The sequence below is a fragment of the Brevibacillus reuszeri genome (genome assembly GCF_002897295.1).
GTDB lineage: Bacteria > Bacillota > Bacilli > Brevibacillales > Brevibacillaceae > Brevibacillus > Brevibacillus reuszeri_A.
In genome coordinates, this window is the sequence record NZ_BEXF01000022.1 from 57,672 (window position 1) to 106,287 (window position 48,616).

Annotated in this window: 50 protein-coding genes and 1 rRNA gene (1 of these 51 running past the window's edge); 32 read left to right on the forward strand and 19 right to left on the reverse strand. The window is 47.6% G+C overall.

The window, feature by feature from the left end:
• Positions 1-869: the start of a YcdB/YcdC domain-containing protein gene (locus tag C3B52_RS26575; RefSeq protein WP_103109392.1), read on the reverse strand. 1,429 nt of this gene lie to the left of the window's left edge; the window shows 869 of its 2,298 coding nt (coding positions 1-869); it begins with the start codon at positions 867-869; the stop codon falls past the left edge of the window.
• A gap of 229 nt (positions 870-1,098) precedes the next feature.
• Here C3B52_RS26575 and C3B52_RS26580 point away from each other — a divergent pair, with 229 nt between their 5' ends.
• The 4 genes from C3B52_RS26580 to C3B52_RS26595 all read left to right on the forward strand — a co-directional run bounded on the left by C3B52_RS26580 (position 1,099) and on the right by C3B52_RS26595 (position 6,124).
• A complete protein-coding gene (locus tag C3B52_RS26580; protein ID WP_103109393.1) occupies positions 1,099-1,677 on the forward strand; it encodes a histidine phosphatase family protein in 579 nt (192 codons plus the stop codon).
• A gap of 103 nt (positions 1,678-1,780) precedes the next feature.
• A complete protein-coding gene (locus tag C3B52_RS26585) occupies positions 1,781-4,024 on the forward strand; it encodes a sensor domain-containing diguanylate cyclase (RefSeq protein WP_103109440.1) in 2,244 nt (747 codons plus the stop codon).
• A 73-nt stretch (positions 4,025-4,097) separates the two neighbouring features.
• Positions 4,098-5,093 (forward strand): MBL fold metallo-hydrolase, encoded by a 996-nt coding sequence (locus C3B52_RS26590; protein WP_103109394.1) that lies wholly within the window; start codon positions 4,098-4,100, stop codon positions 5,091-5,093.
• Positions 5,094-5,218: 125 nt separating this feature from the next.
• The gene (locus tag C3B52_RS26595) at positions 5,219-6,124 is read left to right on the forward strand and encodes a hypothetical protein (RefSeq protein WP_103109395.1); all 906 of its coding nucleotides are present in this window, start codon (positions 5,219-5,221) and stop codon (positions 6,122-6,124) included.
• Positions 6,125-6,198: 74 nt separating this feature from the next.
• Here C3B52_RS26595 and C3B52_RS26600 read toward each other — a convergent pair whose 3' ends face one another.
• Entirely contained in the window at positions 6,199-7,050 is an 852-nt protein-coding gene (locus tag C3B52_RS26600; protein WP_164684943.1) for an endonuclease/exonuclease/phosphatase family protein, read from the reverse strand.
• Positions 7,051-7,259: 209 nt separating this feature from the next.
• On the opposite strand from C3B52_RS26600, the gene refZ reads away from it, so the two are divergent.
• Together refZ and C3B52_RS26610 are read left to right on the forward strand one after the other, a co-directional pair.
• Positions 7,260-7,889, forward strand: coding sequence for a forespore capture DNA-binding protein RefZ (refZ, locus tag C3B52_RS26605; RefSeq protein ID WP_103109397.1), 630 nt, complete (start codon positions 7,260-7,262; stop codon positions 7,887-7,889).
• Positions 7,890-7,912: 23 nt separating this feature from the next.
• Complete coding sequence (locus C3B52_RS26610) at positions 7,913-10,378, forward strand: septation ring formation regulator EzrA (protein ID WP_103109398.1); 2,466 nt, start codon at positions 7,913-7,915, stop codon at positions 10,376-10,378.
• 55 nt (positions 10,379-10,433) lie between these two features.
• Here the strand turns inward: C3B52_RS26610 and C3B52_RS38110 are convergent, their stop codons facing one another.
• From C3B52_RS38110 to C3B52_RS26625, 3 genes are all read right to left on the reverse strand, one after another.
• Positions 10,434-10,757 (reverse strand): hypothetical protein, encoded by a 324-nt coding sequence (locus C3B52_RS38110; RefSeq protein WP_201264946.1) that lies wholly within the window; start codon positions 10,755-10,757, stop codon positions 10,434-10,436.
• A 101-nt stretch (positions 10,758-10,858) separates the two neighbouring features.
• Positions 10,859-12,139: an NAD(P)/FAD-dependent oxidoreductase gene (locus C3B52_RS26620; protein ID WP_103109400.1), complete on the reverse strand. Its 1,281-nt coding sequence runs from the start codon at positions 12,137-12,139 to the stop codon at positions 10,859-10,861.
• Positions 12,140-12,200: 61 nt separating this feature from the next.
• The gene (locus tag C3B52_RS26625; RefSeq protein ID WP_103109401.1) at positions 12,201-13,022 is read right to left on the reverse strand and encodes a GNAT family N-acetyltransferase; all 822 of its coding nucleotides are present in this window, start codon (positions 13,020-13,022) and stop codon (positions 12,201-12,203) included.
• A 161-nt stretch (positions 13,023-13,183) separates the two neighbouring features.
• Here C3B52_RS26625 and C3B52_RS26630 point away from each other — a divergent pair, with 161 nt between their 5' ends.
• Both C3B52_RS26630 and C3B52_RS26635 read left to right on the forward strand, forming a co-directional pair.
• Positions 13,184-14,263, forward strand: a complete 1,080-nt coding sequence (locus C3B52_RS26630; RefSeq protein WP_103109402.1) for a M42 family metallopeptidase — start codon at positions 13,184-13,186, stop codon at positions 14,261-14,263.
• A gap of 19 nt (positions 14,264-14,282) precedes the next feature.
• The gene (locus tag C3B52_RS26635; RefSeq protein ID WP_103109403.1) at positions 14,283-14,792 is read left to right on the forward strand and encodes a hypothetical protein; all 510 of its coding nucleotides are present in this window, start codon (positions 14,283-14,285) and stop codon (positions 14,790-14,792) included.
• Positions 14,793-14,858: 66 nt separating this feature from the next.
• On the opposite strand, the gene C3B52_RS36805 is transcribed toward C3B52_RS26635, so the two are convergent.
• The 4 genes from C3B52_RS36805 to hutG all read right to left on the reverse strand — a co-directional run bounded on the left by C3B52_RS36805 (position 14,859) and on the right by hutG (position 18,591).
• The gene (locus tag C3B52_RS36805; protein WP_164684944.1) at positions 14,859-14,996 is read right to left on the reverse strand and encodes a hypothetical protein; all 138 of its coding nucleotides are present in this window, start codon (positions 14,994-14,996) and stop codon (positions 14,859-14,861) included.
• Between the two features lie 34 nt (positions 14,997-15,030).
• A complete protein-coding gene (locus C3B52_RS26640) occupies positions 15,031-16,287 on the reverse strand; it encodes an MFS transporter (protein WP_103109404.1) in 1,257 nt (418 codons plus the stop codon).
• Between the two features lie 155 nt (positions 16,288-16,442).
• Positions 16,443-17,630, reverse strand: a complete 1,188-nt coding sequence (gltS, locus tag C3B52_RS26645) for a sodium/glutamate symporter (RefSeq protein ID WP_103109405.1) — start codon at positions 17,628-17,630, stop codon at positions 16,443-16,445.
• A complete protein-coding gene (gene hutG, locus C3B52_RS26650) occupies positions 17,614-18,591 on the reverse strand; it encodes a formimidoylglutamase (protein ID WP_103109406.1) in 978 nt (325 codons plus the stop codon). The genes gltS and hutG overlap by 17 nt, the downstream gene beginning before the upstream one ends.
• Before the next feature lie 132 nt (positions 18,592-18,723).
• Here hutG and C3B52_RS26655 point away from each other — a divergent pair, with 132 nt between their 5' ends.
• The 5 genes from C3B52_RS26655 to C3B52_RS26680 all read left to right on the forward strand — a co-directional run bounded on the left by C3B52_RS26655 (position 18,724) and on the right by C3B52_RS26680 (position 21,927).
• On the forward strand, positions 18,724-19,614 hold the full coding sequence (locus tag C3B52_RS26655; protein WP_103109407.1) for a LysR family transcriptional regulator: 891 nt from the start codon (positions 18,724-18,726) through the stop codon (positions 19,612-19,614).
• Positions 19,615-19,883: 269 nt separating this feature from the next.
• Positions 19,884-20,108 (forward strand): hypothetical protein, encoded by a 225-nt coding sequence (locus tag C3B52_RS26665; RefSeq protein ID WP_103109408.1) that lies wholly within the window; start codon positions 19,884-19,886, stop codon positions 20,106-20,108.
• A 146-nt stretch (positions 20,109-20,254) separates the two neighbouring features.
• Positions 20,255-20,566 carry a YtrH family sporulation protein gene (locus C3B52_RS26670; protein ID WP_103109409.1) on the forward strand — a complete coding sequence of 104 codons (312 nt, stop codon included), beginning with the start codon at positions 20,255-20,257 and terminating at the stop codon, positions 20,564-20,566.
• Positions 20,542-21,102, forward strand: coding sequence for a hypothetical protein (locus tag C3B52_RS26675; protein ID WP_235615870.1), 561 nt, complete (start codon positions 20,542-20,544; stop codon positions 21,100-21,102). The genes C3B52_RS26670 and C3B52_RS26675 overlap by 25 nt, the downstream gene beginning before the upstream one ends.
• A 48-nt stretch (positions 21,103-21,150) precedes the next feature.
• The gene (locus C3B52_RS26680; RefSeq protein WP_103109410.1) at positions 21,151-21,927 is read left to right on the forward strand and encodes a sporulation protein; all 777 of its coding nucleotides are present in this window, start codon (positions 21,151-21,153) and stop codon (positions 21,925-21,927) included.
• A gap of 67 nt (positions 21,928-21,994) precedes the next feature.
• On the opposite strand, the gene C3B52_RS36810 is transcribed toward C3B52_RS26680, so the two are convergent.
• The gene (locus C3B52_RS36810) at positions 21,995-22,084 is read right to left on the reverse strand and encodes a sporulation protein YjcZ (RefSeq protein WP_164684939.1); all 90 of its coding nucleotides are present in this window, start codon (positions 22,082-22,084) and stop codon (positions 21,995-21,997) included.
• A gap of 217 nt (positions 22,085-22,301) precedes the next feature.
• On the opposite strand from C3B52_RS36810, the gene codY reads away from it, so the two are divergent.
• The 10 genes from codY (at position 22,302) to C3B52_RS26730 (ending at position 33,828) form a co-directional block, all read left to right on the forward strand.
• Complete coding sequence (gene codY, locus C3B52_RS26685) at positions 22,302-23,078, forward strand: GTP-sensing pleiotropic transcriptional regulator CodY (protein WP_103109411.1); 777 nt, start codon at positions 22,302-22,304, stop codon at positions 23,076-23,078.
• Between the two features lie 312 nt (positions 23,079-23,390).
• Positions 23,391-24,884 (forward strand): M81 family metallopeptidase, encoded by a 1,494-nt coding sequence (locus tag C3B52_RS26690; protein ID WP_103109412.1) that lies wholly within the window; start codon positions 23,391-23,393, stop codon positions 24,882-24,884.
• Positions 24,885-24,892: 8 nt separating this feature from the next.
• A complete protein-coding gene (locus C3B52_RS26695; protein ID WP_103109413.1) occupies positions 24,893-25,765 on the forward strand; it encodes a MurR/RpiR family transcriptional regulator in 873 nt (290 codons plus the stop codon).
• Between the two features lie 30 nt (positions 25,766-25,795).
• Positions 25,796-27,403: an ABC transporter substrate-binding protein gene (locus C3B52_RS26700; protein WP_103109414.1), complete on the forward strand. Its 1,608-nt coding sequence runs from the start codon at positions 25,796-25,798 to the stop codon at positions 27,401-27,403.
• Between the two features lie 20 nt (positions 27,404-27,423).
• Entirely contained in the window at positions 27,424-28,344 is a 921-nt protein-coding gene (locus C3B52_RS26705; RefSeq protein WP_103109415.1) for an ABC transporter permease, read from the forward strand.
• A 16-nt stretch (positions 28,345-28,360) separates the two neighbouring features.
• Positions 28,361-29,218, forward strand: coding sequence for an ABC transporter permease (locus C3B52_RS26710; RefSeq protein ID WP_103109416.1), 858 nt, complete (start codon positions 28,361-28,363; stop codon positions 29,216-29,218).
• A 24-nt stretch (positions 29,219-29,242) separates the two neighbouring features.
• Entirely contained in the window at positions 29,243-30,229 is a 987-nt protein-coding gene (locus C3B52_RS26715; protein WP_103109417.1) for an ABC transporter ATP-binding protein, read from the forward strand.
• The gene (locus C3B52_RS26720) at positions 30,226-31,230 is read left to right on the forward strand and encodes an ABC transporter ATP-binding protein (protein ID WP_103109418.1); all 1,005 of its coding nucleotides are present in this window, start codon (positions 30,226-30,228) and stop codon (positions 31,228-31,230) included. Before C3B52_RS26715 ends, C3B52_RS26720 begins: the two co-directional genes overlap by 4 nt.
• Positions 31,211-32,323 (forward strand): o-succinylbenzoate synthase, encoded by a 1,113-nt coding sequence (gene menC, locus C3B52_RS26725; RefSeq protein WP_103109419.1) that lies wholly within the window; start codon positions 31,211-31,213, stop codon positions 32,321-32,323. The genes C3B52_RS26720 and menC overlap by 20 nt, the downstream gene beginning before the upstream one ends.
• Positions 32,324-32,385: 62 nt before the next feature.
• Positions 32,386-33,828, forward strand: coding sequence for a serine hydrolase domain-containing protein (locus C3B52_RS26730; RefSeq protein ID WP_103109420.1), 1,443 nt, complete (start codon positions 32,386-32,388; stop codon positions 33,826-33,828).
• A 58-nt stretch (positions 33,829-33,886) separates the two neighbouring features.
• Here the strand turns inward: C3B52_RS26730 and C3B52_RS26735 are convergent, their stop codons facing one another.
• Both C3B52_RS26735 and C3B52_RS26740 read right to left on the reverse strand, forming a co-directional pair.
• On the reverse strand, positions 33,887-35,197 hold the full coding sequence (locus C3B52_RS26735; RefSeq protein ID WP_103109421.1) for an MFS transporter: 1,311 nt from the start codon (positions 35,195-35,197) through the stop codon (positions 33,887-33,889).
• The gene (locus tag C3B52_RS26740) at positions 35,175-35,906 is read right to left on the reverse strand and encodes a winged helix-turn-helix domain-containing protein (RefSeq protein WP_103109422.1); all 732 of its coding nucleotides are present in this window, start codon (positions 35,904-35,906) and stop codon (positions 35,175-35,177) included. The genes C3B52_RS26735 and C3B52_RS26740 overlap by 23 nt, the downstream gene beginning before the upstream one ends.
• Positions 35,907-36,070: 164 nt before the next feature.
• On the opposite strand from C3B52_RS26740, the gene C3B52_RS26745 reads away from it, so the two are divergent.
• Both C3B52_RS26745 and C3B52_RS26750 read left to right on the forward strand, forming a co-directional pair.
• A complete protein-coding gene (locus C3B52_RS26745) occupies positions 36,071-37,282 on the forward strand; it encodes an MFS transporter (RefSeq protein ID WP_103109423.1) in 1,212 nt (403 codons plus the stop codon).
• A 146-nt stretch (positions 37,283-37,428) separates the two neighbouring features.
• Positions 37,429-38,691, forward strand: coding sequence for an MFS transporter (locus C3B52_RS26750; protein ID WP_103109424.1), 1,263 nt, complete (start codon positions 37,429-37,431; stop codon positions 38,689-38,691).
• On the opposite strand, the gene C3B52_RS26755 is transcribed toward C3B52_RS26750, so the two are convergent.
• Positions 38,662-39,441 (reverse strand): SDR family NAD(P)-dependent oxidoreductase, encoded by a 780-nt coding sequence (locus C3B52_RS26755; RefSeq protein WP_103109425.1) that lies wholly within the window; start codon positions 39,439-39,441, stop codon positions 38,662-38,664. The genes C3B52_RS26750 and C3B52_RS26755 overlap by 30 nt on opposite strands.
• Positions 39,442-39,496: 55 nt before the next feature.
• Positions 39,497-39,631, reverse strand: coding sequence for a hypothetical protein (locus tag C3B52_RS38270; RefSeq protein ID WP_373419747.1), 135 nt, complete (start codon positions 39,629-39,631; stop codon positions 39,497-39,499).
• Here C3B52_RS38270 and C3B52_RS26760 point away from each other — a divergent pair.
• Entirely contained in the window at positions 39,570-39,788 is a 219-nt protein-coding gene (locus C3B52_RS26760; protein WP_103109426.1) for a DUF1540 domain-containing protein, read from the forward strand. The genes C3B52_RS38270 and C3B52_RS26760 overlap by 62 nt on opposite strands.
• 66 nt (positions 39,789-39,854) lie before the next feature.
• Here C3B52_RS26760 and C3B52_RS26765 read toward each other — a convergent pair whose 3' ends face one another.
• The gene (locus C3B52_RS26765) at positions 39,855-40,445 is read right to left on the reverse strand and encodes a hypothetical protein (RefSeq protein ID WP_103109427.1); all 591 of its coding nucleotides are present in this window, start codon (positions 40,443-40,445) and stop codon (positions 39,855-39,857) included.
• 113 nt (positions 40,446-40,558) lie between these two features.
• On the opposite strand from C3B52_RS26765, the gene C3B52_RS26770 reads away from it, so the two are divergent.
• Complete coding sequence (locus C3B52_RS26770; RefSeq protein WP_235615871.1) at positions 40,559-41,122, forward strand: DUF456 domain-containing protein; 564 nt, start codon at positions 40,559-40,561, stop codon at positions 41,120-41,122.
• Between the two features lie 58 nt (positions 41,123-41,180).
• On the opposite strand, the gene C3B52_RS26775 is transcribed toward C3B52_RS26770, so the two are convergent.
• Positions 41,181-41,708: a DUF84 family protein gene (locus C3B52_RS26775; protein ID WP_103109429.1), complete on the reverse strand. Its 528-nt coding sequence runs from the start codon at positions 41,706-41,708 to the stop codon at positions 41,181-41,183.
• A 122-nt stretch (positions 41,709-41,830) separates the two neighbouring features.
• Between C3B52_RS26775 and dapF the strand changes: the two genes are divergently transcribed.
• Positions 41,831-42,691 (forward strand): diaminopimelate epimerase, encoded by an 861-nt coding sequence (gene dapF / locus C3B52_RS26780; protein WP_103109430.1) that lies wholly within the window; start codon positions 41,831-41,833, stop codon positions 42,689-42,691.
• A gap of 119 nt (positions 42,692-42,810) precedes the next feature.
• Here the strand turns inward: dapF and C3B52_RS26785 are convergent, their stop codons facing one another.
• Together C3B52_RS26785 and C3B52_RS36815 are read right to left on the reverse strand one after the other, a co-directional pair.
• Positions 42,811-43,827, reverse strand: a complete 1,017-nt coding sequence (locus C3B52_RS26785; protein ID WP_103109431.1) for a muramidase family protein — start codon at positions 43,825-43,827, stop codon at positions 42,811-42,813.
• A gap of 248 nt (positions 43,828-44,075) precedes the next feature.
• The gene (locus C3B52_RS36815) at positions 44,076-44,213 is read right to left on the reverse strand and encodes a hypothetical protein (protein ID WP_164684945.1); all 138 of its coding nucleotides are present in this window, start codon (positions 44,211-44,213) and stop codon (positions 44,076-44,078) included.
• Between the two features lie 275 nt (positions 44,214-44,488).
• Between C3B52_RS36815 and C3B52_RS26790 the strand changes: the two genes are divergently transcribed.
• From C3B52_RS26790 to C3B52_RS26800, 3 genes are read left to right on the forward strand one after another with little or no spacing between them, the layout of a single operon-like run.
• Positions 44,489-45,631: a cysteine desulfurase family protein gene (locus C3B52_RS26790; protein ID WP_103109432.1), complete on the forward strand. Its 1,143-nt coding sequence runs from the start codon at positions 44,489-44,491 to the stop codon at positions 45,629-45,631.
• Between the two features lie 50 nt (positions 45,632-45,681).
• Positions 45,682-46,881, forward strand: coding sequence for a tRNA uracil 4-sulfurtransferase ThiI (gene thiI / locus C3B52_RS26795; RefSeq protein ID WP_103109433.1), 1,200 nt, complete (start codon positions 45,682-45,684; stop codon positions 46,879-46,881).
• 44 nt (positions 46,882-46,925) lie between these two features.
• Entirely contained in the window at positions 46,926-47,702 is a 777-nt protein-coding gene (locus C3B52_RS26800; protein ID WP_103109434.1) for a fumarylacetoacetate hydrolase family protein, read from the forward strand.
• A 58-nt stretch (positions 47,703-47,760) separates the two neighbouring features.
• On the opposite strand, the gene C3B52_RS26805 is transcribed toward C3B52_RS26800, so the two are convergent.
• Positions 47,761-48,042, reverse strand: coding sequence for a hypothetical protein (locus tag C3B52_RS26805; RefSeq protein ID WP_103109442.1), 282 nt, complete (start codon positions 48,040-48,042; stop codon positions 47,761-47,763).
• Between the two features lie 478 nt (positions 48,043-48,520).
• Here C3B52_RS26805 and C3B52_RS26815 point away from each other — a divergent pair.
• Positions 48,521-48,616 (forward strand): 16S ribosomal RNA (locus tag C3B52_RS26815); the annotation flags it as partial.

Below are 48,616 nucleotides of genomic sequence, written 5' to 3' on the forward strand. Positions count from 1 at the left end.
GAAAGAGATGGACCCAGAGCTTTTCCATCCACGGCATCCACATAAAACGTAAAGGGGTTCATGTAGCCTAAAATCGGCTTATTGCGGTCCGCACCTGTGCGCTCCCATGCTAACTGATAAGAGAGGCTGGCCTTTGCCAGACCGAACAGCTTCTTTTCCGCTTCTTCTTCAGAAATGGTATCGGTCGCCTTTTCAAAATTTACGTCATTCCAGGAAAGCGAGTAATTCGTAACGGTTCCAGCACCGTTAACCGAGATGTCAATGCCGTTATCCGGGAACAGGACGCCATTGACGACTCGAACGAAGCGGAACGTGTAGGAGAAATCATTGTTCAATGGTGTTTTAGGCTCTGGCATATCACGCAAATACAGGCGTGTCTCATCAGCTTTGCCTGCGTTGTACTTCGCGAGAAAATTCTCTGCAAAGCCTTTTGCTTGTTGATAAGAGATTCGTTTTGCATAAGGTAGACTGGAATCTGTGCGATCATAGCGCGAATAGCTAGTTAGCTCACCAGTGTCGGCGTGAATGCTGACGCTATAGGAGAGATTGATATCCTGGCTGTTCGCTTCTTTTTTGACCCAGCTAAACGACCATTCTGGGAATGTACGCCAGGAATCGGCTGAGCGCAAAGAGACATTGCTCAGTTCAAGCCCGCTAGTTGGAACAAGCTTGCTTGCGATAGAGAGCGCGGCCTCCTTTGTCAGCTTAACTTTGCTGGCAGCAGCGAAAACGGTGTTGTTGCCTTGTGTGCTGCCAGATGCCATTTTGCTGACTGAAGTAGAAGGCGTTTGTGCCTGTGCGTGTGCAATCGGTAACAAGAGACTTGCAGTTAATAAAACGGAGCTTGATCGAATAAACCATGGTTTCATGTGGACCCCTCCAACGATGTCAGTATCTTTCACTTATCACCTCTGACGAGTAAAAGTTTCCGTTCGTTTCATCCCTTTCAGGAAAAATGTGTCCGGGCATTGGTAAAAGCGATGGATGATATAGGAATTTTGTACCAAATGTTTTGTTGATCAATCTAGAATTGTGAACATGCTTCTTATATAATAAAGAGTACTATCCACAGTTTGCTATAAAAGGAGATTTGTCGTCTTGGAAACCATCATGTATCTCATTCGCCATGGAGAAACAGAGTGGAATCAGATCCGGCGCATACAAGGGCACAGCGATATTGACTTAAATGAGCTGGGATTGCGTCAGGCAGAACAGGTGGCTCGTCGTTTTCAGGGCGAATCGGTCCACGCTGTCTACTCGAGTGATTTAAGCCGCGCACGTGAAACTGCATCGAGGATTGCCCAAAACTTCGATTATACTGTGTCCACACTCCCAACCTTGCGTGAGCGCTGCTATGGTCAGTGGGAGGGGCTTACCTACGAGGAGATTCGTGCTCGTTTTGAAAACCAAGATGAGGCAGCTTGCGGAATTGAAACGTTTGAGTGTATGCAAAAACGTGCTGTAACTGCATTAACGGAGCTGGCGAAAGCTCATCCGAACGAGACAATTGTCGTTGTATCTCACGGCGGGCTTATCAACAGCTTTTTACATTTTGTAACATCAGGGGAGCAAGGAACTGGCATTACTCGGATAGACAATACCGGGATAACCAAATTCCGCTTTACAGATTTTTGGAATGTTTTGCAAGTGAATGATACAGACCATTTAGAATCTTAGTTCCAGAAGGATTAAGCAAAATGCTTTCACACGGGTGAAGGTGCTAACTGTTTTTTACACGTTGAGAAAATGCTGAGAGAGGGAGTTTCTCGTGTCAAGTAAAATGTTGGGGAAGTTAGAGACAGTCTTTTCCTACACGGCCCATTTTATTTTGCAATCTTGGCCGGAAAAGCGCCCAGGCATCCTTTTCTTGACAGATTCCGGGGGCCGTGTCATTAACATCATAGAGATGCAGGTTGGTCAATCATGGAACCCTCAAGAGCTTGAACTGCGAAAAGATTCTCCGCCAATCGGGGAGTTGAATGACTACGTAAAGGAATCAATCAGCACGAGTCAGATCGTAGTGAGGGTCAGCAGTGAGGATTCTCTTGTCTACGGAGCATTTCCTCTGCACGAGCAGGACGGTGAGATACGTGCAGTGGTCGGGATGGTAACTCCCCGGGCGGAAATTGATTTCGACCTTACCTCGTACATGCGTGGGCTCGAGCCGTTGATCCGAATGGGATATGACGCATACATCCAGCATGTTACAAGTCAAATCGTCATGGATTTGACCTTGCATGACACCACGCGAGAATTACTAGAAAGCCTGACGGGCCAGATCAGTGAAATTATTCAAAAGGGCTATTGCTCAGCAGTCAAGCTATCGGAAAATGGCTTATTGATTCCCCAAGAGTTTGTCACTACACAAGAAGTAGATTATGGACTGATCCAAATTACCCATTTGGTATCCCGCTTTGGTACTGATCCGGTCACGCCTGCAGTACTGGAGAATAATCGGATCGTTGTCGTTCCGATCAGCTTCAATGATAGTCCGCTATACGCACTGTTTTTACATCTTTCTCCGGACGAGCTCGATTATAAGTATGATGAACGCGATGTTGCGTTTTTGCAAGAGGTAGGGGGCAAAGCGAGTTGTGCCCTATGGCGAGCGATGATGTCTGACGAACTGCGCCGGGAAGCGAGCAAAAAGGACCTCTTGTACCAACTGATGTCCAAGATTCAGGCATCGATTGATGTGAACGATGTTCTACATGAGATCGTGACCAGCATCCCGATTTTGTATCCTTACTTATCAGTGGAGCTGTTCCTGACGGTGGAACCGAATGCTACTACTCCAGTGAAACAGCTTTCCTTTCATGAGGAGGAGCCATCGACTAGCACCAAGGCATATTTGGAAGGCAGACTGGTTGTTGATGAAATCGAGCAAGGCGATCAGCAGATGACTGTGATCGCCGCTCCACTTCTCGGTAAGCAAGGAATATACGGAGTGCTGCAGGTGACATCGGATCAGCTGGTTTCCTTGAGTCAGCACGAAACAAACTACATCGCGATTTTGGCTGATACCGCTGGGACTGCATTTGAAAATGCACAACTATATCAGCAATCACGTAATTTGATCCGTGAGCTACGATTGATCAACGAAATGGCGAGGCAGTTGAACCGAAGTCTCAATTTAAAGGAGATTTTGGACTTTGTGACCACCATGATGCGGGCTACGTTTGATGCAGAATTTTGTGCAATTTTAAACAAGACGCCCGGGGAAGACAATTTTCAGGTCCTTTCGTCTTCGATTCCTGCGTATAATGGCATGAGTATTCAGGCCTCAGAAAAGCCATTTCAGGAAATACTCTTGAACAAACAGGCATTGCTTTTGGCGCAGCCAGGTTCTGGACCGCTACCGTTTTCACTGATGCCTTGCTCTTCGCTGATGGGCGTACCGCTAGTTGTCGAGGGAGAAGTCAGTGGAGTCCTTTTAGTCGCTGATTCACGCTATCATTTTTTTAGTTTTGACGACTACAAGCTCCTCGAAATATTCGGACAACATGCGAGTCTGGCGATGACCAATGCTGTGCTCCATAACGAAATGGAGCGCATGGTGATTACGGACAACCTGACAGGGCTGTTCACGCGCAGGCATCTGAACGAACGAGTCAGGTCCTCGCTGGAAAAAGACCCGTACGGCTCACTGATCCTGATTGATATTGATTTCTTCAAGACGGTGAATGATACGTTTGGCCACCAGGTTGGCGATGAAGTATTGATTCAGGTATCCGATCTTATACGGCACAGTATCCGCGAAACGGATATTGCCGCGCGCTGGGGTGGAGAGGAGCTTGCCGTCTATTTGCCGCGAGTGGACAAGGCTACGGCACATACCGTCGCCGAGAGAATTCGGGAGTGCGTAGAACAGCAAACATCTCCGCGAGTGACGATCTCGTGCGGCCTTGCCAAATGGAATAAGGAGCTTGACGTAAATCTTAGCGTAGAAGCTTTGTTCCATCAGGCGGATGTGGCCTTGTACGAAGCGAAAAATTCAGGGAGAAATCAAGTTGTGTTAGCATAGAGCCAAAACAGTGGCTCTTTTCTCTTTTTAGCAGGCACTGGAAAAAAGTGAAGAGAAGGTTGGGTGAAAATAGATGGCAGCAGGGCAAAGCAACGAGATCGTGACAGAAATGGCCCCGGATGTATTTTGTCTGGAGATACCAACCCCGTTTAATGTGGGGCCAGTCAATGTGTATGTGGTAAAAGGAGAGAAGCTGACGTTAGTGGATGTCGGTCCGCTAACAGAGGCTGCGTGGCAGGCACTTACGACAGGTTTAGCTTCCATCGGTTACAGCGTGGAAGACATTGAGCAGGTAGTTTTGACGCACCATCACGTGGATCATTGCGGCTTGCTGGAAAAAGTCAGACAAGTCTCTGGCGCAACGACACTTGCTCATCCACAGGCTGCTCCTTACGTAGAACAGGATGAAGACTTCATCGGTTTTCACGATCGCTTTTTTACAGACCTCTATAAAAAAGCAGGCGTTCCAGAAGAGAAGCTGATCATCATTGAAAAATTTCATCAACTCATGAAAACCTTCTCGGAGCCTAGTCAAATTGACGGTTTGCTAAAGCATGAACAGGTAGTCCCTCATTTGTCTGATTGGAAGGTACTGTATACGCCTGGTCACAGTCAAAGCCATCTTTCCTTGTATCGACAAAAAGACCGTGTCATGATCGGCGGGGACCACATTATAAAGCACATTTCCTCAAATGCCTTTATCGAGCCACCCCGGGATCGTTCAGGGGCCCGCCCGTTAACGCTGGTGCAATACCGAACTGCTTTGCAGATGTGTGCAGATCAGGAGATTGATCTCGTGCTGTCTGGTCATGGAGAGCCGGTCATCAATCATCGGGAGCTGGTACTCACACGCTTGCAAAAAAACTGGGAGCGGACGGATACGCTGCGCCGCATGCTAGCCGATGGTGAAAAATCAGCCTATGAGCTAACCGCATTGCTCTTTCCCACCCTGTATGAAAAAGAACTGCCGCTAACCCTCTCGGAAACGCTAGGTCACATCGATCTCTTGACCATTCTTCACCAGGTAGAGGTCCGTGAGCAGAATGGCATTCTGTATTACTACTTGTAGGGAAGTGAGATCAGCCGACCAGCCAGCAGAATAAGCCCTTTCTTCCCCGGAAACGATAAGGGGGACGAGACCGCCTTGGAGGTACCCAAACGGGGTTGCCGAAACACGCGGAAGGAGGGGCAACTATGCGCAATCGCTGGACGCTTTGTATGATGACACTGCTTTGTACTGCACTGGTTGGCTGCAATCAGATGGGAGTCAAGCAAAATGCAGGTTCTGCCTACGATCAAATACGCGATCGTTTTTCGCAGCAGCAGTCCTACGCATTTTATGGCCGCACGAAGCTATTGACGGCAAACAGCTCCAATGCCAACATGGTCAATTTTTCGGGTAGAAAAGATGGCGATGCCGTGTATATGAAGGTAAAGCTATCGGTTCCTGACGAGAAACGGATTGACACACTATCCCTCTTGCATCAGGGAGATAAGCTGTACGCCAAAGAAGGCGACAACCAGGATTGGAAAAACGTAGCAAAAAAAGATGTGGCCATGCAGCAGGAAATGAACAACTGGAGTCCGGTTTTTTCGTTCCAGCAAATGGATGATATGAAGAGAAATGTGCGGACTTTGCCAGATGAAAATCCGAATGATGAATTGGAAGCCATCCGGGTTACACTTGATTCAGCAAAGCTGAAGAGCTGGCTGGCTACGCAGATGAGAGAGCAGACAGCTTCCGGGGCTAGTATCCAATCTACACCTGACTTCAAGCATAAGCCCAAACTGAAGCTGGCAATGGCTCTTTCTGATGGAGCTTGGCAAAGAACGCATGCCAAACAGGCTGGACCTACAATCCAATCCAAAGCGAAACCGGATGTAAACGAAATTGTAGATCAAATGGATCTGGAAGCGGAATACACGATCTACTACAATAAAACTAGCATGCTCCCGACGAATTTGACGATGTCAATTCGCTCTGTGTATGATTTGAACAATCAGCGTGTTCACGAGCATTCGCAAGTGGAGACGTACCTGCAAAATTATGGACGTGTACAACCGCTGCCCACTCCTGCTGAAGCAACGACAGAAGGTTAACGAGAAAAGACGCTCACTTTCCTTTCATTCAGCGGAAAGCGGCGTCTTTTTCTCAGATAGGATATTTCTGCGGCTTAGCTAAACGGCATGGGCGTAGCCAGATTTCCTCCCGGGTTCATACGCTTGGCAATCTCCATGAGGACGGGATAATGATCAGATGGTCCCATAGGGGGCGCGGTTGCCTGGAAGAATTGCAGGTCATGCGAAAGGAAGATATGATCCAGCTCCTTGAGTGATTGCTTGCTTCTTAAGGTGCCGAGAACGACATGCTTCTCAAACAAGGGATCCTGGAGCAGGCTGCGCACCGAATCCAGCAAGGAATTGTCCGCATACATATTAAAATCACCGAGCAATACGCCAGTATCTCCAGATTTTTTTTGCAAATAAGTGTAGAGCGATTGGATTTGTTCGGGATGTTCAGACGCTTTTACGCCCAGATGCGTTGTGTATACATGCAGGGGTGTTCCGTACCAATCCAAGGTCACATCAAGCAGACTGCGCGGCTCCCATGTTGCTGGCAGCGGGGTAGAAGCTGCATGCAGGATCGGATATTTACTAAGTACAGCATTGCCGTACGTGCCGAAAAGAAAATTGATGGACGGGGCATAGGCATAATTCATGTGCAAGCTCGCTGCTATGGTGGCGACCTGATTGATAAAGGATGAGCGCGGAAGGGTATTGTCCACCTCCTGCAACGCGATGATATCTGCCGAAAGCGGGCGGAGGGCAGCCACAACCTTATTGGGGTCTGCGTGTCCCTGATCATCTCTGCAGCCGCGAATATTGTACGTAACAACTTGGAGTCGATCTACGTAATAACTTTGGACAGTTGGTGCAGAAGAGGTCAAGTTGTGAATGAGTGCCGTGCCTTGCAAAAAATGGAAGAGGATAAGAAACAATGTGAGCGGCAGCCAGATTTTGCGCAAGGACTCACCTCCGCTTCTATGAAAAGTCCTCGGTTGAGGTATTTTTATCATAGCGCCTCAATAGATAGGAGGAATACTGGAAAACTTTGTCGAACATACAACAGGACTATCTTTTTACGTCGAACAATCTGTACAATGGGAAAGATGCCTGACTGGCCTTGGTGTCTGGTCCGTTTTCTTAAAATCGGAACAGGAGGAAAAGAAAGGCAATGGATCAAACCAAATTACGTATTCTGTCTGCAGCCGCGAAGCTGTTTGACATACATGGCTACAAAGGAACGTCTGTTCGACATATTGCCGAGGAGGCTCAGGTAAACTCCGCATTAATTTCCTACCATTTTCATGGGAAACAGGGTGTGCTGGAAACCTTGATAGCCTCCTATTTCGAGACTTTATTTAGGCGCGTCGAAGAATTGGTAGAGGAGCAAAGGAATGCGTCTTCCTACCAACAGCTAGAACAAATGGTTCATCTCTATGTGAGCTTTCAAACAGAGCATGCGGCGATCACGAGGTTTATACAAAGAGAGCTGAGTGTCGAGTCTATGCTGGCTCGTGAAGTACTGACGCTGTATATTAGTCGTTGGAAGCATGGTCTTTCGCAGGTAATCGAGGGCGGAATTGCTTCTGGCGATTTTTTGTCCGTATCGGTTGATCGGGTTGTTTTGGCTCTTGGAAGCCTGATGAACTATCCATTTTTGCAACCGCAAATGGTTCGCCAAGTATATGATTTGGAACCATCCGATGAGGAGTTTGCTCGGTGGCTGGAAGCTTCGTCAATGCGTTATTTAGCGGCATGCTTGCTTCCGGTTGACACGCAGCTACGCCCTCCCATGAATTAATACGCTAAGGGGTTGTATAACAAGTGAAACGAAAACTATTCATGCTCTGTTTGGCAGGCATGTTGCTATATACGAATCCGGCCTATGCCACACCATTTCCCGATAAAACGGACCAAATCGTTCAGGACTCTGACAAATACCTGAAAAAGGAAGATATTACCAAATTCGAAGCCTCGCTGAAGGATAAGCCTGGAACCTACAAGGTAGTCGTTGTAGAGAGCACTTCTCCAGAAGCAGAGAACCCCGAGGATTACGCCAACAAGCTTTTTAACAACTATAATTTACCTGATGATGCACTCATGGTCGTTCTCAATATGGAGACGGAGACGCTCGGCGTATACGCTGGACCTAGCCTGAAAGAAAAAGGGGCTACCGAGGAGATGATCAAGGAAAAAATCACTTCCTACTTCGAGCCCTTCCGCAACCAAAAGCAATATTTGACCGGAATCGAAACGTTGATTTCGGAAATTCATGCGGAAATCAACCGTTTGGAGAGCAAATCAGGACAAGCAGCGGCTACTGACACGACGAATGCAGCAAAAGAAGAACCAAAGGAGGACGCATCGGCGCTCGGCGGCATTCCTTGGTGGATATACGTGATTGGAGCAGTATTTGCTGGACTATCGATCGGTTTGATTTATGCGATGATTCGCCGACGCTCCATTTTTGCCCAAGTAGATGACGTAGAGGATTGGAAGGAAGAGCTAGTAGAGAAGATCAATGTGATCGAAGTTGATAAGCCAATGCGTCGTTCTAGCGGTACAACGGAAGTGCGCTACCATCATTTGGCGGATCAAAAGGAAAACCTGCTGCGCAACCGTATTCCTGATGTTGAGATGATGATTTTGGACGCGGAGGAAGCGTGCGACCGTTTCCGTTTTTCTCTCGCTTTGGGGATGCTGGATGAAGCAAGAGAGACACTCACTCAGATTGAACAGGAACTAGGTGAGCTAAAGACAGATACCACCCAGGTGGCAGTGACGAAACAGGAAAACAAAGTCGTCATCCCTGAAATCGGCAAGCTGGTTGAGCAGATTGAACGGCGTTTGTCTGATTTGCGACTGGAGTACGGATTGTCTTTTCACGAGCTGAAAGCATCGCTTGATGAGGTAGAGACGATGCGCAGCATGATCAAAACATCCAGAGCTGCAGGCGATGACCTGCAAGCCTACAACACGACTCTGAAAGCACAGCAGCAGCTTGAGCAAATCAGCAGCACGATGGAGCAGATTCCAACCCTCGTCCATCGCGTGAAAAAAGCAATGCCAGAAGAGTTCAAGCAGCTGGAACAAGGAATTGATCAGGCAGTCCGTGACGGCTATCATTTCAATCCGGATACATTGGAAAATGCTCTATTGCAGGCGAAGCAGCTTCTTTCGGCTTCCAAAAGCGCATTGGAAGAAGGCAGTCTGGAAACGTTGGTTACTCATCAAAAGGCGTTTGAAGTATTGATTGACACCACATACCAAACGATAGAAGAAGGCCTCGTTGCAAAGCGTGAAATTGCAGCTACTGAGACGGCGCCTGCCAATGTGGAGGTAGCGAAGCCGATTCTAGAAGAGCCGATTGTGCTTAATGACCCGATCGAGCTTGCTCCGATGTTTGAAGAACCGAAGCAGCAGGAGGTCTCGGCAAAAGACGGAGCAGAAGTACCAGGCGATGTGATTTTGCCAGAGTGGGATACAGAGGCGGAACAGACCGTCGAACGGAAGAACTCTCGTGCAGATGAGAAAAAGTCACAGCCGGTTGAGGATGCAGCACAGGCGCATATGACCACTACGGAGCTGAGCGAGGCAGAAAGACTTGTCTTGCTCCAGGCAGTGCAGCAGTCAAAGAAAACGTCAGCTGCGCCATCAGAAAGCTCAAAACCACACAGTAAAGCAGTTGAACCACAGCCGGTGATAGAAAAACAGCCTGCGGAGGAAGAGGAATACGAGCTCGTTATCCCGAGGCCTGCTGCCAAGCAGGAAGAGTTTGTACCAGCAGTTGAGGAGCCTGAACTGCTTGTGATCGAGACAGAGGATGACGCCTTGGATGAGCTGGAGCGCATCTCCAATACACTTGTGCGCATCCGTCAGCAAATCAAGCGCAGCTATCTCCCGGGTATTCCTGACCAGCTGAAGTACATGTTTGAAGAAATTATTCAGACGCTTGCTCGCGTGCAGAGCATTATGGATGAATATCGCTATGATTTGGAGGAAGTGGCGATACTCATACAGGATGCGAATGATCTCGTGGAAGAGACCGAAAAAATGGCAGAGCGAATCATCGCCACATGTCAGCTGGCTGAGGGAGCCATTCAATACACCAACCGCTATCGCCGTCAAAATCGCCAAGTAAACGAGCTGCTGACAAAGGCAGAACAGTCCTTTAGACTGCTGGCTTTTGCGGAAGCATACCAGCTTGCTGAAGATGCTCGCCTCGTCGTAGAAGGAGCGCCAGTTGAAGAAGAGTCGGGCTGGCTATTGCGCCGCAAGAAAAAGGGGTGAATGAACGCCCATGTACTTTCCCGTCTTTTTAATCGTTATGGGGATTGTGCTTATGCTACAACCGCGTACCCAGCGCTGGAAAACACGCATGGACACCTTTTTCCAAGGGAATGAGAAGCGCGTGAAACAGCGTGCCAATACGTTTTTTATATTGGGCTTCGCGTTTATTTTGGCAGGGTTTGCCTATCTGTACAGATTTGTTGGTTAAAAGAAAAAACACCCGTGCGAGGAAGGACTTCACTACTGAAGCCTGCTTGTTGCAACGGGTGTTTTCTTTATCGCTAATTAAGGAGGAAGAGCAAAAAAAAGAAGCGCCGCTCACCAGGGCGACACTCCATCTAGGGAAGATAAAAGGGAGTAAAGGTGTCATGACCAGCACCTTACAACTAGGGGGGAGCAAGGTGCTGGTACACTCTTGTGGAAAAAGAGTACCTTACTTAGTAGTTTCCCCTATCGAAACATGTTTAAACCTAAAATCTTTTAAAAAATTCCTAATGATTCTTTAGCACTAGTTGTTCCAGCGACATGTCCCGATGAAAAGGCGATCGTAATGTTGTAGCCACCTGTGTGCGCATGGACATCCATTACTTCACCTGCAAAGTACAGACCTGCCTTGAGCTTGGAGCCCATCGTTTTCGGATCAATCTCTTTGACGCTGACACCACCACCAGTAATAAAGGCTTCCTGAAGTGAAAGTGTTCCCGTGATGGTGAGAGGAAAGGCCTTGATCGTTTTGGCAAGCAGCGACCATTCCTGCTTTTTCATATGGCTGAGCGTCGTTTCCTCCGAGATGGAAGACAATCCGAGCAAGAGTGGAATTATTCGCTCTGGAAGATAGCCCTTGAGTACATTTTTCACTGCTTTTTTCGGCTGGTCTTCTAGTAGGCTCCAGCTCTCCTTGGCAATTTCATCTGCAGCTTTGCCAGGCATCAAATCGATAGTAAGCGAGAGCGGGATGGCTCCATGCTTTCGCTGTGTGATAGAGACATAATGGCCCATTCGCAGAGAAGCAGGACCGGAAATCCCAAAATGGGTAAAGATCAGATCGCCTTCCTGTGTGTTAATCTTTTTCCCGTTTGGAGCGTACAGGGTCATTTCTACATCCCTGAGTGAGAGGCCTTGCAGAGATTTGTCCCTGATCCAGGCATCGCTTGCTGTCAGCGGAACTTCAGTGGGATACAGATCGGTAATCGTATGTCCCGCTGCCTTAGCCCAGGCGTAGCCATCGCCAGTAGAGCCCGTCTGTGGCACGGAGCAACCGCCGACAGCGATAATGACACATCGTGAGGTCAGCTTCTCACCAGACTGCAGACAAATGCCTGTCACCCGCTCTTCGTCGTAGAGCACCTCTTTTACAGCGCTATTTAACAGGATAGTAGCGCCTTGGCGTTTTAACAGATCAATCAGAGCCTGTGCCACCGTCACGGCTTTATCTGTGACCGGAAACATCCGTCCGCGGTCCTCTTCTTTCAAGGCAACACCGAGATCTTCGAAAAAGCGCATGATCTCACGGTTTCCGAATTGGGCTAACGCACTATACATGAAGCGGCCATTGCCAGGCATCTGCTTGATAAGCTCGTCTTGTTCCTTGGCATTGGTCACATTGCAGCGGCCGCCGCCAGAAATAATCAGCTTGCGTCCCAGCTTGGAGCCTTTTTCCACCAGACATACCCGGGCTCCATGACTGGAGGCAGCAATCGCGGACATGAGGCCAGAAGGACCGCCGCCAATAATGATGACATCGTAATCCGTTTGATTCATTCGTTCTCGTCCTTTTTTCTAAACGTGTAAGGGTAGGGCAACCCCCATTGTATCATATCACTTAGGATAGAATATCTCCTAGCGGCCGCTTTTCCATTACATAGCGGACAATGACTTCATCCCGCGTGATGCTGGTTACGACATAACCCTGTGCCAGGTAGTGGGTGAACAATTGGCCGGTAGCCTCACGCCAGCGCCGAGCAATCTCAAAGTCAGCACGCTTGACATCCTGGAAGTAAGCAGGGACAGGAAGCAGGAGTACAGTCTCGTCATGGGTGAGTGAAATATCGGTCAACTGCGGGATACCATCTATGAGTTCGTAGCGAACAACCTCAGGAGCGTTTTCCAAGTTCACGTTGACAGCTTGTCTCGTGCGATGGCGAGCTACGCGTCCACTGTCTACAAACCACTCTACGAGGAAGCGATCTGTCGGCAGCCCACGATTAAAATCGTCATTCAACTCACCGTAGCAGTCAGGCAAGAACGTACGAACGATTCCCCCGAGCTTGACGATATTGAGAACACCGTTGACCGTTTCTAACGGATCGTACGTCCAGGTAATTTTGGAAAAGCCCTGCGCTTTTGCCTCGTCCAGCTGCATCCACTTCATTTGTACGCCCAATCCACGCTTGCGATAGTCCGGTAAAAATCCAAGCATGTGCGAGCAAAGATGCGATTCACCATTCGTAAAGCCAGGGAAGCTATATAAAAACCCAATCAGCTGATCATCGTCAAAGGCCCCTAAAAACAGACCACCGAATTTGGACATGGTAAGTGTCATATGGTACGGAATAGCATCGTTTGGGTCCCAAATTTTACCTTCCAGTTCTTCTAACAACTCGATTTCTTTTCGTTCTGTTAATTTTCGGAGCGTAATGGCCATGTTCTCTACCTCCCTGTAGTTCGCTTGCTTATTTAGATTGTAATCAGATTCGGGATAAGAGAACACATTCCTGCTTTCAGGCTGTTGCATCCCTTTCTTTGTAAGTCGATAATAGAAGACGACAATAAACATCCGGATTGGATGGAGGAGGTTTGACCACGATGAACAGTCAGTTTCAGCGAGAAGTATGGAATCGATTGACGCAAGCACCGGGAGCAGCAGGTTTTGAAGGCCCGGTTCGAGATATCATGCGGGAATACATAAGCAATTATACGAGTGAAATCGTCTATGATAACCTGGGAAGCATCTTCGGTGTCATGCGCGGTGACGAGAGCGGTCCGAGAATCATGGTTGCGGGTCATATGGATGAAGTCGGCTTCATGGTATCGCGAATTTCGGACAAAGGCTTTATTTCGTTCCAGACGCTTGGCGGTTGGTGGGGGCAGGTTTTGCTTGCCCAACGTGTACAAATCGTGTCAGATAAAGGAATCATCGAAGGCGTAATCAGCTCGATTCCGCCTCATGTTCTCAGTGACGACCAACGGAATCGCCCGATGGATATTCGCAATATGTATATCGATATCGGCGTCGATACACGAGCAGAAGCAGAGCGACTAGGGGTGCGTCCAGGTCAGCAGATCGTCCCAGTATGTCCGCTTACGGAAATGGCCAATCCAGATCGGATCATGGCAAAAGCGTGGGATAATCGCTATGGATGCAGCCTAGCCGTAGAGCTGGCAAAAGAGCTGCATGAGCGTCCCGGACATCCAAATGTCGTATATGTGGGAGCGACTGTGCAAGAGGAACTAACTGGAGCGCGCGGAGCCAAGACAGCTGCTGCCATGATTGAGCCGGATTTGTTCCTGGCTTTGGATGCGAGTCCAGCCAGCGATATTCCGGGGGTCAGAGAAGAAGGAGGAAAATTGGGTGGCGGTCTGTTGATGCGTATTTACGACCCGGGATATGTAATGCCCGTTGGCCTGCGCGAACTCTTGATTTCCACGTGCGAGGAAGAGAAAATTCCATACCAATTCTACGTGGCAAAAGGAGGGACCGACGCAGGTGTCGTTCAATACCATGGCAAAGGCGTACCATCAGCGGTCATCGGCATCCCATCCCGTTATATTCACAGCCATGCTTCCATTATTGACCGAAAAGATTATGAGGCAGCGAAGCGACTGTTGTTCTCTGTAGTCCGCAAGCTGGACCGCGCTACATGGGAATCGATCCTGCCACGCTAATGAAACGGAGGTGGCGTATGTGAACGCAATCATTTTGTACACCAGGCAACAGGGGGATGCTACATCATTCGAGTTTAACGTCTTCGACAACCAATTCGCCACCGAAAATCTGGCTGTACGCAAGGTGCTGATGGCGATGCTACAGTCAGTTCGCCACACGCTGACTGAGCTTGTGATCGAATACAACGATAGTATGCTGGTGGAAAAAATCGGAGCCAAACGTGCGGGGGAGCTACTTCGTTTTCTTGGAGCAACCAAAGAGAACAGTCAGGAGAACCGCAGCAACGATGTCGTAGTCAGCCGCTCGTTTCGTGCAAAGCTTACTGACGAGCGCTACGATTATTTTTACAATCTTACAGATATCGCCCAGCTTTCTCATTATCGGCTAAAAGCGGGAGATGAGGACCGCATCGTATTTTATTTCACCCGCTATTTGCAATTAATTGCACCTGATCAAAAGTCACATGACGCATTTTTAAACGGACTTCAATCGTTTTCGCTTCCGTATAAATTGGTGCCGATCACGTAAGAAACCAACTCAAATGAATAAAAGCCATTTTGCTCTCGATTGAAAGCAGAATGGCTTTTTCTTTGCTTAGGTAGCTGGACGATTCGGTCCCTCTAATTTTTTGTCCCCGAAACCGGGAGCATCGTTCTGAACATTTTTAGGCTGATGGTTTCGTTTAGCCGCCTGCGGGTGATTACGTTGGTTGTTATCTTCCTGTTTTGTCATGGAGATCATCCTTTCTTTCGGTAGCTGTACGCAATTAGGTTGCCCCTTCTTTTTTGCCAGCTCGCACATTTGATTGGGTTTGGGAGGGGATCGTCTTTTTATGGCGGGCGATCGCGTAGAGGGCAAATAAGCCGAGAATCGCTGCCAAAAAAAGCGTGATGACGCCATAGGCAATCCATGGATAGTGACTGCCGACGCCGCCCAGCCTCTCTACCATCGCTCCCCCTACACTAGTGCCGAGGGCAGTACCAATTCCCGATACAAAGTTGGAGAAGCCAAAATAAGCCCCGAGCCATTCTTCCTTGGCAAAATGCGTCACCAGACTGTCTTGAACCGGCATGAACAGCATTTCACCCAAAATAAACAAAATAGCTGCACCGCTAAGCGTGATAAAATGCTCAGCCCAGCCCATTGCAGTTAGGCCTATACCGAGCAGTGTCGTGCCGATCGCAAGGGAAATGTAAGGGTTGATACGTTGCAATACAAAACGCGAGACAAAGCCTTGCAGGACGACGACGCTGATGGAGTTAATCGTCCAGATCAGCCCGATTAACGTAGCAGAACGGAGGACGTAATCTCCGCGAAGCGGCAAGATCAAAGCAAATTGGGCGTAGAGTGCCCAAATAAGCAAGGTGATGCCTGAAAACAGCAAGAAGCTGCGGTGGGTCAAAATGTTTTTGTACTCAGACAACGGTGTTCGCTGACAATCGGGTCCGACACAGCGATCATCGGGCAAACTAAACCAGGTGATGGCTGCCAGCAAGCCAAAGACGAGAGCGGCAATCAAAAACGGCTGTTGTCCCCAAGCGGTCAGCAACGAAATAACCAAGCCTGCCACAATGATCCCCGAGTGCGCAAGAATGCCTCGCCAGGAAAAAGCGGCTGTTCGCTGTGTCGATTCCACTTCGTCAGCAATCATCGCTTTGATAGTTGGTGCGAGCAGGCCAAGCCCCAGACCGTTTACGGATGAAAACAACAGGAACAGACCGAATGAATGACTGAAATGATAGCCAAGCATGGCACTGCCTTGAAGCGTGGAGCCGAGTACAATGATGGCACGTCTGCCTAGTCGATCAGAAAGCGGACCGCCGAGTAGACTTCCGATTTGATAAGCAATACTGCCAGCTCCGAGCACAAAGCCTACTTGAGAGAGGTGGAGGGCACGGACCTTTTGCAAAAATACAGGGAAGACAGGAATGACCAGATACGAGGCCAGATGCATGAAAAAAACAATCATCAACAAGAGCATATACGGTTTGTTTCGCCAGAGGGAATGAGCGTGAGCTTCCATAACCGACTCCTTCCAAAAACGTACTGAGATCGAGCGTTTCCTAAAGTAGTATGAGGTGAAGGGGATAGGCTCTATGCAGAAAATGCAAATGAACAAAAAAATCCCTTCAACCAAAATGAATCAGCTGAAGGGATGAGGCTTTTCATTTTTTCATTTTACTTAAACAGGTTAATCGTAGTAATAATGATTGGCATTGCGAACACATCAATCAAAAAGGCTCCTACGATCGGAACAACCAGATATGCTTTACGAGATGGTCCAAAACGCTCTGTTACCGCAGCCATGTTCGCCATCGCATTTGGGGTTGCACCGAGACCGTGTCCGGTAAAGCCGGCTACCATCACCGCAGCGTCGTAGTTTTTGCCAAGCAAACGGAACAAAACGAAAGCACCAAACAACACGATAAAGATCACTTGGACGAAGACGATAACGAGCATAGGCAGCGCCAGGTCTGCTACTTCCCATAGCTTGATGCTCATGAGCGCCATGGACAGGAAGATTCCAAGCGTCACGTCACTGATCAGGTTAATACTCTTCATATCGATCGCATTAGGATTGACTTTATCAACGATATTGCGGGCGATCACTGCGACAAACATGGCTCCAACATAGCCTGGAAGGACAAAGCCTGTTGCGTCAGAGAAGAGACCTCCCAGATAGGTGCCGAGTGCCATACAGAAAGTGATGAGGAGGACTTGGGTGAAGAATGTATTGCTTGTAATCGGTTGCACATTTTCCTCGACGTTCTGTACGACTTCTTCTGTTTCTGTGGGCTTCAAATCGTATTTGGAAATCAAATATTTCACAGTCGGTCCGCCAACCAAGCCACCTGCTACAAGACCAAAGGTTGCTGCCGCGATTCCAACAGAGAGTGCTGACTGAATTCCCATATCTTCAAGTGTTTGTCCAAAGGCACCTGCTGCTCCGTGTCCACCTTCCATGGAAACCGCACCTGCCATCATTCCAATCAACGGGTGGATATTGAACAGGGAGGCCATGGAGACACCAATCACGTTTTGAGCCAAAGCCAAAAATCCACAGGCGATCCAGTAAATAACGAGGAGCTTACCCCCCAGCTTAATCAGCTTGAAGCTAGCTCCAAGGCCGACCGTAGTGAAGAAGGTGAGCATGAATAAGCTTTGCAGCGACGTATCCAGTGTAATTTCCATAAGACCTGTAGACTTCAGGATCGTAGCGACGATAGCAAACAATAGACCTCCAACGACTGGTGCTGGGATACAAAACTTTTGCAGAAAGCTTGCTTTTCGTACAAGCACAGTTCCCAAAACTAACAAGGCAACGGCAAGAAAGATGGTAGTAACTTGATTAAGTGCTAGTGTCATCGCTGTATCCTCCTAAAAATCCCATGATGGCTTCGTTCGTCAAGTAAGCACCTAACTTTACGGTTCTTCCGTTTTCGTCTAAAGCTGGATTAACTTCACAGATGTCAAAAGAAAGCGTTTTCTTATGAGCGGCAACGGTGCGGATTAGGCTTCGAACTGTCATCGGGCTTAATCCAAAAAGGGATGGAGCACTGACTCCAGGTGCAAACGCCGCATTCAACACGTCCGTACAAAGCGTCAGCATGACGTAATCATGTTTTTCCATGAATTCGTTCAATTCAGAAGTGAGTTCAGCCATCCGAGCGTCATTCATGTCTTCTTCGTACACATAACGGGCACCGAGCTCGTCCGCTTTATCAAACAGCTCTTGGGTGTTGCCAAAACGCTGAATGCCAAGTACAAAATAGTGGCTGCTCTCATCTTGTTCTAGTATTTGCCTGAACATCGTGCCTGATGAAGGTTGATTTTCATAGGAACGCAAATCGAAGTGAGCGTCAATATTAATAATGCCGAGTGTCGCGTCTTTTCCGATATGCTTGCGAACCCCTAAATAATGTCCGTACAGAGTCTCATGTCCGCCGCCTAATATAATCGGAGTCAACGAATTTGCGAAGAGGGTAGATATGGCTTGTCCCAATTCTTCTTGGGCTTCTTCGAGTGCCTCATCAAGGCAGCGTACATTTCCTACATCGAGCAACCGTTTTTCCGCTGCCAGCTTCCAGGGAAGGCTTGCAAGCGCTTGCCGAATTGCGTTTGGAGCTTTGGCTGCACCTAATCTGCCTTGATTTCGCCGGACACCTTCTTCGCACTCAAACCCGATGATGGCACAGGCAGGGGAGAGTATTGTTTCTACGTTTTCCAAGTCCATGACTTCTACGATTTGATGATAGCGAAAGCTGCTTCTTCTTTCTGTATGATCAGTCCGGCCGGTCCATATATCAGCTGATACATTTGTAGGCATTCTTTTTCACCCTTTCTAAAATTTTTAAAGTAGGATTTGTTTTCTGATTATATAATGGTGAACTTATTATTTCTAATATATAATTTAAATAAATTAATAGTTTCATGCTATAAATCGGAGGTAAAGACGCAGGTGGATATTAAACAACTGCAATATTTTGTGACGGTTTGCGATCAATTGAACTACTCTAAAGCCGCGCAAAAGCTGCATATATCACAGCCTTCTTTGAGCAATGCGATCAAAAATTTGGAGCTGGAGGTCGGTTCGCCTCTACTAGAAAGAAACACGAGAAAAATTGAATTGACGGACGCTGGAAAAATTTTATACGAGAAATCGCTCTTAGTTCTGTCGAATATGAACGTCCTCAAAAAGGAGATGGAGGAAGTAAAGCTAACTGGAAGCGGGGAGCTGTCTGTTGGTATTATTGAGTCCGTGAAATACTGGATTCCACAGGTAATTCGCAAGTATCAGGGACATTTTCCGGCTATGAACATCAAGCTGATCGAGGTGCTGAGCGGAAAGGCAGTCAAGGAATCATTGCGCAAATACCATACGCATCTACAGGTGACCAATCAGTACATTCACGAGGAAGACATCGAAACACTCCCTTTGTATCATGAGCGATTGGTACTCGTACTACACAAGGATCATCGTCTTGCAGCAAGCGAATCCATTACGATAAAAGAGCTGGAAAACGAGCCGTTTATTATTAGTACAGAGGGCTTTCAGACCAGGGAGGACATTTTGCATGCGTTTGGGCTTGAGCAAGCAACCCCAACTATCAAATTTGAAATTGAGCGGTTTGAGACAGCCTTGACATTAGTAAGAGAAAATTTAGGCATGACGATCATCCCCGAAAATTATTTAGGGGAGCTAAATGATACGTATCTGGTTCGAAAAACGATTGATTCTGCAGCATTGGAGAGAACGGTATATTTGGCATTTATGAAGAATCGTTACTTGACGCCCGCTGTCCAAACATTTTTGGCAGAGATTCGCCACCACTTTGCTGCCAGTCAGTGATTGCAGGAAAAGATACTTACTATTTGGGTGAACACACAAAAACAGAGCTGAGCAGGCGAGTGTCCAATCCATCTATTGCCCTGTCACATATACCTATAGGGAAGGGTACCATGGGCGGTATGCCTCGTGTAGGGCTGGAAGCAGGGTGAAGGGGGGATCAGACATGAAGGGTTTTGGTTTTTTTAACCAAGATGGCTTTGAAGTGGTGATCTGGATCGTATTGATCATCTTTCTCCTCTCCATATTCTTTGACGAAGGGATAGATTAAGATGAGTGCCTATCGACCTGTTCGCCGCTTAAATAACTATTACAAGTCTAATGACGGCTTTAAAGCCTGGATCAAGGCAAATGAGCAGTGGTTTAAGGAAAATCCGGAAGTGTTCAAGCAAGTATTGCGAAATCCGAACATGGTCAACTTGTTTATGGATCTCATGGTAATGAATTCTCCCCGGATTCAAAAAAGGCTGCGAAAATTTGGACGGAAAAGCCAGTAATGCGCGGCGGCATGCGAGGAAAAAGCATGCCGTTTTTTGTTGCTGCGGCTTTTCGGCATCTGTCATGGACGTACCCATCATAAATTCGAGACAAGCAGCGTAGGGATAAAGCATATGTTAGCTAGGTCGAGAGGATGGATTCCAGCATGGCACAGGTCATACTGACGTTCTTTGTTGCTTATGGCATCGTTGTTGGGGGAGCTCTCTGTGGAGGAATAGGGGCGTTTTTAACCCACAAGCCACCACTATTGTCCATGGAACTGCTTGCCGATCAGCTAAAAATTTTTGGGATAGTTGGAGCGCTCGGTGGATCATTTGATTCGTTCCTGCAAATTGAGAAAATTTTGCTCGGGAACTTCTCGCCCGTAGTGAAGCAGCTGGCGATGATCGTCGTTGCCTTTATGGGGGCACATATTGGGACCATTTGTGTTCAGTGGCTGGTACAGGTGCGATCATGATCGTGGTCGTTTGGAAAAGATATGTAGCTTTGTTGCTCATCGGTATCATGCTGGGTGCGACGACAGTTTTGATGCTGTACGGCCGAGAAATGGAAGAGATGATGCTCGTCAAAAAAAGCCTGGAGCTGCAAAATAAAAAACTGTATGAAGAGATTCAGTCTTTAAAAGAAAATCAACGCGTCTATCGCAAGAAGCAGGAGCTGGTCATTGAAGAAGTAAGGGCATCCGTCGTTGCCGGAGAGCAAAAGCTTCATCCGACGATCGAGGTTCAGGTTGTCGATCGGGTGGAAAAGGATATGGCATCGCTCAAGGGTAAAAAAGTGGAGCAGGTCGCATACGTCCATCAGGTTTTGCATGAGATGCTGCGTCGCCGCGAATACGTGCTGTCAGATGGGACGATGGTGGAGGTTCGAATCAAGACGGTCGTCATCAGTCAGACCTTGCATGTGTTTGTGACAGCTGAGGTAAAAAAAGAAGATGTATTGAAAAAGGTTGCACGAAACTTTCTTTTTATCAACTCGTATATTTCTACATGAGATTATAGAAAGCCCAAGATCATGTACATTCGAGGAGAAAGCGAGTAGATGTCGATGTTCAAAAAGTTGTTGGCCAGCATAGGGATTGGATCGTCGCAGGTAGATGCGCGACTGGAGCAGGATTCCCTCATCCCTGGAGATGTGGTTAGAGGAGAGGTGCACATCACGGGAGGTGACGTGGCCCAGGAGATCGACGAAATTTACATGTATGTAGTGACTCATTATGAGCGTGAAGTGAACGATAAAAAGGCGAAGGAAGAGTGCACGCTGGTGAAATACCGGTTAACAGAAAGCATCTCCTTGCAGCCAAAAGAAAGCAAGGTCCTTCCGTTCGATTTCCAGCTCCCGTATGAAACTCCACTGACAATGGGACGTCAGCCCGTCTATCTTCGAACCGGATTAGATATAAAAAATGCCATTGATCCAGGAGATTCTGATTTTATAGAGGTGCGTCCGCATCCTTTGATGGCCAAAGTACTCGATGCCATTCAATCACTTGGGTTTCAGCTGTATAAAGTAGATTGTGAATATAATCGTTATTTAGGCAGGACATATCCGTTCGTTCAAGAATTCGAATTCCGTCCGACTGGCCCATTCCGCAAACAGCTGGAAGAGCTGGAAGCCGTGTTTTATTTGCGCGAAGGAGAATTGGAGGTTCTGCTAGAGCTGGATAAAAGAGCGCGTGGCTTCTTCGGTGGACTGGAGGAAGCTTTTAACTTGGATGAACGCTTTGTTCGTTTCCGCCTGTACGACGCGGACCTGAATAAGCCACTTCCCGATATCGCAGATGCAATCGAACAGCTTATTCGCAAGCAAATCCGATAATTTTGTAGAAAGGCTGCCTGAGAGAATATACTCGGGCAGCCTTTCTCTGTTCTGTTTTGCTTAGATATTAATCGTCAACACCGACAATTGTTAGTAGAACAAACAATACGAGGATTAGAGCAATCCCGTTGAAGCCTCCACCGTTAAACAAACCCATGCTGTCTCCTCCTAACACGTGGCTTTCGGACATTTCCCTACATGATAGTCGCGGACGGTCCAGTTTGTGTGCAGGCGTCCACCTATTTTACAAGTGCAAAAAAGATAACTGCATGTACTGTTCATGAGGTGTCTTTCTAATTTTTAGATTTGCATGTATAGGGCTGGATTTTTCTGACAATACTGTGACCATGAAGAATCCCAAGGAGGAAATTATGATGAATTTATTAGAAAAAACGAGAAAAATTAATGTGATGCTGCAAAAAACGATGGGAGGTAGCGGAGTCGGCTATCAGGATCTTGCCAAGCTCTTGTCCGATGTGATTGCAGCCAACGTGTATATTATCACAGCGGATGGCTCCATTCTTGGAAGTGGCATGAATCAGGAAATTGCCTTGAATGACGAAGGACGTCCGTCCAGTCAGCTTCAGGCAGGTGTACATCAAAAGCTGCTCGAAGTCACGCAAACATTAGCCAACGAGCCAATTAACAGCGCGTATAGCCTTGTTCCAAAAGAACTTAGCTCCCTGTTCCCACAAATGATGACGACCATCGTTCCGATCAATGCGGGAGGTAGCCGTCTCGGAACACTTGTACTGCTGAAAGCTTACGGTCAATTTGAAACAGAAGATTTGATCTTGGGCGAAATCGGTGCGACTGTGATTGGAATGAAAATTGTCCGTCAACGTACGGAGCAAATCGAAAACGAAGTACGCGACAAGACCTTTGCTAAAATTGCGCTGTCTTCGCTGTCTTACAGTGAACAGATTGCGATCGAAAAAATTATGGAGCAGCTCGATGCCCGCGAAGGCTTGCTCGTGGCGAGTCAACTCGCAGACCAAGCAGGACTTACTCGCTCTGTAATCGTCAACGCATTGCGCAAGCTGGCAAGTGCAGGTGTGCTGGAGTCGCGCTCGCTTGGCATGAAGGGTACCTACATCAAGGTACTTAACGAAAAGTTCCCATCTGAGCTGGCAAAATGGAAAACCTCATAATCAGCTTGCAATGTCCAAACCCTTCCTCATCCAGGAAGGGTTTTTTTCTTAATAGAATAAATTCGATAATCGTACATTTTTCTTGATTCACCAAGTATTTTTTTTCTGAATTACGGAGAGCACTTCCAATTTGCTTCCGTGATAGCGTAATTCATATTTTTATGCAAATAAGTTCAGAAAAATTAAAAAACGTTCACGAATTAGCAGTTGAACATCGATTCACTAGCCTATATAATGTCCACAAAGGTGTAGACTTCACAAAATTCAAAATTTAAAGTTTAGACTTCAAGATGGGGATGAGGGGATATCGAGATGAGAGTCATGATCGGTGGTTTGGCGCATGAAACGAACACGTTTTCCAATGTACCATCTACGCTTGAATTGTTTCAGAGCTGGGAATGGTCTCATAAAGAAAAGATACTCGGAAACCATAGGAAAGTCAGAGATTACCTCGGTGGGATGATTGATCGAGCAGAGGAATTAGGGATTGAGCTTTTGCCAACGTTTTGGACGTTTGGTTATCCATCAGGCACAATTACAAAAGAGGCGTATGCCCGGATGAAGAAAGAGCTCCTCGACGCGATTCAAGAAGCAGGGCAGGCCGATGCAATCTGTCTTTCGCTCCACGGAGCTGGAGTCGCGGAAGAGGTAGATGATCTGGAGGGTGACCTTCTGGCTGCCATTCGCACGCAAGTCGGCTACGAAATCCCGCTGATCGCAACGCTTGATCTGCACGCCAATATGACTCAGCGCATGGTAAGCGAAGCCGATGCACTTCTCAGCGTCCATCTTTACCCGCATGTGGACAGCTATGAGCGTGGCATCGAGGCGATTGATCTGGCACGCAAAATGGTTGAGGAAAATTGCAGGCCCACCATGCATTTGACCAAACTACCCCTCGTCATTCCTACATCGGCAACCCATCATGACCCTGTCAAAGATATCAACGATGCTTGCTGGGCATGGGAGAAGGAAGAAGGCGTTATCGATTGTGCCCTGATCCATGGCTTCCCGTATACGGACATCCCGGAGCTTGGGGTATCTATTCTGGCGATTACGGACAATGATCGTGATCTGGCAAAGAAAGTGAGCGAAGATATCGCCCGACTAGTTTGGGAAAAACGGGACGAATTCGAGCTGATTAAGCCGACTCCTGCAGAGGGGATTGCACTCGCTTTGGAATCGGAAGGTATGCCAATCGTCATCAATGAGACCTCCGACAATCCAGGAGGAGGGACACCAGGGGACGGAACGTATTTGCTGCAAGCCATGCTCGATGCAAAGCTGACAAATGCGTGCTTCGGCTTCATCTACGATCCAGAGGTAGTGCAGCAAGCGCATCAGGCTGGGGTGGGAGCTACCATCACGGTTCAGCTCGGTGGAAAAACGGATCATTTGCATGGAGAACCAATTTCTGTAAACGCTTACGTCAAATGCTTGACCGACGGCAAATTCATCGCGACAACTCCGATGGGACAAGGCGGGCGAGTGAACTATGGAAAATCGGTTCGCTTGCAAATCGACGACATCGATGTAGTCGTTTGCTCGGTGAAGTCTCAGGTGCTTGATGAGCAAATCTTTCAGCTTCACGGAATCGATGTAACCAAGTACAAGATAGTTGCTCTAAAATCCAGCACCCATTTCCGCGCTGCCTATGAGCCGATTAGTGCCAAGGTCATCACGGTTGACTCTCCTGGCTTGACTACGCTCAATTTCCGCTTCTTTCAATACGAGCGAGTAGAAAGACCGATTTATCCGCTTGATTCAGTAACTGACCCATTTCATCAAATTCTCACAAGAAAGTAGAGTTCATCATGGAAACCGTACAAGAACGCATTCGCAAGATTTTTCCCGATCTAACCAATCAGCAAAAGCTGGCCGCAAAATACATTCTCGCCGAACCAAAGGAAGTGGCTCTTCATCCCGCAAAAGTAGTAGGGGCACTCAGCGGAACAAGTGAAACGACCATTATTCGGCTATCGTACGCACTATCCTATTCCGGGTATAGCGAATTGCAAAATGAAATACGCAGCTCTCTTTTGGAAAGAGTCCCACAAGATAAGGCATTCAAGAGCTTCCTGAATGCCGCTGAGGAAATACGAGGCCGCACTGATTTGATTACATTTAGTATGGAACAGGATGTAGCTTATATCAGGCAGACCTTGGGGGAGCTGCGAGAAGAACAGCTTCAACAGGCGGTTGCCAGCATTTTGGCAGCCAAGCAAATCATTGTCGTTGGATTCCGAAGCTCTTATTCATCCGCTCATTGGCTTACATTTAACCTGAATATCATCAGAGGAAACGCCCATCTCTACAACGGTCCAATCGACGATGTCAACTATCTGATCAAACAAATAGACAAGGATTACCTCGTCATCGCCTTCTCTTTCCCCCGCTATATCAGCGAAACGATTCTGTTCGCTCAAGCAGCAAAGGATAAAGGAGCCAAGATTTTGGGAATTACCGATGATGAGCTTTCCCCACTAGGTCCGATCGCTGATCAGGTACTGAAGGTTTACGCTCCGTCTCCGATAGCGATCAAAGGCATGGCTTCGATTTTCGCCATGCTCAATATATTGGTCAGCGGCGTTGTTCAGGCAGATGGGGAACAGGTACAGAAGCGTATAACGGAGTACGAGGATGCAAGCCTCCAAATTTATCCTTTCGTAGATTCTACAGACAATTAAGTTGTGCCAGAAAAAGGGGGAGAAAGAGAAATGAAAAAACAGTGGTGGAAGAAAGGGTCGCTTAGCGTGCTACTGGCTACAGCCGTTGTAGCAGCCGGATGTTCTTCACAAACGTCTACGAATCCAGGGCAAACAACAGAGGCACCAAAGGGTGGAAACACCTTGGTAATCTCCGCTATGGTTGATCCGGATACGTTGGATTTGCATAAGTCAACGTGGGTGACTGTCGCAAACGGAATTATATATGAACCACTGCTTACGCGGGATTTAGAAGGAAAAATAAGCCCGGGATTGGCTGAGAAGTACGAGGTTTCCGAAGACGGAAAGGTTTGGACGTTTACACTGCGTAAGGGACTTCGCTTCCACTCGGGAGAACCGGTAACAGCGGAGGCAGTCAAGCAATCCTTTGACCGCATGATGGAGGTTTCACCGGTGAAGAGCATCGTCGGTCCGGTTGAAAAGGTAGAGGCGCCAGACGAGCTGACCTTCAAAGTTTATTTCAGCAGTCCGTTTGCTCCTTTTTTCAGTGTAGTCATGAGCGGCATGATTTCACCGGTTGACGCGAAGAAAGCCAAAGAGCTTGGAGACGGCTTTGGCGAAAATCCATCGGGAACAGGTCCGGTTATATTTGATAAGCGTGAGCGCGGGGCTTCCCTGACCTATAAGAAAAATCCTGACTACAACTGGGGACCGGAGTACGCACAGAACAAAGGTCCGTTACATGTGGACAATGTCGTGTTCCGTTTCTTGAAAGACGACGATACACGGATGATGGAATTCAAGAAAGGCACGATTCATATCCTCAATGAAGTCCCTGCGAATTCAGTTGCGGAATTGCAGTCGCTGCCAGGGGTCGAAATTAATAAGACCATGGATATCGGGCATAAATACATTGCTTTTAATAACCAACACCCGCTTTTCTCAGATGTTCGTCTTCGCAAGGCAATTGCACTCGCCGTCGATCGCGATCCATTGGTACAGGTAGCTCTAAACGGCTTCGGAAAACCAGTATATGGACCACTGCCTCCAACCCTTTGGGGATATAGTGAGAAGATTGAGAACGAGGCAAAGCAAATGTATGCCCGTGATTTAGATCAAGCTCGTAAGCTGATGGCAGAGGTTGGCTATTCTGACACCAATGGTGATGGACTAGTGGACAAGGATGGCAAACCACTCACTGTCGAACTCCTTGTTTCCCCAGACCCATCGTACCAACGTGCGGCTCAGATTTTACAGAGCCAGCTGAAAGAAGCAGGGATTGATCTGAAAATTACCGTTCAGGAAATCGCAACAATCAAAGACCGCATGTTGAAAAAGTCTTTTGATATGTCATTGATGTACTTTGGCTGGTATGATGCCGATATTCTTTATCTCATCTTCGAAAAGAACAACTCGGGTACCCGGATGAGTTTTAGCCGCCCCGAATTGGATGATCTGTTGAATAAAGGGCGTACGGAAATGAATGAGGAGAAGCGTCTCAAAATTTACGAGGAAGCTCAGGAAATACTACTCAAGGAATCGCCATGGGTACCATTGTGGGTAAATGAAACGGTTACGGCTACAAGAGGGATCAAAGGGATGGTTATCAACCCGTATACCCAAGGAATGATCCTGAGCGATATCACGATTGATAAATAGACAACGAAGAGGTGGATAGCATGCGTCGATACGTACTAAAGAGGCTGCTCTCCCTAGTAGGAACACTACTAGGGGTATCCGTCCTCATCTTCCTCATGGTGCATCTAATCCCAGGAGATCCAGTTACGACGATTCTCGGGCAATTTGCCTCTCCGGAGGCAATTGACCAATTGCGTGCGAAGCTTGGGCTTGACCTGCCATTGTGGGAGCAATATATACACTTTTTAGGAAAGCTTTTAGTAGGCGATTTGGGTACCTCCCTGTTTACTGGTCAAAGTGTGTGGGAGCAAATTACACAGCGCTTTCCGATCACGTTCCAGCTCGCTATTTTTAGTGTCATTATTGCGGCAATTTTCGGGATATTACTCGGGACGATTGCTGCAGTCAAGCAAAATACATTTGTAGATCGACTGGTTGTTCTTTCATCCTTGGTAGGGATTTCGGCGCCAGGGTTCTGGATTGCGCTGTTCCTGATTTGGGTCTTTGCTTATAAGCTCGCTTTATTTCCGATCTCAGGCTATGAGGGGATACATTCATTGCTGCTTCCAGCGATTACACTCGGAATGGCAGAAGCGGGAATGATTGCCCGGATGACTCGCTCCAGCATGCTGGAGGTTATCAAACAGGATTACATGCGCACGGCAGAGGCCAAAGGAGCAGCAGTGGTCCGAATGGTTTTCTCCCATGGCTTGCCAAACGCGATTATTCCTGTCGTTACGATGCTGGGCTTGCAATTTGGTTCTCTGCTGGCCGGTGCAGTCGTAGTAGAAACCGTCTTCTCCTTGCGGGGAATAGGAAGCCTGGCGATTGATGCCATCGGCAAGCGAGACATGCCAACTGTGCAAGGAATGGTATTTTTCATGGCAGTGATTTTTGCAACAACGAATCTGGTCGTGGATTTAATCTACAGTCTGATTGATCCGCGTATCCATTACGACTAAGGAGAGGAGGCAGACTATGGTGAACAACAAAATTCGTCCTGAGTCGTATTGGCTAGTCATTGGCAAACGATTGAGTCGTAATAAAACAGCGATGGGTGGGGCCGTCATTCTCTTGATTTTTATCTTAGCGTCCTTACTCGCTCCATGGATCGCTCCTCACCCGGTCGAGCAGATGAATTTTGATAACAGATTAGCAGGCCCGAGTGCTTCGAATTTGCTAGGCACTGATGATTTTGGCCGGGATATTTTCTCACGATTGCTGCATGGCGGTCGGATTTCCTTGATGATGGGTTTAATCACGGTGGTGCTTTCTACGGTCATCGGGGTCGCGCTGGGGATTATTGCCGGATACTATCGTAAGGTTGACCTGTTTATCATGCAAGGAATGGATATTCTCATGTCCTTGCCAGCTCTCTTGCTCGCTATCGCCGTCATTGCAGTTTTGGGGCCAGGGCTGACGAATGCGATGATTGCCGTCGTCATTGCGGTTATTCCTTCGTATGTCAGGGTCGTTCGTTCGGCGGTGCTTTCCATACGTGAAAAGGAATATATCGAGGCGGTCAGAGCATTGGGCATTCGGGATTGGAAAATCCTGCTGAAGCATATCTTGCCGAATATTCTCTCGCCAATCATCGTACTTTCGACCATTCAATTTGGTGTAAGTATTTTGGCAGCAGCAGCACTGAGCTTTCTCGGCTTGGGTGCCCAGCCGCCGGCGCCAGAGTGGGGAGCAATGGTTTTTGTCGGAAAATCGTTTTTGAGTCAAGCTTGGTGGATGTCGATCTTTCCAGGAATGGCCATTATGCTAGTGGTCCTTGGCTTTAATCTGTTAGGGGACGGATTGCGCGATGCGCTCGATCCAAAAACAAGGTAATGGAGGAAGGGAGGGCAACCACCGATGCAGGATGTATTGCTTGCAGTAAAAGATTTGCGCGTGCAGTTTCAGACAGAAAAAGGAACGCTTCCTGCCCTGCAGAACATCTCCTTTCACATACGAAAAGGGGAGACGGTTGCACTGGTAGGGGAATCCGGCTGTGGCAAAAGCGTGACGTCACTGGCGATCATGGGCCTCTTATCAAAAGCGATGACCAATATGGAAGGAAGCATCACTTTTCGCGATACCAAGCTGAATCAGCTGGATAAAAAAGCGATCCGAGCGATCCGGGGAAATGAGATCGCGATGATCTTTCAAGAGCCGATGACCTCGCTCAACCCTGTGCATACGATCGGCAAGCAATTAGAGGAAGTGTATTTACTCCATAGTGATTTGTCCAAAAAAGAACGTCAGGAAAAAGCGATCGAAATGCTTAAAAAAGTAGGTGTGCCTAGGCCGGAGAGCATCATGCGCGAATATCCGCACCAGTTGTCTGGTGGGATGAAGCAGAGGGTCATGATCGCGATGGCGATGGCATGTAATCCTGACTTATTGATTGCAGATGAGCCGACGACCGCTTTAGATGTAACGATTCAGGCCCAAATCCTGGAGCTGATGAACGACCTGAAGGAAAGTGGCAGTACCTCCCTACTCTTGATCACCCATGATTTGGGTGTCGTGGCAGAGATGGCTGACCGTGTGCTTGTGATGTACTACGGTGAAATCGTCGAGGAAGCAGATGTCGCCAGTTTGTTTGCCAATCCACTGCATCCGTACACAGCAGGATTGCTGCGCTGTGTACCGGATATGGAGGACGAGGAGGAGCGTACCAGACTGGAGCCGATCGAGGGAAGTGTTCCGCTGCTGGGAGAAGTAACCCAAGGCTGCGCTTTCCGCTTTCGCTGCCCACATGCTCATGAGCGCTGCTCGAACGAAAAACCGCCACTGCTGGCAACAGGCTCACAAGCTGTCCGTTGCTGGCTGTACGAGAACAAGGAGATGGCGGTATGAGCGAACTGTTAACAGTAAATGACCTGAAAACGTATTTTTCGGTCAACAAAGGACTGCTAGGTAAAAGCAATGATGTGGTGAAAGCGGTAGACGGGGTGTCCTTTGAGGTGAGAAAGGGAGAAACGCTGGGCCTCGTTGGGGAGAGTGGCTGCGGCAAATCGACTACTGGCCGAAGCATCATGCGTCTTATTGAGCCAACAGGCGGCACCATCCATTTTGAAGGGCAAGAGATTTCGAAGCTTTCGCCTTCCCAGTTTCGACCGTTGCGCAAGCAGATGCAGATCGTATTTCAAGACCCATATGCATCGTTGAATCCTAGAATGACTATACAAAAAGCATTGGAGGAAGCAATCGGCGTTCGTTTGCCAAGCCTCTCAGCCAAAGAGCGATTGGAGCAGGTACAGGAATTGCTGAATTTGGTCGGATTGAATTCCCAATTCGCTAGCCGTTACCCACATGAATTCAGTGGTGGGCAACGTCAGCGGATCGGGATCGCCCGGGCACTAGCTGTCCAGCCTTCACTGATCGTCGCCGACGAGCCGGTCTCTGCGCTGGATGTTTCCATCCAAGCCCAAATTGTCAACCTGTTGCAAGATCTGCAGCAACGTCTCGGATTAGGATATTTGTTTATTTCCCATGATTTGGGTGTTGTTCGTCATATTAGCGATCGGATTGCTGTGATGTATTTGGGCAGAATCGTCGAAATTGCGGACAAAAAAGATTTGTTTGCCAGACCGATGCATCCGTATACGCAGGCATTGATGTCTGCTGTACCAAAAGCCAATCCGCTGCGTAAGAAGGAGCGGATCGTTCTTACGGGTGATGTTCCAAATCCGGCAAAGCCCCCTGCTGGCTGCGCTTTTCACACGCGTTGTCCGCATGCAGTCGAAATGTGTAAACAAGTTAGACCGGTTGCCACACCTGTCAATGCAAACCACTACGTATCGTGCCACCTGTATGGCCTAGAAGGGATGAAAATCATTGAAAATAGAGCGAATTGAACTACAGCAACTGAACATGCCACTTCGATTCCGATTTGAGACCAGCTTTGGTAGCACGAGTATTAAGGACTTTATCCTTGTCAGTGTGCATAGTGAAGGCGAGGTTGGATACGGGGAAAGCGTAGCGATGCCAAATCCTTACTATAATGAAGAAACAACAGAGACTGTCTGGCACATGCTGGAGCGGTATCTCATTCCGCAGCTTCTGAGTACGCCAATCGAAACACCAGAGGATGTTGATCGTCTATTCGCGCCGATTCGTCGCAACAATATGGCAAAGTCAGCATTGGAAGGCGCAATTTGGGATCTGTACAGCAAGCAAAAAGGAATTTCCTTGGCAAAAGCTCTTGGTGGCGAAAAATCGATCATCGATGTAGGGATCAGTATCGGGATTGAACCAACTGTAAAACAGGTTCTTGAAAAAGTAGAACGCCATCTTGGCGAGGGTTATAAAAAAATTAAAGTAAAAATCAAGCCAGGCTTTGATGTAGATGTTGTCCGCGCGATTCGGGAAAGCTTCGGAGATGACGTGCCTCTGATGGCAGATGCCAACTCTGCTTACACGATGGAGCACTTGGACATAATGAAGGAATTGGATCAGTACAATCTGATCATGATTGAACAGCCATTGGCACATGATGACATCATCGATCATGCCAAGCTGCAAAAAGAGCTGCGCACGCCGATTTGTCTGGATGAAAGCATCCACAGCGTGGAAGATGCGCGAAAAGCGATAGAATTGGGTAGCTGCGGAATTATCAATATAAAAGTTGGTCGTGTAGGTGGATTGACCGAATCAAAGCGGATTCACGATTATTGCCAGGCGCAGGACATTCCTGTTTGGTGCGGCGGGATGATCGAATCAGGTGTGGGACGTGCGCATAACATCGCAATTACTGCGTTGCCTAATTTCACCATTCCCGGCGATACCGCTGCCTCCAGTCGTTATTGGGAGGAAGACATCGTAGAACCTGGAGTTGAGCTTGTTGCTCCTGGACAGCTGGCTGTTCCCGAAAGCCCTGGAATCGGCTACAAGGTAAATACAAATGCAGTGGGCAAATACGCTATTCGTTCAGCGACTTTCAGACCGTAGAGCAAGAGGTTTCGTAACAGCCTTCCGTCAGACATAGATAATGAGTGAAGGGGAGAATGAGCGTGGCAAAATGGGTCCAATCGTTTGAAGAGTATGCAAAGCAGCTGCTTGAAAAGGGAAAGATTGTAGGCGCATCCGTGGGACTGGCAGAGAATGGAGAACTGAGCTATTTTCAAGGGTTCGGTCTCACGGATAACACGGATGATGCCCAGGGCGTTACTGCGGATACAGTATTTGGGATTGGTTCGGTTACCAAGGTGTTTACATGTGTCGCGATCATGCAGCTTCAAGAAGCAGGTAAGCTCTCCGTTCATGATCCAGTCATCAAGTATATTCCCCAGCTGCGTACCCCGAGTGAAGCACACACTCGGGAAATAACCATTCATCATCTGATGACGCACACTGCTGGCTTCCCTGCATTTGACACGTTAATGGGTGCAATGAAGCGAAGTATGGAAAACGACCCACACAGTGGTACCTTCAGCTCTGGTTTAGAATTTGATTTAGATAAGATGGAAGCGATTGATACAAAAGATCAGTTTGTCGCCTACATTTCAGGGCTTGATTACGATCTGCTGGGTCCTCCAGGCACGCAGTTCAGCTATTCTAACGACAGCTTCGCACTGCTTGGGGTTATCATCGAGCGTGTGAGCGAAATTTCGTATGAGCAGTTTGTGAAAGAAAATATTTTGGACCCTGCCGGGATGACTCGGAGTGCTTTTCTCATCGAGGACCTGCCTCAAGATACACAAGTCGCGACTCTGTTTACCCGCAAAAGTGCGGCGGATGGTGGTGAGGTATACCGATCGCCAAATTGGTGGGATGCACCATCTATGCGTGCTGGAGGCAAGCTGAAATCAACCATTCATGATTTGCTACGGTTTACCGAGATTTTCCGCACAGGAGGGCTGGTTGGAACTAATCGGATTCTGACCGAAGAAAGTGTGAGACAAATAACCCTCTCTCATATTCAGATGAACCCTCATCAAGGGTATGGGTATGGGCTTATGATTGCAAGTGACTGCCATGGTGGGACACTGATTGAACATGGTGGAGCTGTAAAAGGTGTCAGTGCCCAATTGTTTTTCCATCCCGAGCGCAATTTGACGGGAGCTGTTCTCATGAATGTCGATGGAGGCCCTGCGGCAGATTTGATGCATGGCTTGCTGAACGAGAGCAACGGAAAACCTGCTAATACACCACCGTTCGTTTATCCTGATTATGAAGTCTCAATGGAGGCGCTTACGTCCCTAGTCGGTTTTTATCGCTCTTCAGAAGGGGCGAATGTAACCGTTGAGCTTCAGGAAAATGGTTTGGTTTTGAAGCTTCTGGGTACGGGCGTTTCACTAAGACCTGTCGGAGAAGAGTGCTTTGTTTGGAAACGGGGAGAGAATGATTCGTTTGTTCGATTCTTTCGAGATGAGACGGGAGCCAGTGTCAGGCTGTTCGTTGGAGGACGTCAATTGATCAAATCGCCAGTCAATAAAGAACAGGCGACTGTATAAATACGAAAACGCGCACCTACAAGCAACCAACCAGCTTGTAAGGTGTGCGTTCTTGCTTTTAGGAGGAAAGGGACGTACTGACACCGGATGTTTCAACGGTAGTACGTTTCCAATCGGGATGCTGCTCCATTTTCCGAAAAGCAGGGATGAACAAGAGGCTAAGTCCAATGCAGGTAAAAATGATTCCTCCACTAAAGAGCAGAAGTCCTGGCGTTGCCATTTTTGCTTCAAGCAAATAGGAGCAGAGAGCGTAGCTAACCGGGCCAAAGCCGATGGACATGAGAGAAAGCAATGACATGACACGCCCAAGGACATTGGCAGGGACGATCGTTTGGATATACGTAATTAATGGAATATTCGTCATCGTAAGCGTCATTCCAATCAAGAACATGGAGATCAAGCCAAAAGTAAGTTGCTGCATGAAAAATAGGGAGCTCATACCGACACCCATGAAACCGAGAATAACGGGAAGGAGGATGAATTTTCCACGGAACCCTTTCCATAATCCTGTCAAAATACCCCCAACGATGGTACCGATGCCAAGCGAAATGCTAAGTGAGCTATAAGAGCTGCCATCCCAGCCGAGATCCTTGACATGAAGCGGTATGCCCATGTTGATAGGACCGGAAAACATCATATTGGTAAATAGAGAGGTCACAAAAATAATACACAAGATCGGAACGGAAAAAGTAAAGCGGATTCCCCCCATGATATCTTTCAAGTAAGAGGTTTTCGCAGATGCAGGTTCACGTTCCATACTCTCCTGTTCACTCGGATTCAATCGAAGAGAGAGGATAAACAAGGTGCCTGCGAAAAAAGCGGCGCCGAGAATCAGGAACATGACCGGATACGTGGTCGTTTTAATCAGTAGTGCCGAAACGACTGGTCCACCGACCATGCTGATTTGCTGGGAGATTTCCATCATGCTGTTTGCTGGGGCGAGCTGTTCGCGTGTAACGAGAGAAGGTAGTATGGAGCTGCGGGCGGGCCAAAAAAAGGAGTCTACCGTGCCAAAAAGTACAGCCAATACATAAGCGGAGATGGGCAGGAAGCTGTTATTTTCATTCATCAACAGCAGGCTGAAGCCTGTGAGGATGATTCCACGTGCCAGGATGGATAAAAACATGATCCATTTCCGATTCCAACGGTCCGCAGCTACTCCCCCAGCCAGCATGAAGAGCAGGCGAGGGATGGACATGCAGATCAGGGTCGTGCCAAGCATTGCCTCCGAGCCGGTCACATCAACGATAAACCAAGACAGCAGGATAAAAAAGGCACCGTCTGCCATCGCAGAAAGAATCGTTCCGCACCAGAGCAGGATAAATGAGCTATTGCGCCAAAGCATGTTATTCGCTGCTTGAGTCGTCATCTTGAACCTCCTTTTTCTTTTTGACGACAATCTTGCTGGACAAATGCTTGAAATCAGAAGGCAGCGCTTCATAGTGGTCAGGAAGAGATTCGTCATCAGCGACATAGAAGCGCTCGTTAGTCATGAACCCGACAGCAACCATATAGAAGTTTTCCTCTATATCCTCGGCTTCCCCAGCTGCAATTCGCTGTAAATAGCGTTCTTCTATTTCTCCGAGTTCGTCTAGTAGCGCATGATATTTGGATAACCACTCCCTGATTTCATGACGGGGAGCCTTCACTTCTGAATTCATGGCAAGGGCTGGCGGACGGTTCTCGACATCTGAAAACTGCATGAATGATTCATCGGGGGCATTGTACAGACGCGTAATGCTAGAGCGCAAATGATTCAGCATCGCCTCTTGCAAGAGCATCGTATCCTCTCGCAGGGAGGGGAGAAGATCATCACTTACTTTAAAATCATAGGCGACCGCTCTGTAAAACTTTTGCACGATCCCATTTTTCTCTTCCGTACGTACGACGTGGATAAACCCGTGATTCTCCAATTCTTTTAGATGGTAATGGACTTTGGAGGCTGACAAAGAGAGAAGTGTAGCCAATTGCTTCCCTGTGTATTCCTCCTTTACCAGCATGGTGATCATTTGCATGCGTAAGGAATCACTTACAGCTTTCAGCTGATCCAACGTTTCAACAACCAGATATCGTTTCAAGTAATCACCATCGTTTCACTTGATTAGAACGTTACGTTATTTTTAGATGTTCAGATTTATTTGAACGTATTGTAACAATAAAACGTTCCGTTTGGCAAGATCAATTTGCCACTATTTTTTGACAAGTGTTACAATACGAGAAAACGGTGAAAGGATGCTTAATCATGTCATTACTACAACATCCAGTCTTTCGCCGTTTGTATACGGCTCATATCATACACATCATCGGGAATGAGTTTACGTTTATCGCTGTCGTTGGGCTGCTAAATGATTTAAGCGGCTCAGGGCTTTCTTTTGCAGCGGGGACGGTATTTCGCATGCTGCCTTACGTTTTGACCAGCTTCTTCTCAGGTGCGCTCGTAGAGAACTGGGACAAACGCCGCGTGATGATCATCGTGAATTTGCTTCGCGGGATATTGGTCAGCCTCTTTTTCTTCATTACTTCAGTTACCTATTTGTGGGTAGCCTTTTTATTGTTGATTTTGGTCAATATATGTAGCGCTTTTTTTCAACCGGCTATGCAGGTAGCCATCGTCAGCTCAGTAGAAGAAAAGGATCGCCTCGCTGCCAACTCGCTTTTGCAAGGTACTACATCCTTTTTAATTATTGTCTGCCAAGGTGTGGCAGCTATCCTAGTTTATTTGTTCTCCTATCGTTACAATTTTTTGCTCGATGCAGGATGCTATTTGGCGTCTTTGTTTATCTTGCTGCGGCTTCCCCAAATCACCAACGCTTCTGTCACCAAGACGACTGCGGGTTATGTGGATAGGCTTCAGGAAGGTTTTCGCTATATTGGCAAGCAAAAAGAGATTGGGCGCGTCATCATGTATCAAATGGCAGAGAGGGTATGCGGGGCTTATTACATCATGCTGATGTTTTATGTGCTGACCGAGCGAGGAGAAGGCCTGTACGTATTCGGTTTGCTGGACATACCGCTTGGACTAGGAGGAGTGATGGCGGGAATTTTCGTTAACTGCATTTCCTATCGCCTGGGTGAAAAAGGCGTGACAGCAGTACAAGGCTGGGCGCTTGTTGCAATGGGCTGTTCGATCGTAGCTGTATTTCATATCAAGCCGATCCTGGGACTTGCTGTCGCCATCTTATTTTGTTCCTTTGCATCGTTTGGTTCCTCTATTTTGTCCGTGACCAAGCTTCAGAAATTAGCAGATCCGTCGTATTTAGCCCGCGTCTTTTCGATCAGAGAAATGGCTACCATGGGCAGCTTTTCATTGAGCTGTCTCATACTGGGCTATGGTGCAGAAAAGGTAGGGAGTGCCGCTGTATCCATCTGGCTGGGTGTTTTTGGTGTCCTAGCCGGAATGGTCTGGCTATGGAGTCGTCGGAGGCTGGAAAAAACAGAAGCAGATGTATACTGACTTACATTTAGGCCCTTTGCTAACTTTGGCAAAGGGTTATTTTTTTGCAGGGCAGTCTTTTTTATTTAATAAATATAATTATTGAAAAAGTATAAAATAAAAGCTACAATAAGGAACAAACGAAGGAAAGAAAAGGAAGATGACAGATGAAGGAGCTATGGCGACAGCATTCTTTTCGCTGGTATTGGCTGGGCATGTTCTTGTCTAGTCTGGGTGATCAGTTTGGCTGGATGGGTTTGACCTGGTTTATTATGAAAAAGACAGGCTCATCCGTCGCGATGGGCGGAGTTATTCTTGCCTATATGTTGCCCTCGGTGCTGGCTGGATTGCTAGCAGGGGTTTTGCTTGATCGATATGATCGACGCAAACTGATTATGGTAGACAATGTGGCCCGCGGACTTATTTTTATTGCGCTGGTTGCACTGCTTCAGGTAGAACAGGTACCGCTTTTCGTGGTATATGTACTGATCGTGATTGCTGGCTTGCTTTCACCACTTAGCTCAGCTGGTGCCCAGACGTTATTGCCGAGATTGGTGCCAGATAAAAAGCATTTGGTCAAGGCAAATGGAGTCATGGAAAGCCAATGGCAAATTGTCTACATGTTCGGACCTGCACTGGCGGGTGTATTGATTAGCTTGATTGGAGAGGCTTATGTCCTCTTGATTGACGCAGTTAGCTTCTTTGTATGTGCAATCTGTTTCTCGCGACTGCCGAAGCAATTGACGCAAAGCGCAAACCCTGCAGCAGCTCCTACAGGGAACATCGGACCATTTCTGCGTTCACTTTTGGCTGATATGCGTACTGGGTATCGCTATGTGTTCGGGCAAAAACAAATGGTTGCCCTGATCCTGTTTACTTTTCTGTTTAACATGTCCTATGGACCGATTGAGGTGGCTCTTCCCTTGTATGCGAATCAGGATTTACAGGGAGGATCGGTTGCTTTGGGAATGCTTTGGTCATCATTGGCGATAGGGGCGCTGCTAGGTTCCTTGTTCTTTTCCACGATAAACTGGAAAATTCCCTTGGGAGCCACATTGGCAGGAATCATTGTGGCATGGGGAGTGACGACATTGCCGCTTGCTCTTTTTGCAAGACTGGAGGTCTCGATGGTCGCCATGGCGTTAGCCGGATTTTGTTTCTCTCCTTACAACATCTTGTACAGGAGCTACCTGCAAAAACAAGTTCCGGATGCCTTGCTGGGACGAGTAATGACCAGCATCAGAACGATTACGGGGACAGGGATGCCTCTCGGGGCAGCCGTTTCCGGGCTGTTTATTCCCGTATTGGGCGTACAGGGTCTGTTTGGGGCGGGGGCAGTGATTTGCATCATTTTCGGAGGGATTGCTTTCGGAGCACTTCGGCATTTAGACGCTGGGCCGTCACTTGCGGTTGATGAGCGGGGCGACTAATTGCTTCACCTTGTACGGTAACAAGCTATATAGAAAAGAGAGGGCATGCAGGCGAAAAGGCATGGCTACTTCCGGGCGTTTCCTTTCTACAGCCTTGTATATGAGTGTGGCTGTTTGATCAGGAGACAGAAGGTAGCTATTGACTTTGCTGCGATAAGCTCCGGTTTTATCAGCACGCTCTAAAAAAGGAGTGTCGATGGGACCAGGCAAAGCACAGGTGACATGTACCCCAGTATCAGCCAGTTCATGACGAAGTCCCTCGCTAAAACGGATGACAGCAGCTTTACTGGCAGCATAAACAGCAGCTTTGGCAGTAGCAACCTGACCTGCCAATGAGGCAATATTAATAATATGACCACGATTTTCTTGCAGCATCATCGGCAAAAAAGCACGCGTGGTGTACATGACACCAGCGATATTCGTCAAGAGAGTTTCCTCCAGCTCTTCCAACCGCATCTGGACAAGGGACTCGAATACAGCAGTCCCAGCGTTGTTATAAAGAAGGTCACATTTGCCAAAACGGACGTGAACCCAAGCAGCAAACTGGCGTACAGCTTCATTGCTTGAGACATCGAGTGGATAAATGCAAAGGTTGTCTGGGTAAGAGAGCTGCTTTGAGAATGATTCTAGGGTTTGTTCACTGCGGCTAGTGGCAATAACCAGATCTCCTTTTTTCAGATGGAGCTGCGTCAGTGCCCTTCCGAGACCACCAGATGCTCCGGTAATCACAATAATTTTGGAGGAGGACATGGAGAATTCAACCTCTTTCTAGTGGGATGAAATGACAGATCGAGGTCTGACACGGTCAATTTCCTCGCTGAATCCAAGTATAAGCGTAAGGCTTGTTGTGAAGGATAGCCCCTAGGGGGTGAAATAACATGCCACAAGTAAAGTGCAGTGTTGCAAACTGTGCGTACTGGGGAGAAGGAAACAACTGCAATGCTGATATGATTATGGTGGAAATTGACGCGCACGCGAATGCGAATTTCAAGGAAGAATTTGCTGGTGAATTCGAATACGCAAGTCAGCACCAAGATCAAGCGAAATCCTCTTCCCAGACCTGTTGTCACACATTTAAACCGAAAGAAAAGAAGTAGTAGCCGATGTCTCAAAAAGACGTATCTGCCGAAGATACGTCTTTTTGCTTTCGCTTTCAGCTTGTCCTAGAGGCCTGTCTTTGCTAAAAACAGCTGATTTACTTTTTCCTGTGCTTCTTCCCAAGAGGTTACACGATGAACAAGAGCCGGGAGCGGACCTTGGTTATAAGGAGTGTCGAACAAAAGGACAGGAATTTGCAACGCTTCTGATAGCTGTAGAGCATTCTCCAGACGATCCTCCAAGAAGAGATCGACTTGCCATTTACGTGCGGCAGCCAGCTTATCATGTGACCCGACCAGATCTACTTCATGGAAAGGGATTTGGTAACGGGAAAACCAATTTATCGTCACATCGCGATGTCTGGCTTCTCGGGCGCTAATATAAACGAGCTTGTACTCTGCATGCCATTCGCGAAGGATGTGATCAGCATTTCCGTGTACGGGCGATTCATCATACAAGCGGTGTCCGAATTGATCGAGCCAATCCTCAAATTCAGCATCTGTAATGTTGTACACATTAGCCAGATTGTACTCGTAACAGTCTTCATATCGCAAATCTTTTCCAAAGCATTCATTCATCAAAGGCACAATACTGCTGGGTGAAGTCACCGTACCATCAATATCGATGCCAAAGGTTAGGACTTTCTCTGTTTTCATTCTCTCGCCTCCCGATTAAATTGTACACCTTTCGCAGACAATAAGGCTACTTCCTTCACCACAAATCCTTTGGACAAGGGGCTGAGCATCCCATGGCGGACCACAAAGAACGTATGAATGCGAAGCGGAAGGAAGATACCGGCTTTTCGGAAACTCTCGACATGCACGATACGGAATTTGCTGCAGATACGTGGACCCAAGCTGAGTTCGATCGACACGAAGCACGGGACCGAAAGCGTATTGCGTATGATCCGTATACCCAGACTGAGCGTTACTTTGGCGACTCAGGCAGGGAGCGGGAGAGGACAGACTTTTCGGAGCGATTGGACGGAGTTGTTCTAGCGAGGGAGGAGCATGGCGATCCTCCATCTGTTAGAGACGACGATGTTGAAACAGCTGCGGAAATCGCTGAACCGATTCCGGTGCGCCGAGCCTCACGAGATGTCGGCGATGACGACAGCCGGGAAAATGGGGCAAGCGGTATTGGGATGACAGGTCTTGGATTATCGATCCTCTCCCTGTTCCTCATGCCGTACTTGATTGCTCCTATCGGGATGGTGCTGGGCTTCTTAGCGTACCGCCGCAACTCGCGAGCGCTTGGGGCGTGGGCGATGATCATTGGGGCTATCGCCATCTTGGGCGCCTTGGTTATCTACCCGTACTACAGAGCCCGTTAGGCACCAACCTTCAAAAACCTCTCCGGTCATCGTACCTGGAGAGGTTTTTGGCTGTTTCTTAATAAAAAGGCGAGTGAAATGGGGTAATCGCTGCAATCACTGCATCGCGAAAAACATCTGCACGACGGACGCGATCGTCGGTAAATAATCCATAGGCACCACCACGATGGTTGCTGTTTGTCGTTTTTCCCCATTCGTCAATAATGGTATGGAGCTCTATTTTTTCTTGCTTGATACGCTCGGCAGCGAGGTTGGGGATTGGAAAGGACAAGCCTTTTCCCAAAAAAAGCTGCTTGCCATTCCAGGCCGCACAAACAGAGATGAGATACCATTGCGAAGTGAAACGATCATCATACATAAGACCGCCTTCCAGACCGAGTCCGATTTGTGCTTCGGGCAGCGCGGCAAGTACTGCCCTCGCCCGATTAATGGCACCCGTAATCGTTTCGTCCTCGCTCATTGGCTGATCCGAGATACCTGATGGCACTGATAAGCAGATCGGTTCTACTCCCGTTGCCATTTGTACAGCTAAACGCTTTGCTCCATTCGTAGTTCCTAAGCCAAAACGCCATGCAGAAATATCCAAGTGCCATTCCTCCGTTTCCAACAATAAGAGGTAGTATACCACTTTCCCACAAACGGGTGTGTTGTGATAAGATAATGCGTATACGTAAAGTCAGATATTACAGAGAAAAAGAGGAGTGGACGATGAAATTTACGAAATTGCATGGCTTGGGTAACGATTACGTATATGTCAACTGTTTTGAAGAAGACTTGACTGGCGTAGATCTTCCTGAACTGGCAAGACGGGTAAGCGACCGTCACTTTGGGATTGGTGGAGATGGTCTAATCTTAATTTTGCCATCTGAGCGAGCTGATTTTCGCATGCGCGTCTTTAATAACGATGGCAGTGAAGCCAAAAACTGTGGAAACGGCCTGCGATGTGTGAGTAAATACGTATTCGATCACGGCTTGACAGAAAAAGCTACATTCACAGTGGAGACACTTGGAGGTATCATGACACCCGTTGTTTCACTCGGTGAGGATGGCAAAGTCGAGCAGGTGACGATTGACATGGGGGAGCCGCGTTTTGAACGGGCGGCGATTCCGATGACTGGCATCCCGGACGAGCAGGCACGCGAAGAGGCGATTGAGGTCGATGGCGAGGTTTTCACGATGACAGCCGTCACGATGGGCAATCCTCACGCCATCATTTTTGTGGATGAGGTTCGTGATGAAGATGTCACTCGGTACGGTTCGAAGATTGAATTCCATCAATGGTTTCCGGAACGCACCAATGTCGAATTTATCCAAATATTGAATCGAAAGGAAATTCTCTTCCGTGTATGGGAACGCGGCTCAGGAGTGACGCTTGCCTGTGGAACAGGAGCGTGTGCAGCAGCAGTAGCCGCATGCCTTGGTGGCAAGACGGATCGGGAAGTAACCGTTCATCTTGCAGGTGGCGACCTGATGATTGATTGGCGAGAAAGTGATAATCGCGTCTTCATGACTGGCCCTGCTACTGAAGTGTTTTCAGGAGTGTACATGGGACCGATTCCGTATAAATAAGTTTGTTATTCAATGAAAAACCGTTCTTGTCCATGAAAGGGCAGGAACGGTTTTTCGTGTTAGTGAACCGTGAGTTGACCAATAGACACGTCGTAGCCGCTGGGCTTTCAAATGTGGGGTTATTTTCTCCCTGCGGCGATTTTGATCGCTTCCTGATGATCCGGGTCAATCAGGTTATCCTTATGGCGCAGGCTCCCCAGAAAATGAATGTCAAAGTGCCCATTAAAATCATTATTTGCGATGTATTCAATGCTATGAGGCATAGATGTCATCGACGCAGCAATCCGTCTGCCATTTACTTCAACAATGACGGGGCGGACACTCCAAGAAAAAGAGCCTCCCCAGATGTCTTTCATCATCGCAGAATCAGCAGTGGTAAGCGGCTCCGTATCGGAATGGGAGGCGCCGATTGTGCGTTTTACACGAAAGGTCTTTTTCGTTGCAAAGTCGGTTACCGTGGCGACAGCATTGATCGGAAACAAATATTGCGCTGCTTCAAACCAGTCCAAATATTCACCATAGGCAGAGCCTGTCACAGCTGTTTTCGGGATGTGATGAACGGGTACCTTTACCAATTGTCCGATTTGCAGGTACGCCGTTTCAGATAGACCGTTTACTTGGAGGAATTCTGACATCGGGATCCCGTGTGCAATTGAAATCGTCCAAGGAGTATCTCCAGCCGCAACTTTGTAGCTGACGTTTTCCACCCAGGGCTTGTCCTGTCCTGTAGCTGGCTTGGGCTGTTCACTTTGATCTGAAGAAGCCTTGGTCGGGATCAGCAGCTTTTGTCCAATCCACAGATCGTCAGCTGTCGTCAATTGATTGACATTCACAATACTCTGAATGCTTACGCCGTAGGTAGCGGCGATTTTCCACAAGACATCACCTGATTTCACTGTATAGACGATAGAGCTCGGTGGTATGTATAAAGTCTGACCGACCATAATCGTGTCGGAAGTCAGATGATTAGCAAGCTTTAATTGCTCGACAGTGATTTGATTGCGATAAGCGATATTGCCGAGGGTATCTCCGGACACGACTGTAACCGATTGTGCCCATGCGGAAGTGGCAGGGAGCAGAGTAGCGATCAATAATGTTGTTGCGGTCAGACGTTTCCATCTTGATGTTTTGAACATGAAAGCCTCCTCGATGCCGTAGCATGATGTATTTGACTGATACAGTATTATTGTAAGCAGTCAAGATACAGGCTTTCATCCGCCAAATACCCCCTCAGATGGTCAGTTTTTCCACCATATGAACATAGATTGTACCCCCAGTAGGAGTGCCAAAGTGAAAAATAAGGTGAGAAGACATAAAAATAGCGTGGTTGCGGCAATTATATTTTGCCACTACCCACGCTATCGAAAGGAAAATAAGCGAAAAGTCACCCGTTGTACACCTCATTTAGATATGCGACATCTGTTCGGTCCGTGCTTTTGTTCATTTTGGCCAGCTCATCCTGCAGACGCTTCAATTCTGCTTCCATTTTTCTGATTTTTTCTTGCATAGCTTGTGTTGTCATCGTTGTTCTCTCCCCGTTGTCATTGTTTTATCTAAATTTATTGACTATTCTAACGAAAGGAAATGAAGAGGTAAATAGCCTATATCTGGATGTAAGCGTTTTAGCTGTGAATACTCTGTGAACGAACGTTCAGATTTTGGTTTTTTTGCTTGTTGTTTCTTCTATAGTCGGGAAAAATAAGGATGTAAAGTGCTTTCCACTGTATGAATCGGGAAAAGTCATGGTATGATGAAGCGTAGACTCAAGGCAGCTTGCCTTCAGGAAGGTGTATACTGGTGATTTACTTGGATAACAGTGCTACGACCCGTCCGCATCCACAGGTCATTGAAACTGTGCGACGGGCAATGGAAAGCTATTACGGAAATCCGTCTTCTTTACACCAAAAAGGGGTAGAAGCTGAGAATGTGCTAAAGCAAGCACGAAAGGTAGCAGCGCAGTACCTCGGATGTAGGGAAGCAGAGATCATTTTTACCTCAGGCGGTACGGAAAGCAATAATACGGCGATCAAAGGCATTGCCTTTCAATATCAGAACAGAGGGAAGCATATCATTACGACCCAGGTTGAGCATCCGGCGGTTTATGATGTTTGCAAGCAGCTGGAGGGCTTGGGGTTCTCCATAACGTATCTACCTGTCGATCGTGATGGTCGTGTGTCAGTGGATGACGTCAAGCAAGCAATGCGCCCGGATACCATTCTCGTATCCGTCATGCATGTGAATAATGAGCTTGGCACGATCCAACCTGTCATGGAAATAGGGCAGTGGCTGAGGCAGTATCCGAAGGTGCTGTTTCATGTAGACGCCGTGCAGGCCATCGGCAAGGTTCCACTGAGAATCAAAGATTCTGGAATTGATCTACTGAGTGTCTCTGCTCACAAATTCTACGGTCCGCGTGGGATCGGCATTTTGTATAAGCGCGAGGGTCTGATCATTCATCCACTCATGATGGGTGGCGGACAAGAAGCCGGAGTCCGATCAGGAACAGAAAATCTGCCAGCAATCGCAGGCATGGCAAAAGCCTTTCGGATCTTGGAAGAGCTAGGTACCGTGGAAAGCATCCGGCTGCAGGGCTTGAATCAACAGCTCCGCGAGGGCATCTCTCGCATCGAAGGCTGCATCATCAATACACCCGAGACTGGTGTTGCTCCACATATCATGAATTTGTCGGTGCCGGGAGTGAAAGCGGAGGTTCTGCTGCATGCTTTGGAGGAGAGAGGATTTTTGATCTCCACGAAATCTGCCTGCTCGTCCAAAATAAACGAGCCAAGTCGCGTACTGACTGCAATCGGCATTGCGCGTGATTGCGCATTATCGTCGCTTCGTATCAGCTTGGGAAGAGAAAATAATGCCGAGGATATCAAAGAGTTTGTATCTGCATTACAGGATTGTGTGATCAAGCTGCGTTCTTATATGAAGTAACGCATTTACTTTTTACAGAATAAAGCGTTTCTAACAAAAAGGAGATAATCATGAACTACGATGTTATTTTGATTCGTTATGGAGAACTGGCCTTAAAAGGAAAGAACCGTGACCAGTTTGAGGAAGCTCTTGCAAGAAGTGTTAAGAGCGTTCTGCGTTCCTTCTTTAAAGTAAAAGTACGCCGCAATTACGGCAGAATGTATGTCGAGCTGCATGGGGAAGATGCTTATGCGGTTATGGAGCGCCTGAAGCGTGTTTTCGGGATTTCATCCTTTAGCCCAACTGTGCAGGTTGACCCTGACATCGAGAACATTAAGGCCAAGGCGCTTGAAATGATTCGTCAGTTAAATCCGCAGCCACGTACCTTCCGTGTCGTGACGCGCCGCGCAGACAAGCGCTATCCGATTCCTTCTATGGAAGTAAATCGCATGGTTGGCACACATATTCTGCGCGCAATTCCTGCGATCAGTGTAGATGTGCATGAGCCAGAAGCGATTGTAAACCTCGAAATTCGGACAGAGGGAACCTACTTGAGCTGTGAGACTATTCCGGGACCTGGAGGATTGCCTGTAGGTGTGAGCGGGAAAGTACTGCTCTTGCTGTCTGGTGGGATTGATAGTCCGGTTGCTGGCTGGATGATGCTGAAGCGTGGGGTGACACTTGAAGCCATTCACTTCCACAGTTATCCATTCACGAGTGAGCGTGCCTTGCAAAAAGTGCGTGATCTCGCTCAAAAGCTGGCGAAATGGGGAGGAACCGTTCGTCTTCACGTCGTACCTTTTACCGAGATCCAAACACAGATTCGCGAAAAGTGCCCAGAGGACTATCTCATTACGATCATGCGCCGGTTTATGATGCGTGTATCGGAGCGGGTAGCTGCAAATACAAAGGCAAAGGCGCTTGCTACAGGTGAAAGTCTGGGACAAGTCGCTTCTCAAACCCTTGAGAGCATGGATACGATCAATAAAGTCATTTCTATCCCAATGCTGCGACCACTCGTTGGAATGGACAAAATCGACATTACCGACATCTCGCGTAAGATCGATACGTATGAGCTGTCTATTTTGCCGTATGAGGATTGCTGTACCGTATTTACACCGAAAAACCCGGTAACACGTCCGAAGCCATACTTGGCTGCTCGTTTTGAGGAGGCGCTGGATGTGGAGGCTCTCGTAGAGAATGCCGTAGCTGGGACTGTGATTGAAGAAATTACGACCAAACCAAAAGAAGCAGCAACAGATCTGTTCTAACTGTACATTCACTGTTAGAAAAGGAAGAACGGGGAGAGGTTGTCATGATAATCCGTTATGAGCGCAACGGCAAGGTGAAGCATGGCTGGATGGTAGAGGCGGATCACAAGGTACGTGTGATCGAAGGGGACATTTATAAAATCCAATCGGCAAAACCGATCATGACAGGGCTCGAGCTGTCATTGGACGATATCACAGTAAAAGCCCCTAGTGAACCAAGCAAAGTGGTGTGCATCGGCGTAAACTACCGAGACCATGCGGAGGAAATGGGCATTGAGCTGCCAAAAGAGCCATTGATGTTTTTAAAGCCATCTACGACTGTTGTAGGTCCGAATGAGCCAATTGTATACCCAAAACTGACGGAGAACCTTCATTATGAAGGAGAGCTGGCTGTTGTCATCAAGAAAGAGGCGAAAAAGGTCAAAGCTGAAGATGCTGATGATTACATCCTGGGAGTTACGTGTGCGATTGATGTGACTGCACGTGATTTGCAAATGTCAGACGGGCAGTGGACTCGTGCTAAAAGCTTTGATACGTTTTGCCCGCTTGGCCCAGCGATAGCAGCCAAACTGGATTACCAGAATTTGCGTATCGTGACTCGTGTAAATGGGGAAGTGCGTCAGGATTCGAACACGAATCAAATGGTTTTTACCATTCCGCAAATCGTGGAAGCTGTTTCTGCTGTGATGACTTTGCTGCCAGGTGACGTCATTCTCACAGGTACGCCACCAGGAGTAGGTGAGCTCAAGCCGGGAGATGAGATCTCGGTAAGTATCGAAGGAATTGGAACGCTCAGTACTCATGTGATCGCAGAAGAATAGTTATTCCATTAAAAAGCGAAGCCCCCTCTATGTGAATTGTGGAGGGGGCTGTGTTTTATTACTCTTCTTCATTAGGATCATCGTGTATCGGATGAGCGGACGGATCTTGACGAGGCAAGTCTTGATGCATGAGTCTGGTTTCATATGTGAAGCGCGTTGTCGTTGAATGTTGCCCTGGCTCCCAGCCTGTAGCTTTTCCCAATCTGGCTTCATTAGTGGATGCTCCATATGGGCCTTCGGGAAACTCTTCTTGTAGAATCTCGTTGCGCTGTGATTCAACTGTGGACAGCTCGCTGTATCGGTCATTTTCGTACTCTTTATAGGTTGGTTTTGGATCCACTTGGACACCGCCTTTGCAAATAGTTTGCTTATGAATTCTGGAGCGCATGGAACTTTCCGCTAAAACGCGGTCGCACCTCCATGCAGAGGCCTTGATAGAGGTTTTTTATAGAAGGAATAGGCTTCAGGGATAGTGTGAAATAAAAGGAGGACTGTTATGCGTTTTTCTATTGACTTCTCGATCTTGTTCATTTATATTTAAATTCTGCCGCAATTGATCTGGATTTTTGAAAAAGAGCGGACGATAAGCAGAAAAAACATCTTGACTTTCGAAATGGGTTTTTGATATATTAGAACTTGTCGCTGCAAAGGCGATAAAGATGGTCAAAAAAACCTCTTGCAAAATAAAAAGCGATATGATAAGATCAAGAAGTCGCTTTTTGGGCGAAATGGAAAAATGTTCTTTGAAAACTGAACAGCGAAAGCGTTAATGAGTCTATCATTAAATTGATTTGCCAGCTTTGAACCAGTAACAAACTTTATTGGAGAGTTTGATCCTGGCTCAGGACGAACGCTGGCGGCGTGCCTAATACATGCAAGTCGAGCGAGTCTCTTCGGAGGCTAGCGGCGGACGG

Coding starts and splice junctions, on each gene's coding strand:
- C3B52_RS26585 (WP_103109440.1), top strand. CDS start 1,781: ATGTTGGGGAAGTTAGAGACAGTCTTTTCCTACACGGCCCATTTTATT.
- C3B52_RS26590 (WP_103109394.1), top strand. CDS start 4,098: ATGGCAGCAGGGCAAAGCAACGAGATCGTGACAGAAATGGCCCCGGAT.
- C3B52_RS26595 (WP_103109395.1), top strand. CDS start 5,219: ATGCGCAATCGCTGGACGCTTTGTATGATGACACTGCTTTGTACTGCA.
- refZ (WP_103109397.1), top strand. CDS start 7,260: ATGGATCAAACCAAATTACGTATTCTGTCTGCAGCCGCGAAGCTGTTT.
- C3B52_RS26620 (WP_103109400.1), bottom strand. CDS start 12,139: ATGAATCAAACGGATTACGATGTCATCATTATTGGCGGCGGTCCTTCT.
- C3B52_RS26625 (WP_103109401.1), bottom strand. CDS start 13,022: ATGGCCATTACGCTCCGAAAATTAACAGAACGAAAAGAAATCGAGTTG.
- C3B52_RS26630 (WP_103109402.1), top strand. CDS start 13,184: ATGAACAGTCAGTTTCAGCGAGAAGTATGGAATCGATTGACGCAAGCA.
- C3B52_RS36805 (WP_164684944.1), bottom strand. CDS start 14,996: ATGACAAAACAGGAAGATAACAACCAACGTAATCACCCGCAGGCGGCT.
- C3B52_RS26640 (WP_103109404.1), bottom strand. CDS start 16,287: ATGGAAGCTCACGCTCATTCCCTCTGGCGAAACAAACCGTATATGCTC.
- gltS (WP_103109405.1), bottom strand. CDS start 17,630: ATGACACTAGCACTTAATCAAGTTACTACCATCTTTCTTGCCGTTGCC.
- hutG (WP_103109406.1), bottom strand. CDS start 18,591: ATGCCTACAAATGTATCAGCTGATATATGGACCGGCCGGACTGATCAT.
- C3B52_RS26665 (WP_103109408.1), top strand. CDS start 19,884: ATGAGTGCCTATCGACCTGTTCGCCGCTTAAATAACTATTACAAGTCT.
- C3B52_RS26670 (WP_103109409.1), top strand. CDS start 20,255: ATGGCACAGGTCATACTGACGTTCTTTGTTGCTTATGGCATCGTTGTT.
- C3B52_RS26680 (WP_103109410.1), top strand. CDS start 21,151: ATGTCGATGTTCAAAAAGTTGTTGGCCAGCATAGGGATTGGATCGTCG.
- C3B52_RS36810 (WP_164684939.1), bottom strand. CDS start 22,084: ATGGGTTTGTTTAACGGTGGAGGCTTCAACGGGATTGCTCTAATCCTC.
- codY (WP_103109411.1), top strand. CDS start 22,302: ATGAATTTATTAGAAAAAACGAGAAAAATTAATGTGATGCTGCAAAAA.
- C3B52_RS26690 (WP_103109412.1), top strand. CDS start 23,391: ATGAGAGTCATGATCGGTGGTTTGGCGCATGAAACGAACACGTTTTCC.
- C3B52_RS26695 (WP_103109413.1), top strand. CDS start 24,893: ATGGAAACCGTACAAGAACGCATTCGCAAGATTTTTCCCGATCTAACC.
- C3B52_RS26700 (WP_103109414.1), top strand. CDS start 25,796: ATGAAAAAACAGTGGTGGAAGAAAGGGTCGCTTAGCGTGCTACTGGCT.
- C3B52_RS26705 (WP_103109415.1), top strand. CDS start 27,424: ATGCGTCGATACGTACTAAAGAGGCTGCTCTCCCTAGTAGGAACACTA.
- C3B52_RS26710 (WP_103109416.1), top strand. CDS start 28,361: ATGGTGAACAACAAAATTCGTCCTGAGTCGTATTGGCTAGTCATTGGC.
- C3B52_RS26715 (WP_103109417.1), top strand. CDS start 29,243: ATGCAGGATGTATTGCTTGCAGTAAAAGATTTGCGCGTGCAGTTTCAG.
- C3B52_RS26720 (WP_103109418.1), top strand. CDS start 30,226: ATGAGCGAACTGTTAACAGTAAATGACCTGAAAACGTATTTTTCGGTC.
- C3B52_RS26735 (WP_103109421.1), bottom strand. CDS start 35,197: ATGACGACTCAAGCAGCGAATAACATGCTTTGGCGCAATAGCTCATTT.
- C3B52_RS26745 (WP_103109423.1), top strand. CDS start 36,071: ATGTCATTACTACAACATCCAGTCTTTCGCCGTTTGTATACGGCTCAT.
- C3B52_RS26750 (WP_103109424.1), top strand. CDS start 37,429: ATGAAGGAGCTATGGCGACAGCATTCTTTTCGCTGGTATTGGCTGGGC.
- C3B52_RS26755 (WP_103109425.1), bottom strand. CDS start 39,441: ATGTCCTCCTCCAAAATTATTGTGATTACCGGAGCATCTGGTGGTCTC.
- C3B52_RS26760 (WP_103109426.1), top strand. CDS start 39,570: ATGCCACAAGTAAAGTGCAGTGTTGCAAACTGTGCGTACTGGGGAGAA.
- C3B52_RS26765 (WP_103109427.1), bottom strand. CDS start 40,445: ATGAAAACAGAGAAAGTCCTAACCTTTGGCATCGATATTGATGGTACG.
- C3B52_RS26770 (WP_235615871.1), top strand. CDS start 40,559: ATGAATGCGAAGCGGAAGGAAGATACCGGCTTTTCGGAAACTCTCGAC.
- dapF (WP_103109430.1), top strand. CDS start 41,831: ATGAAATTTACGAAATTGCATGGCTTGGGTAACGATTACGTATATGTC.
- C3B52_RS26785 (WP_103109431.1), bottom strand. CDS start 43,827: ATGTTCAAAACATCAAGATGGAAACGTCTGACCGCAACAACATTATTG.
- C3B52_RS36815 (WP_164684945.1), bottom strand. CDS start 44,213: ATGACAACACAAGCTATGCAAGAAAAAATCAGAAAAATGGAAGCAGAA.
- thiI (WP_103109433.1), top strand. CDS start 45,682: ATGAACTACGATGTTATTTTGATTCGTTATGGAGAACTGGCCTTAAAA.
- C3B52_RS26800 (WP_103109434.1), top strand. CDS start 46,926: ATGATAATCCGTTATGAGCGCAACGGCAAGGTGAAGCATGGCTGGATG.